Here is a 57,671-nt window from a genome sequence, read left to right on the forward strand (position 1 = left end):
CTGCGGGAACCGGTGAAGCCCACGGCCTTGATCCGCGGATCGCTGACCAGGCCCTGACCCACTTCACGACCGGAGCCATAGAGCAGCGAGAACACGCCTTCGGGCAGCTCGCAGCGGGCCACCGCCTTTTGCACCGCGCGACCGACCAGCTCGGAGGTGCCGGGGTGGGCCGAGTGGGCCTTGACGATGACCGGGCAGCCAGCGGCCAGGGCCGAGGCGGTATCACCACCGGCTACCGAAAAGGCCAGCGGGAAGTTGGAGGCGCCAAATACTGCCACCGGCCCCAGCGGGATCTGGCGTTGACGCAGATCGACCCGGGGCAGCGGCTGACGCTCGGGCAGGGCCGGATCATGGCGCACGTCCAGCCATTCGCCGGCACGCACGACGGAGGCGAACAGCCTGAGCTGGCCGCAGGTACGTCCGCGCTCGCCCTGGAGGCGGGCCTGGGGCAGGCCGGATTCCTGCATGGCGCGTTCGATCAGGGCATCGCCGAGGGCTTCGATTTCATCGGCGACGGTCTCGAGGAAGGTCGCACGGGCCTCGAGGCTGGTCTCGCGATAGCGATCGAAGGCGGCCCAGGCCAGCTCGCAGGCCTGGTCGACTTCGGCCTTCGAGCCGGCGGCGTAGCCGGGCTCCAGGGTCTCGCCGGTGGCCGGATTGATGGCATGGATGGCCTTGCCGCTGGCCGCCACGGCCTGGCGGCCAATGAGTTGCTTGCCTTGCAGAGTCATGAAAAGGTCTCCTGTGATGGGTCGCGTGCGCGCTGACAGCGGACTATCAACGTGCTGTCAGCGGACTGTCAGCGCGCTATCAACGCACTAGGGCCGGACGCTTGGGATCAAACTCCCAGCCGTCGATCAGATACTGCATGGCCATGGCATCGTTACGGCTGGTGACATCCAGACGCTGGTACTTTTGGTGGGCTTCCATCAGCTTGTCATCATCAATCTCGACGCCAAGGCCAGGGGTGGTCGGGACCTTCAGCTTGCCGCCCTCGATCTTGAACGGGTGCTTGGTGATACGCTGCCCGTCCTGCCAGATCCAGTGTGTATCAATGGCCGTGATGTTGCCGGGGCACGCCGCCGCAACGTGGGTCATCATGGCCAGCGAGATATCGAAATGGTTGTTGCTGTGGGAGCCCCAGGTCATGCCCCACTCATGGCACAGCTCACCCACCGCTACCGCTCCCTGCATGGTCCAGAAGTGGCAGTCCGCCAGCGGAATGTCGACCGCGTTAAGCTGCACCGCCAGCTTCAATTGGCGATAGTCGGTGGCGATCATGTTGGTCGCGGTGGCAAGACCGGTACGACGCTTGAACTCGGCCATGGTCTCGCGCCCGGAGTAGCTGCCTTCCTGACCGCAGGGGTCTTCAGCATAGCTCAGGATATCCTTGATCGGCTCAAGCACGCGTACCGCCTCCTCCAGCGACCAGGCGCCGTTGGGGTCCAGGGTCAGACGTGCGTCAGGGAAGGCCTCGTGCAGGGCTCGGATGCAGTCGGCCTCTTCTTCGCCGCGCAGCACCCCGCCCTTCAGCTTGAAGTCCTTGAAGCCGTAGCGGTCGTAAGCCGCCTTGGCCAGATTCGCCACCGCCTCAGGGGTCATCGCCTTCCGGTAGCGCACCTCATCCCAGGCGTCTACCGGGTCAGCCACCTTGGGATAGGGCAAGTCGGTCTTGTCCGGATCCCCCAGCAGGAACAGATAGCCCAGTGCCTCGACCTCATCACGCTGGCGTCCGTACTGGCCCAGCAGATCCGCGACCGGCATCCCGAGTGCCTGACCGAACAGGTCATAGAGCGCCGACTCGATGGCGGTGATCACGTGCACTGCCACCCGCAGATCGAAGGTCTGGCGACCGCGCTCTTCCGGGCCATTGCGAGACAGCACCTGGCGAGCCTGGCTCAGTACCTGCTTGACCTCATTGACTCGGGCCCCTTCCACCAGGGAGCGACACTGCTCGAGCCCCTTGAGGATACCGTCGCTGGAGGGAATCTCCCCCACCCCGCGATTGCCTGAGGCGTCTTCCAGCACCAGCACGCAGCGAATGAACCAGGGCGCATGTCCGCCGCTCAGGTTCAGCAAAAAACCGTCTTCACCGGCAACCGGCACGATGTTCATCTTGGTGATCTTGGGGAACATGACTACATGGCCTCTTGGTCGTTCGAATCGAAAAGGATGAAGCGCTCAGGTCACCGGCGCAGGGTTGAACAGCACCAGGTCGTTGTAGAGTCCCAGGCGGTCAGCGGCGACCTGGTGGCGTCCGCTGGCGACCTCGAGGATCAACTCGAACAGCTCCCAGCCGATGTCCTCGATGCTGGCCTCGCCGGTGGCAATGCGCCCGGCATCCAGGTCAATCAGGTCGTGCCAGCGCCGTCCCAGCGTGGAGTTGGTGGACACCTTGATCACCGGCGTCATCGCCAGGTTGTAGGGCGTTCCACGTCCGGTGGTGAACACCTGAAGATTCATGCCTGCTGCCGCCTGCAGGGTGCCGCAGATAAAATCGCTGGCGGGAGTGGCGGCAAAGGTCAGGCCGCGCTTGCGCAGGCGCTCGCCAGGGCCGATGACATCCACAATGGGGGAGTTGCCGGACTTGATCACCGACCCCAGCGCCTTCTCGACGATATTACTGAGCCCACCTTTCTTGTTGCCCGGTGATGGGTTGGCGCTGCGATCTGCCTGGCCTTGGGCGAGATAGTCGTCGTACCAAGCCATCTGGTCGATCAGCGCCTGGCCAACCTGGCGGTCGACGGCTCTCGGCGTCAACAGGTGGATGGCATCACGCACCTCGGTCACTTCGGAGAACATCACACTACCGCCGGCCCTTACGATCAGGTCCGTGGCAAAGCCTACCGCCGGATTGGCGGTCACCCCGGAAAACGCATCACTGCCGCCACACTGCATGCCCACCGTCAGCTCGGACACCGGGCAGGTTTCGCGACGACGCCGGTTCAAGCGTTCAAGGTGGCGCTCGGCCATTTCCATGATGCCTTCGACCATCTCGCCGAAGCCCTCGAAGGACTCGTGCTGCAGGCTAAGCACATTGGCATCGTCGTTGGTCTCGTCGTGCGTCAAGGCATCGGCGCTGCGCTCGAAGATCTTGACCGGCTCATCGTCGATCAGGGTCGAGGGCTGGAGCTTCTCGCAGCCCAGGCCGATGACCATCACCTCGCCACCAAAATTGGGGTTACGCGCCAGGTTCTTGAGCGTGCGAATCGGCACTATCGCGGCAGGCGCGCCGATGGCAACGCCACAGCCGTAGCTGTGGTTAAGCCCAACCACGTCATCGACATGGGGAAAGCGCGGCAACAGTTCGCGCTTGATCCTGGCCACCACGTGATCCACCGTTCCCGCCACGCACTGCACGCTGGTGGTGATTCCCAGCACATTGCGTGTGCCGACGCTGCCATCGGGATTGCGAAACCCTTCGAAGGTATAGCCTTCCAGAGGCTCCACGGGAGGCGCTTCACGGGTCGCCAGCGGCAGTTCATCAAGGGTTGGCGGGATCGGTAGCCGGACGTTGTTCTCGTTGACATGGCCACCACGAGCAATGGCGGACAGCGCCGTGCCGATGACCTCGTTGTAGCGAATGATCCGCTCGCCCTCGTCAATATCGGTCAGCGCCACCTTGTGGCCCTGGGGGATATCCACGCCAAGCACCACTCCGTCGTCCAGTCGCGTACCGGCAGGCAAGCCGCCCTGGCCGACCACAATCGCTACGTTATCGCTGGGATGGACGCGGATGACACGGCTTTGATTCACCTGGTTGTTAGCCGTCATGGCGATCTCCTTGCTGGGTGCTGCCGGTGACCTGGCTCAGCTCCATCTTCTGGCGCGCACGACTCTTCAGTCCAAGCACGATGGAGAAGCCAATCGACGCCGCGATCAACAGCCACAGCACCACCGCAATGGGGCTCTTGGTAAAGAAGATGGAGTAGGTGCCGAAGGACTCGAGGCTCTTGACGAAGTAGACCTCGGCGGAGCTACCCAGGATAAAGCCGATGATCAGCGGCGCGACCTCCAGTCCAATCTTCTCGATCAGATAGCCAAAGATGCCGAAGATCAGCAGCGTCCAGACATCGAACATGATGCCGTAGTTGATCGCGTAAGCGCCCACCACACACATCATCACGATAATGGGATACAGGATGTACTTGGGCACCAGTACCACCCTGGCGATGTACTTGATGGCGTAGAACATCAGGAAAAACATGACGACGTTGGCAAACACCAGCGCGATCATCATCACCGTCCAAGTATCCTGGTTTTCAGGAATGAACAGCGGCCCGACCTGGATCCCCTGAAGGGTGAAGGCACCAATCAGCACCGCCGTAGTGGAGTCACCGGGAATCCCCAGGGACAACAGCGGTATCAGTGCGCCACCAGTGAGTGCATTGTTGGCCGACTCCGAGGCAATCAACCCCTGGGGCGCCCCCTTGCCCATCTCGCTCGAGTCCCGAGACAGGTTCTTTTCCTGGGTGTAGGCCAGTACCGAAGCAGCGCTGCCGCCGACTCCCGGCAGCATGCCAACGAAGGTGCCGATAAACGAGGAGCGTGTCAGGTTGGTAAGGCGCCCCTTGAACAGCCCAAGGGAAAAACCACCGCCTTTACCCATGTCGAGCTTGGCGCCGGACAGGCCGCTTTTCACGCCCTTTTCCGCTTCCAGCAGGATCGTCGAGATACCAAAGATCCCGATCAATACCGGCAGCAGCGAGAAGCCATCCACCAGATAGGGCTCAAGAGCATCAAACATCAAGCGGGTCTTGCCGTTGCCGCCATCAGACAGGCTGTAGGTACCGATCAGACTGAGCCAGATACCGATAACGCCGCTGAAGATGCCAATCAGCATGTTGCTCGACATCGACGCAATCACCGTCAGCGCCAGCAAGATAATCAGAAACTTCTCGACATAGGAGAACTTGATCGAGAATTCCGCCAGCAGCGGGGCAAAGAAGAACAGCACCATCGCACTGATCAGCCCCCCCACCAGGGAAGACACCACGCAGACGCGCAACGCCATTTCCCCCAGCCCCTTCTGGGCCATGGGATAACCATCGAACGTCGTGGTGATGGAGGACGGCGTTCCCGGAATATTGAGCAGCACGGCAGGTACCATGCCGCCGGAAATGCCGCCGACATAGAGACCAAGCAACAGCGCCAGGCCGTGCTCCAGTCCGAGGGCATAGGTCAGTGGCAGGCACACCGCCACCGCCATGGTCGCGGTCATGCCGGGTATGGCGCCGAAGATGATACCAATCAGCGTGCCGATCGATGCTAGCAAGAAAAAGGTGATATCGAGGTAGGACAGGATTTCCATGGGTCAACGCTCCCCTACGGCAAGGTGATGTAGAACAGCTTGGCGAAGATCAGCCAGGCCAGGGATGGCGCCACCACGGCATTGATGGCAGCGGTGATCACCTTGCGGCGGGTTCGGGTATGCATGTACATCATCGACATCAAAAACAGAAAGACGATGGACACGAACAAGAAGCCATAGCCGGTGTAGGGAAACAGGTTGCCCACCACTGACATCAGCGCGAAATAGCCGACAATCAGCACCAGCGTGCCGAAGAAACGAACTCCATCCATGGACTCGCCGATGATCGGCAGCGTCTTTTCTCCGCGCTTGACCGCGGCGAGAAAGGGCACAAGACGAAACACCACGACCAGGGCAAACAGCAGTGCCAGCGCCCAATGAATGATCGTGGGAAAAAACAGATGAGACGAGTCGAAGTCGATCGACACACTCAGCGGGGAGGTTTCCATAGCGGCTCCGTGAAGGCCTGTCGGGAGAGCCTTGCAAGATGAGGTGACAGTGAAGGCGCCGGCGACGGGTCGCCGCCGGCCCTTCTCGATCGGTCAGCAGATCACGGCTTGATGCTGTCGATGATCTCGGCGTAACGATCTGCCTTTTCGCGCAGGTGAGCCTGGGCTTCGTCGGACGGCATGAAGTCGGGGATAAAGAACGACTGCTTTTGGGTTTCCTGGATCTCGCCCTCGGCGTAGATCTCGGCCAGGGTGGCGTCGATCTGCTCGACGATCTCGGGATTCATGTCCTTGTTGTAAAGGAAGAAGAATTCCTTATCGAAGGCGAAGTTCCCGGCGTCGCCCATGGTCACTTCGACGTTGGGCTCGACGAACTGAAGCAGGGTCTCGCGATCGGTCTGACCCAGTCCCTCTTCATGGGCTTGCTGCAGCGTGTCGTGACGCGCCGTCAGCCAGACAAAGCGCATCGCCTTCTGGTCATCTTCTGGCAGGCGGGTGTACTGCTCGTTGGCCTGCACCGAGCCATTGATCAGGTCAGCCTGGTCATCAAACAACAGCTGGTTCTTGTCTGCCTGGGAGCCGGTGTTCACCGCTACCAGGTTCTCCTCACTGCCAGGGTGCTCGATGCGAATCGCATTCTTCAGCGCGGTGTAGCCGATCTCCGAGACGCCACCCGGTTGAATGGCCACACGTACCGTCTCGCCGCTGCCTACCGCCTCGATGATGTCGTCCAGGCTTTGGTACGGCGAATCCTTCGGTACCAGGTAGGCGTTGCCGGGATTGATGGCGATGGTCGGCCCGATGATGTAGTTCTCGAACGGATCCTTGTAGCCCTCGACACCATACTGATTACCCAGATAGGCCTGATCGTGGAAGATCATCAGGGTATTGCCACGGGGGTCACGATCCAGGGCTCGATAGGCGGCGCTGACACCCACCGCATCAACCTTCATGTTCAGGTCCAGCGCCTCGGACAGCTGGTCGACCACGATGGCGGAATTCTGGTAGGTATCGCCCCCGGTGGAGCTCGAGCCGATGACCACGCGAATGTTGCCGCGCAGCGGGCCGTCAGCGGCCAGTGCCACGCTGCTCGACAGGGCCATAGAGGCCGCCAGAGCGGTGGTGGCCAGGGTAATGGAGAGTCTTGGCATGCTCATGGAGTCACCTGATTGAAATGGTTGTGGGTGGCTTCGTGCTTGGCCCTGCAAGCAGGGCCGGGGGCGGATATTCCGCCAGGAGAATCAGAAGGAACGGGCGCGCTCGATCAGCTGTTCGAGCTGCTTGCGCTCGTCCGCCGTCGGCATCTCGAGCGGCGCACGCACAGAGCCGGACGAACGGCCGATCAGGTCGGTGCCGGCCTTGATCAGGCTGACCGCGTAGCCAGCCTTGTTGTCACGCAGGGCAACGAATGGCAGGAAGAACTCGCGGGAGATCTTGCGCACAGTGTCGGTATCACCGCCGCGCAGTGCCTTGTAGAAGGTCACCGCCATGTCCGGGACGAAGTTGAACACCGCACTGGAATAGGTATTCACCCCCATGGCCAGGTAAGACTCGGCGATGATCTCGGCAGTCGGCACTCCGCCCACGTAGGCCAGGCGTTCGCCGACGGTCTTGATCACCCGGTTGAGCGCCTGCATGTCGCCCTTGCCGTCCTTGAGCCCTACCAGATTGGGATGGGCATCGGCCAGACGCTTCACCGACTGAGGGTTCAGCACCCCATTGCCACGGTTGTAGTAGATCACGCTGATGCTGGTAGACGCACAAATCTGTCCGGCATACTCCACCAGGCCGTCCTGGGGACACTCGGTAAGGTAAGGAGGCATCAGCAGAATGCCGTCGGCTCCCTCTTCTTCTGCAATGCGGGCGAATTCACTCCCGGTCGCCACGCTGAGGCCTGCGCTGGCAATCACCGGCAGCTTGCCGTCAACCACTTCCACTGCCAGCCGCACAATCTCACGAAACTCCTGGATCGAGAGATTGAAGAACTCTCCCGTGCCGCCAGCCACGAATACCGCCGAAATCTCGTGGCTGATAAACCACTCAAGGCGCTGACGATAGCTGTCGGCATCAAAGCGGCCCTGGTCATCAAAATCGGTGACGGGAAATGACAGCAGACCATCGCTGATCGCCTGCTTGACCTGTGCATGGGTAAATTTCACCGGGACGTCCTCCTGTCTTCATGTCGTTGCGTCTTCGCAACACCTGTCGCATCACACTTCACATGGCGAGACGTGAGGGTCTCGACGCCCTCAAGTCATACATCATACAAAGTACAAGCTAGACACTTGCGTCCTGACTGACAAGAGGCGTTATGGTAGATTGAGACCAAAGTTCAAGGCGCGCACCCAGCTCCGTCGTGGGACATCTCATGGACGAATCAGCGCCTGACACGGAGGCTTTCAAGCGCACCCATGACCCTGCTCGACGTCTTTGTCTCGACGCTGAACATCAGCCTGCCGGTATTCGCCATGGTGTTTATCGGTATCGGCCTGAAGCGCCTGGGCTGGATCGACCAGTCCTTCGTCAACACCGCCTCTCGGCTGGTCTTCCGCGGCACCCTGCCGGTCATGCTGTTCCTCAGCCTGATTCACACCGACATCGCCCAGACCCTCAACCCTTGGATGCTGCTCTATTTCGGCCTGGCCACCTTGGCGAGCTTCATCCTCAGCTGGGGCTATGCCGCGCTCAAGGTCAAGCGCCATCGGCGTGGCGTCTACGTGCAAGGCGCCTTCCGCGGCAACTGCGGGGTGGTGGGGCTCGCACTTGCCGCCGGCATGTACGGTGATGTCGGGCTGTCGTTGGGCAGCTTGCTGCTGAGCGTGGTGATCTTGAGCTACAACATCCTGTCGGTCGTGGTACTGGCTGCCTACCAGCTGGATGAGCATGGCGAGCGTCGGGCCATCGACTGGAAGAGCATCCTCCGCCACATCCTGACCAACCCACTGATCCTGGCCGTGGTGGCGGCATTACCGCTGGCGGCCCTGGGCATTCAATTGCCCGCCTGGCTCGAAACCAGCGGTGACTACTTTGCTTCCTTGACGCTGCCCCTGGCCTTGATCTGTATCGGCGCCACCATCTCGACCCGAGCGCTGAAAAACAGTTACCGCACCGCCGTCAGCGCGAGCCTGGCGAAGATGGTGGTGATTCCGCTCCTGGCAACCCTGGGGGCCATGGCGGCAGGGTTTCGCGGGCCAGAGCTCGGCGTGCTGTTTCTGTACTTCGCCAGCCCCACCGCCGCCGCCGCCTTCGTCATGGCCAAGGCCATGGGCGGCGACGAGACGCTGACCGCCAATATCATTGCCTTGACCACCCTGATGGCCAGCATCAGCGTGACGCTAGGCGTGTTTATCCTGCGGATCAATGGGCTGATCTAATTCAGAGGCTGGCCCAGGGGCTGGCTTAGCGGCTGGCTTAGCGGCTGGCCTGCGTGCCCTCGACCACCTCGAACTGCTCGATGCCGCCGCCCTCGCGGGTCGCTTCTGCGGGCAGCGGGTTGGCGTGGGCGCGCTTGAAGTCATCGCTGCCGACCCAGGCACGAAAGGCGGCCTGGCTTTCCCACTCGGTTTCCACCACGTATGGCGCCTGGTTACCGAGTGGGCGCAGCACACGCATGGCAATGAAGCCTGGCTGCGCGTCGATCTCACCGGCTCGACGACGAAAGCGCTCTTCAAACTCCGCCTCGAAACCCTCGTTGACATAGATACGATTGTTGACGATAAAACTCATGGTCATTCCTGTGGCGAGAAAGTGAGCCGCCCAGGGCGGCAGACGTACGCAAGGACATCAGGCAAGCGAAGCCGGGTGGGTCATGGACACCAAGCGCGCGCAGCCCGCGGCATAGATATCCGCCTCCAGCTCCGCTATGGCGGCAGTGGAAAAGCCCACTCCGGCCTGCTCTCGACCCTCGACCAGCAGCCCCGTCAGACATGCCACCAGCGGCATATGGCTGACCAGCAGCAGCGGCGCCTCACCGGCGTTGAGGGTCAGCCAGTCCACCGCTGCCTCGGGCGGGTCATCCGGCGTGATGATCTCCAGGGTATCCATGCTGATGTTGCCCGGTAGCATCTCCATCACCAGCGCCGCCGTCTGATGGGCGCGGACGAACGGGCTCGCCAGGATCCGCAGGTTCGCCACATCGATATCGCTGCGGTCGGCCAGCCAGCGACCCATGGCACGTGCCTCATCTTCTCCGCGCTCGGTCAGACGTCGCTCGTGATCAGGATAGCCAGGGGCAGCCTCACCGTGACGCATGATCAACAGCTCAGCCATGACGAGCCTCCGTGTCACGACGGTCCTGCTTGACGTCTTCCCGTGGAAGCACAAACTCGACGTCGCTGCTCTGCTCGTTGCGCATCAAGAGCTTGGCCATGTCTCTGGCCGGGACACCGCGGAACAACACCTGGTACAGGCCCTCCGCCAACGGCATGTAGACCCCTTCGGCATCGGCCTTGTCACGTACCAGCTTCACGGTATTGACGCCTTCGGCCACCTGGCCAAGGGATGCCACCGCATCGTCGAGGGACTGCCCCTTGCCCAGGGCAAAGCCGACGCGATAGTTGCGCGACAGCTCCGATGAACAGGTCACAATCAGGTCACCCACTCCAGCGAGTCCGAGGAACGTCATGGGGTTGGCCCCCTGAGACACCGCGAAGCGGCTCATCTCGGCCAGCGCCCGGGTCATCAGCATGCTGCGGGTGTTTTCCCCCATGCCCAGCGCCGCGGCCATACCGGCGGCGATGGCATAGATGTTTTTCAGCGCGCCGCCAAGCTCCACGCCATAGCGATCATTGCTGGCATAGACACGGAAGTAGTCGCAGCCAAGCACCGCTTGAACACGGGCACGGGTCTCGGCGTCGTGGCTGGCAATCACGGTGGCGGTCAGCTGTTTCTGAGCCACCTCCGATGCCAGATTGGGTCCAGACAGGACGCCTACGTGGGTAAAGCCGGTCTCATCCTCGAGAATCTGGCTCATCAGCTTGAAGCCTTCTTCCTGGATGCCCTTGGTGGTGCTGACCAGGATCTGCTCCGGCGTCAGAAAGGTGCGAGCTTGTCTCACGACGTCGGCAAACGCCTTGGAAGGAATCGCTACCAGCACCAGGGAGGCCCCCTCCAGCACCCACTCAAGCTGCGTGGACGCCTCTACCCGAGGATTGATGGCATAGTCGGGCAAGTAGCGGGGATTGCGATGATCGCGGTTGATGCTGTCTACCAGCGAGGCATCCCTAAGCCACTGGCGCACCTGACAGCCGTTATCGGCCGCGATACTGGCCAGCGCCGTGCCAAAACTGCCCCCTCCCAGCACCGCTACCCGGGTGTCCTTGTCGGTCATGCTCGCTCCGCAGTCGATGAGTCCACAAGGATTGTACCGAATAATAGACCCGCAGCGAGACGCATCATCCAGACCTTGCCTACCCCATACCGAAAAACGACAACGCCCCTTCAGCAGGGGCGTCGGCGGGCCCCTCAAACAAAGAGGGGCGGCATCGGGCCCCTCAAACAAACAGGGGCGGCGGCGGGCCCCTTAAGCAGCAGGGGCGTCGGCGGGCCCCTTAAGCAGCAGGGGCCTCTCAGATCAATCGATCAACGGTACCAGCGAATCAATGCTGGCTCGTGCATCGCCGTAGAACATCCGCGTGTTTTCCTTGTAGAACAGCGGATTCTCGATACCGGAATAGCCGGTACCCTGGCCACGCTTGCACACGAACACCTGCTTGGCTTCCCACACCCTGAGTACCGGCATGCCGGCAATGGGGCTGTTGGGATCTTCCTGAGCCGCCGGGTTCACGATGTCGTTGGAGCCAATGATGATCACCACATCGGTAGAAGCGAAGTCATCATTGATTTCGTCCATCTCCAGCACGATGTCGTAAGGCACCTTGGCCTCGGCCAGCAGCACGTTCATGTGGCCAGGCAGGCGTCCCGCTACCGGGTGGATGCCAAAGCGCACTTCCTTGCCGGCAGCACGCAGCTTGCGCACCAGCTCGCTGACAGCATTCTGCGCCTGGGCCACCGCCATGCCGTAGCCCGGCACGATGATGACGCTGTCGGCATCATTGAGGGCACTACCCACGCCGCCCGCATCAATGGCGATCTGCTCGCCCTCGATCTCCTGAGCCGGCCCCTGAGTGCCACCGAAGCCCCCCAGGATGACGCTGACGAAGTTGCGGTTCATCGCCTTGCACATGATGTACGAGAGGATGGCACCGGAAGAGCCGACCAGGGCACCGGTGACGATCAGCAGATCATTGGACAGGGTGAAGCCGATGGCGGCCGCGGCCCAGCCCGAGTAGCTGTTGAGCATCGACACCACCACCGGCATGTCCGCACCGCCAATCCCGAGGATCAGGTGCCAGCCGATAAAGAACGCCAGGGCAGCGATCAGCAGAAGCGTCCAGAAGCCCGCACCATTGAGGTAGGCAATGGCCAGTACCAGCGAGAGTGCGGCAGCACCGGCGTTAAGCGCATGGCCGCCGGGATACTTCTTGGGCTTGCCGTCGATCTTGCCGGACAGCTTGCCAAAGGCGATCACCGAGCCGGTAAAGGTTACCGCACCGATAAACACCCCCAGCACCACCTCGACCTGGAGGAAGGTCAGCTCCGCCGCGGTCTTGTGGGCCAGGGTGGCAGCAAAGGCGGACAGACCGTCGAGGGACTCGCCTGCGGCCTTGAGATCCAGCACTCGGGCACGCTCCATTTCGGCGTTCCAGCCGACGAACACCGCCGCCAGACCGACGAAGGAGTGAAGAGCCGCCACCAGCTGCGGCATCTGTGTCATCTCGACCCGCTTGGCCACCAGCGTGCCGACGACGGCACCGATGATCATCATCGGAATCATCAGCCAATAGTTGCCGATGTTCGGGCCCAGCATGACCGAAAACACGGCCAGCGCCATGCCGACGATGCCATACCACACCGCGCGTTTGGCCTTCTCCTGGTTGCTGAGTCCCCCCAGCGAAAGGATAAACAGCACACTCGCCGCGATCGCCGCGGCGGTTACGAATTGTTGTCCTAGCATTTCGTCTCTCCGCGGTTCAGGACTTCTGGAACATGGCCAGCATCCGGCGTGTCACCAGAAAGCCACCCACGACGTTGATGGAAGCGATCAATACCGAGATGGCTGCCAGCAGGGCGACCAGCCAGCTGCCGGATCCCACCTGAAGCACGGCGCCGAGAATGATGATCCCGGAGATCGCGTTGGTCACCGCCATCAGCGGCGTGTGCAGAGAATGACTGACGTTCCAGATCACCTGGAAACCGACGAAACACGACAGCGCGAAGACGATGAAGTGCTGCATGAAAGAGGCCGGTGCCACCAGGCCCAGCAAGCCCATAATGACGCCGCCGACCACCAGCATGGTGACCTGGCTCTTGGTCTGCTTCATGAAGGCAGCGTGCTCAGCAGCCTTGCGCTCTTCCGGAGTCGGCTCCTTTTCCTTCGGCTTGGGCTTGGCCGCAGCAATCGCCTTGACCTTGGGCGGCGGCGGCGGAAAGGTGACCTCGCCCTGGTGGGTCACGGTGGCCCCACGGATGACATCATCTTCCATGTCATGAACGATCTGCCCGTCCTTCTCCGGGGTCAGGTCGGTCAGCATGTGGCGGATGTTGGTGGCATACAGCAGCGACGACTGGGTGGCCATGCGCGACGGGAAGTCGGTATAACCGACCACGATAACGCCGTTATCGGTGACAACGCGCTCGTCGGCCACGGTCAGGTCACAGTTGCCCCCCTTCTCGGCGGCCAGATCGACCACCACCGAGCCGGGCTTCATGGCCTTGACCATATCCTCGAGCCACAGCTTGGGCGCTGGGCGTCCAGGAATCAGGGCGGTGGTGATGACGATGTCCACCTCGGGTGCCTGCGCCCGGAACAGCTCCAGCTGCTTCTCGCGGAACTCGGGGCTCGAGGGGGCAGCGTAGCCACCGCTTTCGGAGCCATCCTGGGAGTCCTCGAAGTCGAGAAACAGGAATTCCGCGCCCATGGACTCGATCTGCTCGGACACTTCCGGACGGACGTCGAACGCGCGCACCACGGCACCCAGGCTGGTGGCGGTACCGATGGCAGCAAGACCCGCGACACCGGCACCGATGATCAGCACCTTGGCCGGCGGCACCTTGCCGGCGGCGGTCACCTGGCCGGTAAAGAAGCGGCCAAACTGATTGCCCGCCTCGATCACTGCGCGATAACCCGCGATGTTGGCCGTGGAAGACAGGGCATCCATCTTCTGGGCGCGGGAAATCCGCGGCACCATGTCCATGGCAATGACGCTGGCGCCCTTGTCCTTGCAGGTGTTCAGCATGTCTTCATTCTGGGCCGGCCAGAAGAAGCTGATCAGCGTCTGGCCAGAGCGCAGCAGATCGGATTCCTGCTGCTGAGGCTCCCTCACCTTGACGACCACATCGGCCTGCTCGAACACCGCCTCCATGCTGTCGACGATGGTGACGCCAGCCGCTTCATAGGCCGCATCATTGAATCCGGCCAGCTCACCCGCGCCTGTCTCGATCAGGCATTCGTGCCCCAGCTTCTGAATGTGTCCGGCGCTTTCGGGCGTCAGCGCTACCCGCGCCTCGCCCTTGTGCCGTTCCCTCGGTGCTCCAATCTTCACAATGGATCTCCCATGTGGCCAACGTTATAGCGATTGCTTGTTATGGGTTCTTGTTATTGTCGTTTGCACCAGTGTTACCTCTACTGGCCGGTCTGCACAAGAGGGCAACGACAGTAAATTGTGCAGTGCAGCGTTAAAGCAAGCACCTGAATCCATTAAGAGAACCGGCGACATGCGGGGTGTAAGCTTATGCCCTGCCGAGCGTCGAAGCCCGCCCTGTTCGGCGGCGTGGCGTGATCACACCACCTGTTGCGACAGTGCCTGCTACCCCGCGGGAGGTACCCTCATCACCACGATGCGACTTTCGTCGCATACCCCGCACCGAGTCGGAGCGGCTCAGGGATGCAGGATGATCTTGGCGGCACCGGTGCGTCCATTGGCCAGTGCATGGAAGGCGTCGCCCCCCTCGCTGAGGGACCGATGCTCCACCCAGCTCAGCTCTCCCAGCGCCGACGCGTCCAACAGCGCTACCGCAGCATGCAGATCCTCGAGGCTGTAGGTGTAGGCGCCCAGAAAGCTGAGCTCCTTCAGGGTGATGGCACGGGTGTCGGTGACGCCTGCGTTATCCTGAAGCCCCAGGTGCATGATCGCTCCGCCAGGACGGGTACAGGCCACCGCCATCTGGCGAGTCGGCCCCGCCCCCACGCAGTCGAAGACGGCCTCCACGGAGTTTTCGCCTGGCGCGGCTGAGAATGGATCCAGCGCCTCGAGTCCCGCTCTTTCCGCCGTCTCGCGCCGCAGTGGGTTGAGGTCAGCGATGCGCAGGGAGCGCACCCCACGTCCGCGCAGTACCAGTGCGGTGATCAGCCCGATGGCTCCGGCACCGATGACCAGTACGCTGGACTCGGCCAACGGCCGATCGAGCACTCGCTCAAGACGGTGAATGCCGTGCAATGCCGTTGCCACGGGCTCGGTCATGGCCGCTACCTCGGCACTCAAGGTGGCAGGCAGCTCGATCAGGCTGCTGTCGGCGATAGTGACCGACTCGGCAAAGCTTCCCGGCCGGTTCATGCCAATCATGCTGCGGTTCTCGCACAGATTCTGGCGCCCAGAGCGACAGTAGCGACAATGTCCGCACACAATCAGCGGGTTCATGGTGACTCGTCGCCCCTTCCAGGCACCTTCGACCACCCTTCCGGCCGCCTCATGGCCCAGAATCATCGGCGGAACACGGCGCGGATCATGGCCATGGTAAGCATGCAGGTCCGACCCGCAGATACCGGTTGCTTCAACCTGCACCCGTGACTCACCCGGCGCCAGGGGCTGAGGTTCCGCCTGCTGCAGCGCCATGCGCTCATGCCCGGTATAGAACAAGGCTTGCATCCTGTTTCTCCTGGTTTACTTGGCGGTGAAACCGCCATCGACATGCAAGATCTGCCCGGTGACATAGGCCGATGCCGGTGATGCCAGAAAGACTGCCGGCCCCGCGATGTCCTCGAGCCGCCCGTTGCGTCCAATGGCGGTCTGGCGTGCCAACGCCTCGGATCGTTCAGCGTCGCCGAATACCGGCGAGGTGAGTTCGGTGGGGAAGAAGCCAGGCGCCAGCGCGTTGGCGTTGACCCCATGCCGCGACCAGGCCTCCGCCATGGCGCGCGTCAGCTGGGCAATTCCCCCCTTGGCCGCGCCATAGGGGGCGCTGTCGGGAAAGGCGCGACTCGACTGCAACGAGGCCAGATTGATGATGCGGCCGTAGCCTGCCCGGCGCATGCCAGGCACCAGGGCTCGGGACAGGAAGAACGGGGTTCCCAGGTGCAACTGCAGCGTCAGTTCCCAGGCGGCAAGATCGACCTCGCCCATCGGCTGGCGCAGATTGACCCCTGCCGCATTGACCAGAATGGTGGGCTCGCCGAAGGGTTCAGCGGCACGCCGCGCCACCTCGTCAAGCCCATGCGGGTCGGCCAGATCGGCAGCAAGAGCGGCCGCCTGGCCGCCCTCCCGACAGATCACATCAACGCCGTCGGCCAGCGCCTCTGCTCGCCTGGCCGTCAACACGACCCGAGCACCACTCGCCGCCAGTGCTTCACCGATGGCGCGCCCCAGACCACTACTGCCCCCAGTGACCAGCGCCACCCGACCGGCTAGATGGAAGTCAGGACGCATGCTCATACCTCGTCTTCTACCGCCAGCTGGAAGGTCTCGTCGGGATAGTACTTGGCCAGACGGATGTCGCCGGTACGCGCGTGACCCTCCATGCCCTCACAGCGGGAAAGTCGCGCGGCGGTAGCGGCAACGGTACGCGTGGCCTCACGGCTCTGACGCTGGTAGGTCACGATCTTGAGGAACTTCTGGGCGCACAGCCCGCCGGTGTAGCGCGCAGCACCCTTGGTCGGCAGGATGTGGTTGGTGCCAGAACACTTGTCACCAAAGGCCACCGACGCTTCCTCCCCCACGAACAGCGACCCGTAGCTGTTCAACCTCGCCATCCACCAGTCCAGGTCCTCGACCTGTAGCTCCAAGTGCTCGGAGGCATAGCGATCGCTGACCTCAACCGCCTCTTCACGGCTGTCGCAAATGATGATTTCGCCGTAGTCGCGCCAGGCGGCATCCGCGGCCTTGCGCTGGGTGTCAGGCAACGCATCGATACGTGTCTGGATCCGCGCATCCACCGCTTCGGCCAGACGTCGGGACGTCGTGAACAGCCAGGCGGGGGAATCCGGGCCATGCTCTGCCTGGCCCACCAGGTCCTCCACCACGATGTCGGGGTCGGCGCTGTCATCGGCGATGATGCCGATCTCGGTAGGCCCGGCAAACATGTCGATGCCACAGCGGCCAAACAGCTGGCGCTTGGACTCTGCCACAAAGCGATTGCCGGGACCGACAAGGATGTCGGCAGGCTTGCCGGTGAACAGACCAAAGGCCATGGACGCAATGCCTTGAACGCCGCCCATCTGTAGAATGACGTCCGCTCCGGCCAGGTCCATGGCATACAGGATCGCCGGATGAATGCCGTTCTCGTCACGGGGCACCGAACAGGCCACCACATTCTTGACGCCAGCCACCTTGGCCGTCGCCACGCTCATGATCGCCGAGGCGATATGGGCGTAACGTCCCCCTGGTACGTAGCAGCCGGCCGTTTCCATGGGAATCAGCTTCTGGCCGGCAAACAAGCCGGGCGACAACTCGGTCTCGAACCCTTGAATGCTGTCACGCTGGGCAGCGGCGAAGCGGCTGACTCGCTCGTAGGCGAAGTGAATATCCTGCTTGAGCTGTTCTGGCACCTTTTCCTTGGCCGCTTCGATCTGGTCACGGCCAACGATCACATCACCGCTCCAACCATCCAGTTCGCGACAGTACTCCCGCGCCTTGTCCTCTCCTCCCGCTTCAATCTCGGCGAGCATGCGCGACACCACCTCACGGGTCTGGTCGTCGTTGCTGGAGGCATTCTTGTCGGCTTGCTTGTAGTAATGAATTGCCATGATGTTTCTCCTAGAGGTGATCGGCCAATGTGGATCACCGCGCCTGCCTGGGCATGCGCAGCTCCAAGTAGGTGCCACCGGCTCGGCCGTCTAAGCCAGTGGCGTTGCTCACGTTGTGACGCATCAAGTCGTTGCGCTGCGCTACGTCGCATCCAATGTAAGCGCTTACAAATGACGCCTTAAAAGAGGGAGGCACAGGCGTCCTCCCTCGTCCATGTCGCTGTACCGTTATCCCAGCGCCCAGGTGGACAGCCACGGCAGATAGGCAATCATCAACACGACGATCAACATGCCGAGCACGAAGGGCACCGCGTAACGGGCAATCGCCAGCACCGAGCAGCGGGTCAGTCCTGACACCACGAACAGGTTGAGCCCCAGGGGTGGCGTGATAAAGCCAAGCCCCAGGGTGGTGACCATCAAGATGGCAAAGTGGAAGTCGTTCATGCCGGCCTCCTGAGCGACCGGCAACAGCAGCGGCGCCAGGATGACGATGTTGGGAGTGGTCTCCATGACGCATCCCGCCAGTACCAAAATGCCGATCATCAGCAGGATCATCAGCCATGGTGCATTGGTGAGTACGCTGATGCCGCTTACCAGCGTCTGGGGAATATCGAGACTGGCCAGGCTCTGCGCCAGCGGCAGCGATACCGCGATGATGGGCACGATGACGCCGCACACCCTGGCCGAGCTTTCCAGCATGCGCGGGATATCTCCCAGCGTCAGCCGTCCCTGGCGCAGACCGATGATGACCACTACCACCACGGCCACCGCGGCCGCTTCGGTAGGGGTGAAGATACCGGTATAGATGCCGCCCAGGATCACCACCGGCACAAACAGTGCCCAACGGGCATCCCATACGGTGTCGAGCCAGCGCTTCCAGGAAAATCGCTCTCGATCGCCTTCGAAGCCATAGCGCCGATTGAGCACCATATTGGTCGCCATGACCGAGATCATGACCATGACCCCGGGAATGGCCGCAGCCAGAAACAGCGTCGACGCCGACATGCCAAGTACCAGCCCCATGACGATGTAGGCAATCGAGGGAGGAATCAAAATGCCGGTACAGGCTCCCGAGGCGACCAGCGCACAGGCCGCCGGGAGCGGGTAGCCCCGCTCCACCAGGCGAGGAATGGTCATGCGGCCAACCGCCGCCGCGCCTGCCGCATCGGAGCCTGAGATACAGGCGAAAAAGCCGCAGCCCAGGGTGGTGGAGTTGCCAAGGCCCGTCTTGAGCCCTCCGACACTGGCCTCCGCCACATCGAGCAGTTTGCCGGACAGCCCTGAGCGCACCAAGGCGTCACCGGTGAGGATAAACAGCGGCACCGCAATCAGCGCGAAGGCATTGATCCCCTCGAACAGTGACTCACCGAAGACGGACAGTGGCAATGCCTCGGTGAAGGTCAACATGCCAAGCGTCCCGAGCCCTATGGCCACCCAGATGGGCACGCCCACCAGAATCATCACGACCAGGGCGGTCAGCGGCGCGTAGAAGGTCCAGTCAAGCGAGGCCGCAGCCTGCTGAAGTTCCATGAATTCCATGACGCATCACCTCAGTCGAAGAGCTTCTGGCCATCGAACACGGGATCACCGCGCTGCATCCGACGGACATCGGCCAGCATGCACTGGATCACCCGCCAGGCGATCAGCAGAAAGCCCATGGGAATGGCGGCGAGAAACAGCGCCTGGGACACCCGCAGGCCCGGCGTCACCGATCCGAAATGGATGGACGTCAGGACCGGTGCGACAGACAGGTAGAGCGCCCATACGGCCAGTACCAGCGTGCACACGTCGGTGATCCACCATCCCAATCGCTTCATCCTTGGGCCGCCCAGGTTGATCAAGACGTCGATGCGAATATGGGCACGGTCACGCACCGCCGCCGCTGCGGCCAGCCAAGCAAGATAGATGAAGGCATAGCGGGCCAGCTCTTCGCCCCACACCGAGGAGTAGTTGAGGACGAAGCGGCGGATGACTTCCACCGCGATGGTCAGGATGATCAGCGCATAAAAGGTCAGCAGCAGCCAGCGCTCAGTGCGCCGATCGACAGCATCCCAGCGCAGTCTGAGCGCGTGCCAGCGGTTGTCCTTAGGCGTTACTGTCGACGTAATAGCCATTTGACACCTCCGCAGCTTCCAGCAATGAATCAAAGGCCTCCAGTGAACCGGCCAGCTCGCGCTTGGTCGCATCCCAGGCCGCCAGCTGGTGGCCACACTTCTCCTTCCACTGGCTGCGCTCATCCTCGTCCGGGATATAGACCTCCACTCCCGCCTGGCGCATCTGGTCGTAGGCATAGGCTCGCGCCGCCGGCACCTTGGCCAGATTCTCGCGGAAGGTCACATCGGCTGCTGCCAGCACGCTTTCCTGCAGTGCCGCATCCAGCCCATCGAACCAGGCCTTGTTGCAGGTGTAGACCTGGGCGTCGGGTACCGACTGAATAGTGGAGATGCTCGACAGCACATCGGTAAAGCCGAACACCAGCAATGCCTGCACACTGGGATCCAGGGCATCGGCCACGCCCTGCTTGATGGCAGAGGAAGTTTCGCCCCAGGCCACTGGCGTGGGGTTGGCACCGGCCAGACGATAGACCTGCTGAAGAATCTGGGAAGACGGCACGCGGAACTTGATACCGGCAATGTCGTCGGGTACGCGCACGGGGCCGTCGAGCAAGCCCTCACGCACGGCAACGGTGCGCGGGTCGATACAGATATACGACAGCACCTTGAAACCGCGCTCCTCCACCTTGTGATGGACCACCTCACGCCATGCATCAGAAGTGACCAGGTTTACCAGCCGCTGGTTGTCACCGCACCAGTAGGGGATATTGATCAGGTCGACCTCGGGGGCAAAGGCGGAGAGGTTGGACAGCGAATGCTGGGCCATGGCGATGGTGCCATTCTGGACCTTGGTGATCAGACCTCCCCCGGCGCCCAGCTGACCACCGGGCGCCAACTTCACGTACAGGCGACCGCCGGAGAAGTTCTGCAGGTTCTCCTTGAGGTTGAGTTGCATGATGGGATACGCCCGGGATGCCCCCAGCGTGTAGCCGGTGGCCATGACCAGGGTCATCTCCGCGGCAGATTCCCGCTCGGACTCTTCCTTGGCGGTGGCCGCCATGGCGCGCTCGGAGAACAGCGTTCCTCCCACCGCGCCGATAATGGCAGCAGTGAAGCCGAAACGCGCAACGCTGCCCAGGAAGTGGCGTCGTTCCGGCTGGCTGGGCGCTCCGTCGGCCGTGGTGTCGAAGTGGCGTGCAAGCATGATTATTGTCCTTGTTGTTGTGCGGTAGACGTCGCCTCCGCCTCCGCCTTCATGCCAGCCTCGAACTTGAGGCAGGCCGATACGAAGGTGGCGGTGGCAGCAGCGAGCAGAATGCCCTCCTCCGCCGCCCCCATGGTCCATAGGCCCGGCAGATAGCGTTGGATGGCAACGTTAAGGAAGAACGCGGCGAATAAAAGAATGGCTAGCCAAAGCAGTGGCTTGGCAGCAGATGACGACCTGGACATAAGAGGCGGCTCCGGTCTTTCGTTGGCATTGTGTCGAGTGTTGGCCAGCGCTCCAAACGACGTCAGCAGGCATGGACACTCGGTGCTACACTTTGGTCAGATTATTTTTGTAAGCGCTTACAAAGCGTACTACTCAAGGTAGATTCCTCTATAGGACCTGTCCAGAAAAAAGTCCTCTATAGGACTAAAGGCCAAACCGGCTATACCATCGAGCGAGGACACCAGATGAGTGAGCGCCAGCGAAGAACCCTATTGGAAGACGTCGCCCGGGAAGCCGGCGTGTCCACCGCGTCGGTATCGCGCGTGCTCAACCAGGCCCCCCACGTCAGCGAGCGACTCAAGGCCAAGGTCGAATCTGCAGTGGCTCGGCTGGGGTACGTGCCGGATGGCTCGGCCCGGGCGCTGGCATCGCGGCGCATAGGGGCAATCGGCGCGCTGGTGCCCACTCTCGACAACCCGATCTTCGGCACCATGGCGGATAACCTCGAGCGCCAGCTCAAGGGACATGACTGTCGCCTGCTGCTGGCGACCTATCGTTACGACCTGGATGACGAGCTGCAGGCACTGCGCACGCTGGTCCAGCATGGGGTCGACGGCATTGTGCTGATTGGTCACGAGCATCACGATCAGACATATGCACTGCTACAGCAACGACAGCTGCCCTTCGTGACCTCCTGGCAGACCTCAAGCACGGCCCAGGGGCCGTGTATCGGCTTTGACAATGCCGCAGCCGCCCGCCAGCTGGTCCAGCATCTGCTTGGCCTGGGCCACCGACGCTTTGGCATTATCACGGCCCCCTTCGGCCAGAACGACCGCGCCAGGGCACGTCTTCAGGGGTTTACCGACACCCTGACCGCCGCGGGATGCCCGGCACCTCAGATAGAGGTCGTGGACTATGGCATTGCTGAGGGCGCGGCGGCCTGCGCGCGTTTGCTGACGTCCGACCGCCCACCCAGCGCCCTGCTGTGTGGCAACGACACCCTGGCGTTAGGGGCCTTGCTGGAAGCACAGCGCCGTGGTGTCAGGGTGCCCAATGCCTTCTCCGTCACCGGCTTTGATGACCTGCCCCAGGCGGCGTTCATGACGCCCGCCTTGACCACCGTCTCGGTTCCCGCCAAGGACATCGGCATCCAGGCGGCCGATGCGCTGATGGGGTGGATACGCCACGGACATCGACCAGCGAATATCACCCTGGAGGCGCAGGTGAAGCTGCGCCAATCCACGGGGCCTGTTCCTGACTAGTACATCCCTAGCCCCCGGAGAAGCTCCTGGCGATGTCTGAAAGCTCTGCCACCAACCCGGCGGGCAAGGAAATGCGGTCTCCACCCTGCTGCCGAAGCTGGCGGCGGCGGTCACCTGGCAAGCGCACCCCCGGCTGGTCGAGCATCGCCGCAAACAGGGTTTCACAACGCGACAGCACGTTGGGCGCAAAGCGAGCCGCATCGAACAGCAGGATCAGGTGGCCCACTTCGGGGGGCTCACCTTCGGCTTCAAAGAACGACCCCGCCTCAAACCCGAAGCGACTGCCGGATAGGCCCGCGCAGAGCAGTTCGACCATCATCGCCAGGGCTGCACCCTTGGCATCTCCGGCGGGCACCATGCTGCCCTGAATGGCCAGGTCCGGGTCCGTGGTCGGCAGGCCATCGGGCCCGACCGCCCAGCCCTCGGGGATAGGTTGCCCGGCCTTGCGGGCCAGCATGACCTTGCCTCTGGCCACCTTGGACAGGGACAGGTCGAGCACCATCGGTGGGCCAGAGCATCGCGGACAGGCGAAGGCAATCGGGTTGGTGCCAAACAGTGGCTTGTGACCGCCCCAGGGCGCCATGGCCGAAGGTGCGTTGCTGAAGGCCAGTGCCATGAAGCCGTCCATGGCAGCGCTCTCCACCGGAGCGCCAGCGACGCCGAAATGGTGTGAGCGTCCAACGGAGACAGCGCAGACACCCAACTCGGCAGCCACCTTCTGGCCTTCTTCAAGGCCGCGAGCCACCGCAGGAAAGGCGAGCCCCTGATCAGCATCTACCCGCACGACGGCCCCGTCTCGCGTCACCCGGGGCACCGCCCTGGCATTGACCTTGCCGGTGGCGGCTTGATCGAGATAGAACGGCAGTCGCGACAGGCCGTGAGACGGCAAGCCGTCGCGCTCAGCGTCCAGCAATGCTGTTACCGTCAGCGTCGCCTCGCGCTCGGCGAAGCCCCTGGCCAGCATTGCCTGCATGGCGAGGTGGCCGGCCTGCTCCCGGCTCAGCGCTGTGGTCTGCGGCAGCGCGCCCTCGCTGGGTTGTTCAGCTTGCTTCATGACACCTCCTCAGACGTCAGCATGATGGCCACGTTCTCTGCCGTCATCTGACTGATACGCTGATTGGATTCCTCCGTCACTCCGGCAATGTGCGGTGTCAGGATCAGGTTGGGCGCCCCCTCCAGCACCGATCCCGCCGCCAGAGGTTCCTGTTCGAAGACGTCCAGCATGGCGCCCGCCAGATGACCGCTCGTCAGCGCTTCCGCCAGGGCCGCTTCGTCGACCACGCCACCCCGCGCCGCATTGATCAGCACGGACTGGGGTTTCATGCAGAAAAGCCGCTCGCGATCCAGCAGGTGGCGCGTCTGATCCACCAGCGGTACATGCAGACTGAGCACATCGGCACGCCCGAGCAGATCGTTCAGCGTGTCGCACCGATCTATCGTCTGCCACACGGGGTCACTGGCCGGCACATGCGGATCGTAAGCCTGTACCTGCATGCCCAATCCCATGGCGAGTCGAGCGGTCGCCCGGGCAATCACTCCAAGCCCGACCAACCCCAGTACCGCGCCCTTCACCTCGCAGCCCATCAGTGCCTGACGGGGCCACTGTCCTTGCAGCATCGCCTCAGTGGACGCGTACGCCCGGCGTCTCAACATCAAGGCGCCGGTCACCACGTACTCGGCCACCGAATCGGCGTTTCCGCCCTGGGCGGGCTTGACCTCGATCCCGCGCCTTGCGCACTCGTCCAGGGCGATGTTGTCGAGTCCCACCCCGAGGCGTCCCACCACCTTGAGATGGGGGGCTGCCGCCAGCAGCGCACTATCCACCTGGGTGCGGTTGCGAACGATCAGCGCCTCGCACTGGCTGACGGCTTCCCGCAGTCGCTCGGGCTGATCGACCAGCTGAGGGTCCATCACCACGTCATGCTGTTGAGCGAGCCAGGCCACCGCCCGCTCGTCCATGAACTCCGAAATCACGATCCTGGCCATGACGATCTTCTCCTTGTTGCCTGCCCACCCCTGCTGCGGACATTTCGCCCGCCACAGGGGACGACAGGGTGTGGGTGGGGTCATGCCGCAAGCCAGCGTCCCGTAGGTAGCGGCACGTTGAGTACCACGGCGAAGAGCACGTAGAAGAACGCCACCAGCAGACAGCCGGCCAACAGGTGTCCGGCCAAGCGCTTGCGCGTCCATTGCTGATACTGCGCTACCGCCATCAAGGCCACGAAGCTGCCAAGGCCGGTCAGCACAAACCCGAGCCATGGCAGAGCCAGGGCCCACACCGACATGACCCCGACCAGCGCCAGGCGTCGAGGCCTGGAACCTCCCCCCGCCGGGCTTCCCGCGATCACCCCGCGCAGCAGTAGCTGCGCCAGCCGCAGTGCTGCGGCTACCATCACCCCTGCGGAGATGACCGCAGGAAACACTGCGCCCAACTGGCTCATCTGGCGGGTTTCCCACAGGCAAAGGCCAGCGCCCACCATAAACAGCACGGGCAACAGCACCTCACTGGCGCGAGAGCGGGCGGCCGGTACGGCACGCATCGACTTGTCAGCCGTCATGACGACACCTCCTCGTTAAGGCTGTTGTTGCCCTGCCGCTTGGCGACGCGGCGCGCCTTGACCAACGGGTAGAAGACGCTCAACAGCGATAGCGCGATGATGGTCAGGCTGATCGGCCCTCCGAAGAAGGTGCCGACCACGGAGCCGCTGGCACGCCCCATCAAGAACCCCTGGACAAATCCCTGCTCGGCGATGGGGCCCAGAATCAGTCCCAGCACAATGGGTGAGGGCCGAAAGCCATAGCGGTTCAGCACCCACCCCACCACGCCCAGGCAAAGCATGATCATGACGTCGCTGGCGCTGTTGCGTATGGCGTAGGTCCCGATCACCGTCATGAAGGCAATGGTAGGTACCAGCAGCGCCTTGGGAATGGCGATGATCGACTTGAAGGCGTAGCGCCCGATCAACAGGCCCAATGGCAGCAACAGACAGGTCGCCAGGAACAGCCCCGCCACAAAGGTGTAGGTGATGCCGGCGTTGGTGGTGAACAGCTCCGGCCCGGTGCGAAATCCCTGCACCAGCAAGGCCCCCAGGATCACCGCATCCGGCGGCGTGCCGGGAATGCCCAGGACCAGCGTAGGAATGAACCCTCCGCCCACGGTGGCATTGTTGGCAGACTCGGTCGCCAGCACGCCCTGTGGGTTGCCCTTGCCGAAGGAGCCTGGGTCCTTGGCCACGCGACGCGCCTCGGAGTAGGACACCAGACTGGCGATGGAGCCGCCGGCACCAGGCAGGATCGCCACGCCGGTGCCGATGGTCGCAGAGCGCAGCAGGTTCCACTTGCCCCTGATCGCCTCGCCCAGGCCCTCGCGGAAGCGTACGCCGCGGGATGCGTCGTCGACTTTAAGATGAGCCGCTGGGGTCGCCACCAGGTCGATCAGTACCGGAATACAGTAGAGTCCGATCAGCGCCGACACGGTCTCGATGCCGCCGAGCAACACCGGCATCCCGTAGGTGTAGCGGATATCGCCACCAATCACCGCGACGCCGACCGTGGACAGCAACAGCCCCAGGCCCGCCCCCATGAAGCCCTTCAGGGTCGAGTCCTCGGACAGCGCAGAGATCAGGGTGAGCCCGAAGATCGCCAGCCAGAAGTACTCGACCGGGCCAAAGCTGAGAGCCACCTGGGCCAGCAAGGGGGCCAGCAGCAATAGCGCCAGCACCCCCACCAGCCCCCCCACCACCGAGGCAATGGTCGACAGGGTGACGGCCAGATCGCCATCACCCCGCTGCGCCATGGGATAGCCGTCGAAAGTGGTGGCAATCGCCGAGGGTGTCCCAGGCGTGTTCACCAGAATGGCGGAATAGGAGCCGCCGTAGATGGCGCCGGTATAGATGGCACCCAGCATGATCAGCGCAGACTCAGGCGCCATGCCGAAGGTGACAGGGACCAGCACGGCCACCGCCATGGTGGCAGATAGCCCTGGCAGCGCGCCGATCACGATGCCGGCGGTGACGCCCAGCAAGGCCAGCGCAAGATTCAGCGGCGACAGCGCGCCGAGAGCATGAGTGATGAGCTCCATGATCGTAACCTCAATCGATCAAGCCGAGTTCTCGTGCACTGGTCTCGTACTGGGCGCTCTGTTCCACCAGAAAATCCGCTACCTCATCATTGCCGACATCCAGCAGGACGAACCCCAGATCCTCCATTTCCTGGCGGAACTGCGGGTTCTGATTGATCTCGCCGAAGATCTGCGACAGCTTGGCCGTGACCGCGTCGGGGGTGCCAGCAGGCACCGCCATGCCACGATAGGCACCGCCTACCATGTCGTAGCCCAGTTCCTGAAAGGTCGGAACATCGGGGAACAGCGGGTGCCGCTCGTCGGCCGCGACCGCCAGCATGCGCACCTTGTCCTGATGATTGGCGGCGACCGTGGTGTAGCCCCACTCCGCCTGAACCTGGCCACCGAGCAGCGCGGTGACGGCAGCGCCGGTGCCCTTGAAGGGAATATAGGTGGTGGTCACGTCCGCCAGCTGCTGAAAACGCGTATTGGCCACGTCATTGGCGCTGTAGGTGCCGCTGCCCGAAAAGGTCACGGCGCCAGGGGCCTGGCGCGCCGCTTCGACCAGCTCTTCAAGGGTCTGATAAGGGCTGTCGGCATTGACCAGAATGGCATCCGGCGAATAGTGGAAGAAGGTGAAGTTATGGATGTCCTGGGTAGCGAATCCAGCATCCTTGCCCATGGGTTTGAGCACAATATGGGGCAGGTTGGTCCCCATGATGGTATAGCCATCGGCAGACATGTCATTGAGCTGCGACCAGCCGACCGCTCCGCCGCCTCCGGGCATGTACTGGATGACCAGTTGCTCGCCGGTCAGCTCCTGAAAGTACTTTTGCTGCAGGCGGGCGCTGATATCGGACTCGCCCCCGGGACCAAAGGGAATGACATACTGGATATCCTTCGACGGAAAGTCCTCGGCTTCCGCCATCGCCAGCGGAGCGACAAGGGAGGATGCTGCCAGCATCGCAGTCAGTGTGAAGGTAGTGGAAAGGCGCATGACGTGACTCCTGATATTGTCGTTATGGGGTGGTCAGGATCTGAGTGGCGAGCCCACATCGCTCGCCGTTCTTGCACAACTTTCTTTTCCAAACGCGTCGAACCTCCCGACTACTGCCGGGAGGACCTTGCACTAGCAGTGTCGCGGTCTCAGGCGCTTTCGTAGAGACGCGTCAACACGAACTCCCGATGACCCAGCGCTTCGGCGGCGGTATGTCGGCCGTTGGCCGTGCGCACCATCATCTCGAGCAGCTGATCACCCGCTTCTTCCATGTTGATCTCGCGCTTGAGGATGGAGGACACATCCACGTCGATATGCTCGCTCATAGTGCGCACCGTGCGCGGGTTGGCGCAGATCTTGACGACCGGCAGGATGGGATTGCCGATCACGTTGCCCTGGCCGGTCGGGAAGAAGTGAACAACGTAACCAGCAGCCGCGCACAGCGTGACCATTTCGGCGGCCGCGGACGAAGAATCCATGAACCATAGCCCTGGCTTGTCCGGGGTCTCGGCCTTGTCGAGCACACCATCGACCTTGCAGCGACGACCGATCTTCTGAATGTTGCCCAGCGCCTTCTCTTCGATAGTGGTCAGGCCGCCCTCGATGTTGCCCTTGGTCGGCTGGGACTCGGACAGGTCACTGGTCTTGTGACGATCAATCATGGCGCTGTAGCGATCGAACATGGCCTGGAACTGCTGGCGTACTTCCGGCGTTGCGCAGCGCTCGGCCACCAGGTGTTCACCACCGGTCAGCTCTGACGTTTCACCGAACACCAAGGTGCAGCCCGCGTCATACAGCTTGTCGAACGCATCACCGACGGTAGGGTTGGCACCGCAGCCGGAGGTGGTGTCCGATTCGCCGCACTTGGTGGACACCCACAGCTCGCTGATGTCGCACTCTTCGCGCTGGATCTCGCTGGCGTACTGGACGAATTCCTTGGCCTTCTTGGAGGCGGCGCAGATGGTGTTGTGATCGCCATTCTGTTCGATCCAGAAGCCCTCGACCGGCTTGCCGGTAGTCTTGATGCCATCCACCACCTTGTTGGTCCAGCCCGGCTCAATGCCGATGACGATCACCGCTGCCACGTTGGGGTTACAGCCTGTACCAATCAGCGTGCGAAAGTGGAGATCCAGGTCAGCACCGAACTGCAGTCGGCCATAAGGGTGCGGCAGCGCCAGCGCGCCCTTGATGTTATTGGCCACGGCCTCGGCGGCAGCGTTGGAAATATCATCCACCGGCAGCACGATCACGTGGTTACGTACGCCCACCCGGCCATTCTCGCGACGATATCCCTGAAACTTGCGTCCCTTGATTTCCATGCTTACCACCTCTTGGTTTTGACGTTGTGGACGTGAAGGTGCTCACCCTGCTTGATCGGCTTGACCACCCGACCGATGTCCACCCCGTACTTGATCACGGTGTCGCCCTCGGCCAGATCTCGCGTGGCCAGCTTGTGGCCAATTGGAATGTCATTGCTGACGGCAAAGGTCACGGTCTGGTCCTGGTGCATCACCCAGCCGGTCAGGGTTTGCCCTGCCTTGATTCCCTCCACCACCACGACCCCGACGCTGTCGTCGGCATCGTGAACCACAAAATCGATGCTCATGCTGTGCTCTCCTGAACGAATGTTATTGACGTTGTGATATCGCCAGCTGACCGGACGGCCTGATCATGGCCGGGTGGTCTCGGGCGACGCTTGCCGCCCTCGCAACTCATGTATAGGACATAGGATATAGTACAGTCAAGTATCATCTACAGGTGGCCACCGCTATACTGTCCAGCAAGCACCGGACCTCGCGGAACGAAGAAAGGACATCCGATGGAACAACCCAACCTCAGCTATCGCCCGCTATATCAGCAGATCAAGGACGTCCTGCTGCAACGCATCGTGTCCGGCGAATGGGCGCCCGGCACGTTTATTCCCAGCGAATCCGCGCTCGCCAACGAGTACAAGGTCAGCGTGGGCACACTACGCAAGGCACTGGACTCCCTGGCCAGCGACAATGTGGTCATTCGCTATCAGGGCAAGGGAACCGTGGTCGCCACCCACGATCAGGACAGCTCGCTATTTCGCTTCTTCCACCTCACACGACTGGACGGCACGCGATCCCTACCGACGTCGCGAATCCTGGTCAGAACGAAGCGCCAGGCAAGCGAACAAGAACGTGAGGCACTGGCACTCGCCCATGGCGCTGAGGTCATTCACATTCAACGGGTACGAGAGCTCGAAGGCACCCCCGCACTGCTTGAGGATGTGGTGGTATGTGCCGAGCGATTTGCCACGCTGGACAGCCATCCAGAAACCCTGCCCAACACGCTGTACCAGCTGTATCAGCAGCGCTTTGGCAGCAACGTAAGCCACGCCGAGGAGCGCCTGTTTGCGGTGGCGGCAAGCAAGGATGAGCAGACCCATCTGGGCATTGCGGAAGGAAGACCTATTCTGGAGATTCGGCGCATTGCCAAGGATATTCAGGACCAGGCACTGGAATACCGCGTATCCCGTTGCGAGACACGCCATCATTGTTACTTCAATGAGTTGTAAAGTGGCTAACGGCAGCTAATGGGCGGGTCAGAAACAACAGGTATCAGGATTAGTGAGTGGAAGGGGCTTCAAGCCCCTTCGAATCCTTCATCATTCCAGAAAGTTGATAGAGCGACGCCGTAGCTCTTTTCGACCGCGGCGAAGCTCTTGCTGTCTGTCATGGCTACCTTGCCCCAACACGGGGGTTCCTTCGTCCGCGGCGACGACTTCTTGTGCTTGGTGGTGTAGAGCATCCGAGCCATATCACTTCGAATGAGTACTCTCGGCCATCGCGGTTCTCGTCATTGGCCAAGCGGTTGATCGACTCAGCGAGAGCATTGGTGATCGGGTGTCAGTCTCGAAGTAGGGCAACATCTCCTCGCTCCACTTGCTGACAGCTTTAACGAGCTCCTGCCAGGCCACTTTCTGTCTCTGCGGGATATTATCGACCCATTGATCCAGCGCTTGCACGGAGTCACGCCCGTCGGTGCAGTCCCTGCTATGGAAGAACCAGACGGCGACCAGCAGGCCGTGCTCCAGTGCCCCTATCATCACCCACTTACCGAGGCCTCACGCGACCGATGAAGACGTTTGACGGTTGCATTATCATCCCTCATCGAATATCGCGTGCTCTACGGCTTCACGATCTCGAGACCATACCGCGGGGCAGCGGCCAACATTTTCTCGATCTGCGCGGCGTCGATTCCAAAAGGATTTTCTGGGGATGATGGCCCCGGCTCTTGGCTGACCTCCAGAAAGAACTGCTCCAGCCCAGCTGGGACCATGAGAATAAGCATCCGAGCCGGTGATTGGCCGATATTCTTGAAGTAATGGAGGGAACCCTTGGCAAGACTGATCCAACTCCCAGGGCCGGCCACAGTCCGTTGCCCGTCAGCGCTAAATTCCACCTCGCCTTCGAGGACGTAGAATGCTTCATCCTCACGTGAGTGCCTGTGCGGAGGAGGTCCCCCCTGGGGCGGCACCACAGCCTCCATGAGGGAATATGCCCCGCCGGATTCGGCACCACTGGTCTTAATCGTGTATTCGTCGCCTACCACATAGGCGACTGGCCCTTCACCGGGCTTGAGGACGCGGCTGCTCATCAACTTTCTCCTCGGGTTGTTAGAGAAACACTCTCTTCCACTGTCGTTGAAAAGAACTGAATCAGCGAGTCTGCCAAGCGTTGAGGCTGCTCTTCCGGAACCCAGTGTCCACAACCTTCGATCACGCAGGCTTGGACGTTGTCAGCCAAGGGCTGCATCAGTTGGGCGACCTGCTCCGCCATGCTATGGTCACCGCCAATTGCGAGGACTGGCATTGGCAGCTTCTTGCGGGCGTTCTCCTGGTTATTGCAAGCATCCAAAGGAAATGCACGGTAGTGCTCGAAGCCACTCCTCAGCGCTCCCGGGGCCGCCATACGACGGGCATATTCGTCAAGATCGTCGTTGGTAATGGCATATGGATCGTATGCCATTTGCCGCACAAAGTAAGACAGGAAAGAATGCTCTCGGCCGACGATCAAAGCCTCTGGCACACCAGGTGCTGCAAAGAAGCCAAAGTGCCAGTATTCCGGGAACTTGGCAGTATCCTGTAGCACTTCAAGCCCAAGGCCAGGTAGTCCAGCTTCGGCAACTACGAGCCGTCGAACGGACTCAGGGTGAGCTGCTGCATACTCATAGGCCACCATCATCCCGATATCATGGCCAACTAGATCGATCGTCTGGAAACCGAGATAATCCACTAGTTGGCGAATATCTTCGGCAACCGTCCGCTTATCGTATCCACCAGCCGGTTTCTCGGAGTCACCAAATCCTCTAAGATCAGGGGCGATTACCGTGTAGCGGTCCGCCAGGATAGGGATCAACTCACGCCATTCGTACCAGCTTTGTGGCCATCCGTGTAACAGAACCAGTGGGTCGCCCGTGCCAGCGATGACGTAGTGGAGGCGTACGCCGTTCACTACGGCCGTATGATGTGTTATCTCGCTATTCATCAGATTGGCCTCTCAAGATGGTGTAGACATGTGATGCTTGCGGCTGTCCGCAGAACAATCTCCTCCTGCGGATAGCCGGGACGGCAACAGAGACGTGAGCTGCCTCAGAAAACGGGTGGAAGCACATCATCTACCATGAGCTTGAGCAGCTCGCTCCCTTCAGGACGGCTCCAGTCCCGAGCAAGCTCGGCGATAAGCGTGTTGGTGGCGGTAAGGGTTACGCCTCCACGCTCCATCCGTTGCCGGGCTAGTTGCTCCGAGAGCTCCGTCGGCGAACCTGAAGCATCAAGTACGGCCTGCACCGGGTATCCGTCCTCAACCGCACTAAGGGCGGGGGAATAGAGGCAGACATCCGTCGTGACTCCGGCCATGATCAGGTGGCTACGCTGTGTCTTTTCAACAGCGGCTCTAAACTCAGGGTCCTCCCAAGTATTCACGACACCGCTACGAGCAATTCTGGCGTCGTAGGCTTCCGGCACGAGCTCTTTGAACTCAGGTAGCAGAGGGCCTTGGAACCCGTTTTCCGTGCCCGTAGTCAGGATGATCGGCATCCCCAAGATCTTGGCCGCCTTGGTCAGGGCCAAGGTGTTGCGCTTGGCTGTCTCAAAGGGGATGTTTTGGATCAGTTTCATCGTGCCGACCTGGTGATCGATCAACAGAAGAACTGAATTAGACGAAGTAAAAGTACCCCACCGCATAGAAACCTCCTTTAGGTACGTGGATGCTCGTAATTCCTTAATCAGTAGGCTTCGCTATTGCATTTGGCATAGACCACACCAAGACGATGCGGCTTACCCCTTCAGCGATATCTACTACTGACAACTCGGCACTCGAGAGTGCTGGTTCCGCCCTGAACGCCGAGGGCCTGGCTCGATCACTCCTGCGCAGACGGTCGATTTCAGCCTCCTTGCCCGCCCAGTGTTGCAATCCTGAACAATCCCATGTATGAAATAAATAACTATTTTTAAAGAACTCTGCTCCACCGGTGAAGCAATGATTCCAAACCTCAACGATATGGCGCTTTTCGTGGAAGTCGCCAAGGCAAAGAGCTTTCGCCGTGCATCCGAAGCCACTGGAGTACCCAATCCAACAATTTCTCGCCGGGTAAGCGAGTTAGAGAAAGCCATAGGCTTGCGCTTGCTACACAGAACAACACGGAAAGTAGAACTGACAGAAGCCGGAATGAGTTATTATGAACGCTGCCGGCGGATCATCGATGAAGCTCGACTGGCACATGAACAACTAGGGGGAATGCTTGAGCAGCCTAGCGGAGTGTTGCGGGCATCATTGCCGGTAGACTTCGCCATCTCCTACCTTTCACCTTTGATCGCGGAATTCGCAAACCTTTACCCTAGTATTACTTTTGATTTTGATATTAGTCCGAGAGCAGTTGATTTAATTAGTGATCCTTTCGACATAGCGATACGAACTGGTCAATTAAAAGATTCGCAATTAGTAGCGCGTCTCATCGCACAACTAGCCACCCATCTCTATGCATCACCTCACTATTTAGAACGATGTGAAGTGCCAACATCCCCAAATGACCTTGGGGATCATGCGTGCTTAGGAATACTTAAGGCCAATACTTGGACCTTGTACAGCCAGTCAGAAAGCAGGGTTGTTCAACTCGGCAATAGTCGGTTTTCTATCAATAATATGGGGATGATACGACAGCTTGCCGTTTTGGGTATGGGTATCATTCTAATGCCAGAGCAGCTAGTGGCTGAGGATGTCTCGGCAGGACGACTCAAACGAATACTTCCATCGTGGCAAGGAGACTCTATTCCCGTGTATGGCCTCACAGAGACTCGACTACTGCCAGCTAAGACTCGTTGTTTTATGGATTTTTTGATTGAAAGGCTGGGGAAGCAGAAGGCCACTCACTTACCAGAGTGACGGAATAGTTCCATGCTTTGACTGAGCGTTCACTCCCCCTCCAACTGGATAACCAATGTATAGAAGGTGACAACCACTACACCCGCTAAACACTTTCATGATAGCGGGTTGAACCGCAAAGAGGACAACCGGCTATGCCGCATATCCGAGATTTCAAGGTATGCGCCTTACGGCGGCCTTTGATAACGATACCAAGCGCTATTAATCGAGCCAACTGGGAAGTATGAGATAGATTCGACCGCTTGCTGGAATGCTCTCAACCAGCCCACTCGGATACCCAAAAACAAAAAAAGGCCGGCATCATTGCCGGCCTTTTACGGTCTTGCTGCTTATGCCCCGAAAGGATTACGCAGGACGATGGTCTCGTTGCGATCCGGGCCGGTGGAGATGATGTCGATAGAGGTACCGACCTGCTCCTCGAGGAAGCTGATGTAAGCACGAGCAGCACTGGGCAGGTCTTCGACGCGTTTGACGCCGAGGGTGGACTCGCTCCAGCCGGGCAGGTCCTGGTAGACCGGTTCGACGGCCTCGTAGCCCTCGGAGTCCACCGGGTTGTCGAGCACGTCGCCGTCCTTGCTGCGGTAGCCGACGCAGACACGGATGTTCTCGAGGCCATCGAGCACGTCCAGCTTGGTCAGGCAGATGCCGGAGACGGAGTTGATCTGTACCGCATGGCGCAGGGCCACGGCGTCAAACCAGCCGCAACGACGGGCACGACCGGTGGTCGCACCAAACTCGTGGCCCTTCTCGGCCAGGTGACGGCCATGCTCATCGAACAGCTCGGTCGGGAAGGGACCGGAACCCACGCGAGTCGTGTAGGCCTTGGTGATACCCAGCACGTAGTCCAGGTACAGCGGACCAACGCCGGAGCCGGTGGCCGTTCCACCCGCGGTGGTGTTGGAGCTGGTGACGTAGGGGTAGGTGCCGTGGTCGATGTCCAGCAGCGAGCCCTGGGCGCCCTCGAACAGGATGTTTTCGCCATCCTTGCGCAGGTCGTGCACCAGGCTGACGGTGTCGGCCACCATCGGACGCAGCTCTTCAGCCATCTGCATGGCGCTCTCGAGCGTCGCCTGGAAGTCCACCGGCTCTTCACCGTGATACTTGGTCAGCACGAAGTTGTGATAGTCCAGCACTTCGCCCAGCTTGGAGGCAAACCGCTCGCGGTGCAGCATATCACCCAGGCGCAGACCGCGACGGGCAACCTTGTCTTCGTAGGCCGGACCAATGCCGCGACCGGTGGTGCCGATCTTGGCGATGCCGCGCGCTTTCTCGCGGGCCTGGTCAAGACGCACATGGTAGTCGAGGATCAGCGGACAGGCTGGCGACAGGCGCAGACGCTCGCGCACGGGCACGCCCTTGCTCTCGAGCTCACGGATTTCCTTGATCAGCGCTTCAGGAGACAGCACCACGCCGTTGCCGATGACGCAGGTCTTGTCTTCGCGCAGAACGCCGGACGGAATCAGGTGGAGGACCGTTTTCTCACCGTCGATCACCAGCGTATGGCCGGCATTGTGACCGCCTTGAAAACGCACCACGGCGGAGGCAGATTCGGTCAGCAGGTCAACGACCTTGCCCTTGCCCTCATCGCCCCATTGGGTACCCAGTACGACTACGTTCTTGCCCATTGCTCTTCTCGTCTCTCTTGGTTGCGCCTTGGGGAAACACTGCACAGTTCGCGAATCGCGACTGGAGACAGCGTTTGCGTGGCGCCACTGTCGGTGTCAGCGCCAGACCCCGGCGCCCCGATTCGGCCTTCGTGAGAAGGCATCACCTTACTCTGGCGTTACGTGGTGAGGGGTTCTAGCACCCACTCCTGTCCTCTAGCGACCAGCTGCTCGCTGCAGTCGTGCCCTGGAGCACGCTGTCCCGGCAGGCCCTGGATCACGCGGCGGCCCTGTCGCCTAAGCTTCTGTACCGCCTCGTCGAGCCCTGGAGCGCCCTCATCAGCAGGCGCCCACACGCTATCTCCGGCCGGATCCTTGGTGGCCAGGGTAGCCAGCAGCTTGAGGTCCATGGAGAAGCCTGTCGCCGGACGGGCGCGGCCAAAGGCACGACCGGTATCGTCATAGCGACCGCCCTTGGCCAGTGCCTGACCATATCCCGGCACATACGCGGCAAACATCATGCCCGTGTGGTACTGATAGCCACGCAGCTCAGCCAGATCAAAGTAGCAGTCTACCTCGGGATGCTCGCGCTGCACGCCCTGGTATAGGTCATAGAGCTTGTCGAGGGCATCATTGACGGCCTGTGGCGCCTCGGCAAAGGCTTCGCGGGCCTGGTCGAGGACCTCGGGGCCGCCGTGCAATTCGCCGAGGGTACGAAACATGGTGGCCAGCGCCGGATCGCTGACGGTGCGCGCGACCTCGGCCTCCAGCTGACCGGGTGACTTGAGCGCCAAGGCCGCGGAAATCGCATACTCCGCCTCCGCATCCAAGCCAGCCACTTCCACTAGATTACGGTAGATACCCACATGGCCCAGCGCCAGGTGAACTTCACCGGCACCCGAGGCCTCCAGGCTTTCCAGCGCCAGGCGCAGAATCTCGAGGTCAGCGGCCAGGCTGGCACTGCCGAACAGCTCGACACCGACCTGCACCGGGCTACGTCCGCCCTGATGCTTGTCGGCCTTGGCGCGCAGCACATTGGTGCAATAGCAAAGGCGTACCGGCCCCTCGCGTTTCAGCGAGTGCGCGTCGATCCGCGCGACCTGTGGCGTGACGTCCGCCGTCACCCCCATCATGCGGCCGGTGAGCTGGTCGGTAAGCTTGAAGGTCTGGAGATCCAGGTCCGTGCCGGTACCCGTCAACAGGGAGTCGAGAAACTCCACGGGAGGCGGCATCACCTGGTCGTAGCCCCAGAGATGAAAGAGGTCGAGCAGCGCCCGGCGCAGCTCCTCCATCCGGCTGGCCTGAGGAGGAAGCACCTCGTCCATGCCGTCGGGCAGAAGCCAGCGGTCAGCGATGGTCATGTCGATATCCTGCCTGGTCGATATCTTGCTGTGACGTTTTGCTTGTCCCGCACGCACGCCAAACCTCGCGCACAGGTGAATTCCGGTGATTCGTCTTGGGACAAGAATCAAGGACTTCGGCGTGCAGGCGAACGCGTTGAACTCAGCGATGTCGGGGAATGTCGGCCACAAAAAAACCGGGCCACGCCCGGTTGACGGATTCTATCACGTTTGGCCGCCAGTTGAACCCCACAGGGGCGTCTTTCGCCCCTGCGAGTCGCAGCCATCTGATCTAGTTCACCACCCGAGGCGTACTGCCAGCATCGGGATTGGCGCTTTTCAGGTAACGGAAGAAGTCACTGGACGGGTCCAGCACCATCATGTTGCCCTCGCCTTCCGCGAAGGAATCACGGTAGGCATTGAGGCTGCGCCAGAAGCGGTAGAACTCGGTGTCGCCCTGATATGCCTGGGAGTAGATCGCGGCGGCTTCAGCGTCACCTTCACCGCGCAGTGTCTCGGCACGCTCGTTGGCCTGGGCCAGCAGCACCTGACGGCGACGATCGGCGTTGGCGCGAATACGCTCGGACTCTTCCTGACCCTGAGCGCGCCATTCCCGCGCCTCGCGCTCACGCTCGGAGCGCATGCGATCGTACACCGCGGAAGACACATCCTCCGGCAGATCGATACGCTTCACGCGAACGTCGAGAATGGCAACACCCAGCTCGTCCTGCATCAGGGTATCGAGCTCTTCGGTGGGGCCAGACATCAGCTCATCACGCTTTTCAGAGATGATCTGCTGCAGATTCAGCTGACCGAATTCGTTACGCAGGCTCTCGTCGACACGGGGCTGAATCAGGCGCACCGCCATCAGCTCATCCCCTGCCGTCGCCTCGTAGTAGCGGGTGGGGTTGACCACCTGCCACTTCACGTAGGAATCCACGATCACCGCCTTCTGTTCCTGGGTCAGATAGCGGCTGGCATCAGTATCCAGCGTCAGCACCCGGGTATCGAACTTGCGGATGGTCTGGGTGATCGGCACCTTGAAGTGCAGACCCGGCTGAATGTTTTCCTCGATGACTTCACCGAAGCGCAGCTTGACCGCACGTTCGGTCTCGTCGACCACGTACAGGCTGTTGCTGGCTAGCCAGGCCACGGCGGCCAGGCCACCGACGATGAGCAGGGATCGGTTATTGATCATTTAGCGACCCTCCCGCTGAATACCACTGTCGCGGCCGCTGCGACTGGAACTTGAATTGGCGCTCGAAGAGCCGCTCTCGGCGCGAAGGCGCTCCAGCACCTGCGGATCGAGCGAGCTGGCGCTTTCGGATGAGGACTGGCTGCTGCCGCCACGACCAAGGCGGTCCATCGGCAGTACCATCAACGGACTGTTCTGATCGACGTCCACTAGTACCTTGCTGGTCTGGCCGAGCACCTCGGAGATGGTGTCGAGATACAGGCGCTCACGCATGATCTCTGGCGCATCACGATATTGGGTCAGCAATGCCGTGAAACGGTTCGCCTGACCGCGGGCCTCGGCAACCACCGACTCACGATAGCCCTGGCCCTGCTCCACGATACGCTGCGCCTGACCCTGTGCTTCCGGGATGATGGCATTGGCGTAGGCCATGGCCTGGTTGATCGTACGCTGACGATCCTCACGCGCCCGGATAACGTCATCGAAGGCATCCTGCACCGCATCGGGGGGCGAGGTGGACTCGACGTTCAAGGTCACCAGACGAATACCCGTGCCATAGTTGTCCAGGTAGGTCTGCAGACGACTGGCCACGGCGCTGCCGAGAATCTCACGACCGGAGGTCAGGATGTCGATCATGTCGGTGCCGCCGACCACATGGCGCAGGGCCGAGTCGAGGGCATTTTCCAGCGACAGCTCCGGATCACGCACGTTCAGCACGTAATCGCGGGGATCTGCGACCTGGTACTGGGCCGACATTTCCACGGACACGATATTTTCGTCTTGTGTCAGCATGGACTGGGTCTGGCTGACAGAGCGCACGCGGGTCACGTTGACCATGCGCACATCGTCGATCAACGGCGGATTCCACTGCAGACCCGGCGTCACGACTTCCTGGAACTTGCCGAAGCGCAGAACCACGCCACGCTCGGACTGGTCTACCAGATAGAAGCCACTGGCCGCCCAGACAGCCAGACCGATAACGATCAGCAGGCCCGGCAGCGCAAAGGTGTTGCGCGGACGATTGCCGCCGCCCTTGCCACCGCTGCCACCGCCACGCTTGCCGCCTCGGCCACCCAGCATGCCATTGAGCTTGTCCTGAAACTTCTTCAGGGCTTCATCCAGATCAGGTGGTCCCTGGTTATCGCCGCCACGGTTGTCACCGCCGCGGTTACCGCCACCATTGCCGCCTCGACGCCCCCCGCCACTCCAGGGATCGTGCTGGTTGCCGTTGCCGCCACCAGGCTCATTCCAGGCCATACGTCGTCTCCACTCTGTGCCCCCGCGTCACGAGGCGCATCGATTGCGATCCTTGGGTCACGCTGCACAGACCTCTGCGCTCGACGTCCATCCAGCGTTTCCCTTGTGGCGTCGCCATCCGGGCGACGCTCTAGCCGACCCGTCTGACGGATCGGTTCACGCTTCCCAGACGTCACGCTCCTTGAGTGCGTCGGGAAGGTAATCATTAACACGCTCACCCAGGCGAGCCATCAACTGATTGAAATCGCGCCGCGGCAAGCGAATCTCCAGCTGAGTCCTGCCCTGTTCATCGAAGGACTCTTCCCGCACCGCGTTCACCTCGTGCAAGGCGGCGCGCAGCTTGCCCTGCTCCGGCGTCAGGGTCAGGGAAAAGTCGATGATGTCCTCAGCCAATCGCTCGGTCAGGGCCTGCGTCAACAGGTCCAGCCCCAACCCCTTCTGGGCAGACAGCCATACGGTCTGAGGCACACCATGCTCATCACGCTCGATGCGCGGCGAGCTGTCGAACAGGTCAATCTTGTTCATCACCTTCAGTGACGGCACATCCAGCGCACCAATCTCGTCGAGCACGGCGTCCACCTGGGTGACGTTGAGCTCGCGATCCGGGTCCGCCGAGTCGATGACATGCACCAGCAGGCTGGCCTCGGCGGCCTCCTGCAGGGTGGCCTGGAAGGCTTCAACCAGCTTGTGCGGCAGGTGCCGGATAAAGCCGACCGTGTCCGCCAGTACCACCGGCCCCACGTCCTCGACGTTCAAGCGCCGCAGCGTAGGGTCGAGAGTAGCGAACAGCTGGTCCGCCGCATAGACCTCGGACGCCGTCAAGCTGTTGAAAAGCGTTGATTTACCGGCGTTGGTATAACCCACAAGCGAGACGCTCGGGATTTCCGCACGAGAACGTGCCCGCCGATTTTGCGTGCGCTGACTGCGCACCTTGTCCAGCCGCTTGTGAATCGACTTGATCCGTGCCCGCAACAGGCGACGGTCAGTCTCGAGCTGGGTCTCACCCGGGCCACGCAGGCCGATACCCCCTTTCTGACGCTCAAGGTGCGTCCAGCCTCGCACCAGGCGCGTGGACATGTACTCCAGCTGGGCCAGCTCCACCTGCAGCTTGCCTTCATGGGTACGCGCGCGCTGAGCGAAGATATCAAGGATCAGGCCCGTACGATCGAGCACCCGGCACTTGAGTGCCTGCTCGACGTTACGCTCCTGAGAGGGGCTGAGCGCGTGATTGAAGATCACCAGTTCCGCCTTGTGCACTGCCAAGGCCTCGCCGATCTCCTCCAGCTTGCCCGACCCCACGAAACTCTTGGGGTCAGGACGCTTCCGCGAGCCGGTGACGAGCGTCGCGGGCTCGGCACCCGCAGACCTCACCAGCTCGTGGAACTCACCGGGATCTTCGCGCTCCTTCTCGTCCTGAAAATCAATGTGGACGAGTACCGCCGTTTCACCGGCGTCGGGACGTTCAAAAAACAATCAATACCTCACGAAATATCAGCTCTCCGGCTGCGCCGCAGGATCCTGGGCCGGCAGACGCACGTTGCGTGACGGCACCACCGTGGAGATAGCGTGCTTGTACACCATCTGGCTGACGGTGTTGCGCAGCAGGATGACAAATTGGTCAAAGGATTCGATCTGGCCCTGGAGCTTGATGCCGTTGACCAGGAAAATCGATACCGGAATGCGCTCCTTGCGCAGAATGTTCAGGTACGGGTCTTGAAGGGACTGCCCTTTGGACATGTTGCTCTCCCTGAAGGTGTCTTAGGGTTTTAGGTTATGGTGGCGCCCGCTCCTGCCTTCAAGGCGACGGACATCACAGTATTCTGCGGGACCCTGAAAGCGGCCACACGAAATCGTTATCTTACGCTAAGTCCCAGCGCTGCGCACGAGTTTCAGGAGCCGCTCGGCGGGCTTGCCCGCCAGCGGATCCACCCATGTCAGTTCAGGCCAACTCCGCAGCCAGGTCAATTGACGCTTGGCCAATTGACGGGTTGCGACGACGCCCCGGTGGACGAAGGTGTCACGATCAAATTCGCCGTCCAGGTACTGCCAGGCCTGACGGTAGCCGACGCTCTTCATCGAAGGCATCGACAGCGACAGGTCTCCTCGTGCCTTCAAGGCGGCGACTTCGTCGAGGAAGCCCGCATCCAGCATGAGCGAAAAACGGCGCTCGATTCGCTGGTGCAGCACCGAACGGTCGGCAGGAGCGAGACCTATGGACAACAGCCGAAAAGGAAAGGTTTCACGGCGCTGTTCACGCCACAGCTCACTCATTGGCCGACCCGCCAACGCGTAGACCTCCAGGGCACGCATCAAACGCTGAGGGTCGTTGGGATGGATCCGCGCCGCCGAGGCCGGGTCCACCTCAGCCAGACGCCGATGCAACGCCTCCAGCCCCTCACGCTCAGCGTCTTGCTGCAGCTGGCGTCGCACCTCGTCGTCCGCCGCCGGCAAGTTGGCCACGCCCTCGACCAGGCGCTTGTAGTACATCATGGTGCCACCCACCAGCAGCGGCAGCTTGCCGTGGGCCGCGATATCGTGCATTTCGGCCAGGGCATCGTCGCGAAACTGCGCCGCGGAGTAAGACTCGGCAGGGTCACAGATGTCGATCAGGCGGTGCGGCGCCCGCGCCAGCTCCTGCGCAGACGGCTTGGCCGACCCGATATCCATGTCGCGGTAGATCATGGCCGAATCGACGCTGATGATCTCTCCGTCGAGACGCTCGCGAATGTCGATGGCCAGGTCGGTCTTGCCCGCCGCGGTGGGGCCCATCAGCAGCACTGCCAGCGGCCGCTGATCCACTGTCGCGGCCGCTTCTGCGGCCATGTCCTTGCTCATCATTGGCCTCGCAGGAACAGCTTGTCCAGATCCTTGAGGCTCATCTGGGTCCAGGTGGGACGGCCGTGATTGCACTGACCGCTGCGCTCAGTGCGCTCCATGTCCCGCAGCAGCGCATTCATCTCGGCGACGGTGAGCTGACGATTGGCGCGCACGCTACCGTGGCAGGCCATGGTCGACAGCATTTCGTTGATATGCGCCTCGATCCTGTCCGAGCGGCCATAGCGCTCCAGGTCAGACAGCATTTCACGCACCAGCGGCTCGACATCCGCATCGGCCAGCAGCGCCGGCACCTGGCGTACCAGCAGGGTCTCAGGACCGGCGGCATCCAGCTCCACCCCCAGTCGTACAAAGGCGTCACGCTCTCGCTCCGCGGTCTCCGCCTCGGCCCCGCTGACCGCCAGTGATACCGGCACCAGCAGTGGCTGGGCATCCAGCGCCCCACCGTGCACCTGGGTCTTCATGCGTTCGTAGACAATCCGCTCATGGGCGGCGTGCATGTCCACCAGCACCAGCCCCTGGGCGTTCTGCGCCAGAATGTAGATACCGTGCAGCTGCGCCATGGCATAGCCCAGCGGCGGCGCCTGGGTGGCGTCTTCCTCGGGCATCTGCGGGGCGTTCATCCCATGCTGTCCGGCGACCTGGCCGTCGCGAGGCATGCTGATCGGTTCAGGCCTGCGCCTTTCGGCCAGCGCTGTCTCGGCGGCCATCCCCCCTGCGCCTGGGGCACCAGGCTGCGGGTTCAACAGGCTCTCTTCATGCTCGGGATGGAGCTTGCGATAACCGTCCATGAACGCCCGCACCCGATCCGGGGTCACGTTCGACTCTCCCTCTTCCCTGCGCGGGTGCAGCGCCATGGGCTGCTGCTGCCAGGAGGGCGACGACGCCTCGGCTGACCTGGCCTGGGAGGATGCCGCAGCTGGTTCGCGAATCTCGCCGGTCTCCGGGTCAACGTCCAGGCCATCATCGCGCTTGGCGTAGCCCTGGTCGTGTCCCTCGACGCCTCCTTCGCGCTGGCCAGCACGAGCTTCTCCCAGCGCGCGATGCAAGCTCGAGAACAGAAAATCGTGCACCATGCGACCGTCGCGAAAACGCACTTCGTGCTTGGTCGGGTGAACATTGACGTCCACCACGGTCGGGTCGACGTCGAGATACAGCACGAACACCGGATGACGGCCGTTGAACAGGACGTCGCGGTAGGCCTGGCGAATGGCGTGAGCCACCAGACGGTCTCGCACCACACGTCCATTGACGAAGAAGTACTGCTGATCCGCCTGGGCCCGCGAGTGGGTCGGCAAGCCAACCCAGCCCCACAGCCTGAGACTGCCGGTGGCAATATCAAGGGTCAGGGCGTTGTCCAGAAAGTTCTTGCCCAATAGCGAGGACAGGCGTCGCTCCACCGAGTGATCGTCCCGTGCCACCGGCAACTGGTGGATCGTCTTCTGGTTGTGGCGAAGCGTCCAGCCGATATCAAAGCGCGATAACGCCTGACGCCGAAACGCCTCTTCCACATGATTGAATTCGGTTTTCTCGGTGCGCAGGAACTTGCGCCGGGCCGGCGTATTGAAGAACAGATCCCGCACCGCGACCGATGTCCCCCTGGGGTGCGGCGCCGGTGTCACGCGGGGTTCCATGCGGCGGCCCTCAGCCACCACACGCCAGCCACCCTGGGGGTCGTCCTGTACATTCGAGGTCAGCTCGAGCCGTGACACCGAGCTGATCGATGCCAGCGCCTCCCCCCGGAATCCCAGGCTGGCCACGCCTTCCAGCTCTTCCAGCGAAAGAATCTTGCTGGTGGCATGCCGCGACAGCGCCAGCGGCAGATCGTCTTCCCCGATGCCGGAACCATTGTCGCGAATGCGGATCAGCCGCGCACCGCCCGACTCGATATCCACTTCGATACGCGAGCTTCCCGCATCGATGGCGTTCTCGATCAGTTCCTTGACCACGGACGCTGGCCGCTCGACCACCTCACCGGCGGCAATCTGGTTCGCCAGTCGCGGATCGAGGATCTGAATACGCCGGCGAGCATCCTGCTGTGCCTCCGGGTTGCTCAAGCGATGCCCAGCGCCCGGGGTCTCGTCCTGAACACCACGGCGGCCGACATCGTTGCTGGATACGTGCTGGGGATCATTCATGAACTGGGAATCCTCAATACCTGCCCCACACGAATCACGTCGCCAGACAGCTCATTGACCTGCTTGAGCGCATTCAACGCCACGCCATGACGCGAGGCGATGGCCGACAGAGTGTCGCCGGGCTGAATACGGTACTCGTTGGACGCCGTCGAGCGCCCCTGGTCACGCTGCCAGGCCAGCAGGCTGGCCGGCGGCGGGTTACGCTCGAAGTGCGCGCGGATCCCGCCAAAGACAGCGCTCATCATGCGCTGCTGGTAGGCGCCATCCCGCAGTCGCCGCTCTTCTTCCGGGTTGGAGATGAAGCCTGTCTCCACCAGCAGCGAGGGGATGTCCGGCGACTTCAGCACCACGAAGCCAGCCTGCTCGACGCGAGGCTTGTGAAGGTCGTTGATGCGACCAATACGGCTCAGCACCTCATCGCCGATCGTCAGCGAATCATTCAGCGTCGCTGTCATGGTCAGGTCCAGCAGTACCCCACGCAGCACCTGGTCCTTGTCATCCAGCGACAGGCTGCCATCGACACCGCCGATGAGGTCTGAACGGTTCTCGGCAGCGGCCAGCCACTTCGCCGTCTCCGACGTCGCGCCACTCTGGGACAGCGCAAACACCGAGCTGCCATGGGGCCTGGGGCTATTGAAGGCATCGGCATGAATCGACACAAAGAAGTCCGCTTTCTGCTCCCGGGCGATCAAGGTGCGCTGGCGCAGTCCGACGTAGTAATCGCCGTCACGAATCATCACCGCCTTGAAGCCGGGAGTGTCGTTGAACTGGCGGGCCAGGCGATCCGCCATCTGCAGCACGACATCTTTCTCGCGGGTGCCACTGGGGCCCATCGCGCCAGGATCCTCGCCGCCGTGGCCTGCGTCCACCGCGATGATAATGTCACGCTTGGGGTGCGGCTGGGCGGCATCCACCACCGGCGCAGCGGCCACCGGATCGCGCCCTTCCGCCACCGCTACGGTCTTGGCACGTTCCGCGGCGATTTCCTGCTCACGGATCATCGACTCGATCGGGTCGATGGGGTCTTCCACCGCACTTTCGCCCGGATATTCGAGATCCACCACCAGGCGGTGGCCATACTGATTGTTCGGCGCCAGCGAGAAGTGACGTGGCTCGATGGCGCGGCTCAATTCAAGCACCACGCGCAGATCGTTGCCTTCGCGCACGCCGGTGCGCACAGCGCTGATCGCGCTGTTCGACAGGTCCATGCTGTTGGGATCGGCCGCCAGGCTGGTATCCCCCAGGTCGATGACCAGCCGGCGCGGGTTGTCGAGCTCGAATACATTGGCGGTGGCCGCGGCAGACAGGTCAAACACCAGACGCGAATGGTCCGGCGCCGCCCATAGACGCATGTTATCGACGCTGGCGGCATGGGTCGCCGCGCAGACCACGGCAAGCCCCAGCCCCCCAACCAGAGTCAACAGCTGACGCATCATGCCATGCCCCCTGCCAACCGCACGTCACCGCTGATCTGCTGCGCCAGGCGTTCGAGCACCTCGCTGCCATAGGCGGTCAGCGCGCTGATGTGGGCCCGGCGCCCCCGGGGCTCCGCGTGGCTCAACGCCACCTCCAGGTCCGGCGGGGTCAGCCAGCCTTCACCGCGCTCGGCCCATTCGACCAGGCACAGGTTGCCCTCGGCGAACAGGTCCCTGCCACCAATAAATTCCAGCTCTTCAGGATCGCCAAGGCGATACAGATCGAAGTGATAGAGGGTAAGAGGCTCCTCACGCAGCGCCAGCTCGTAGGGTTCTACCAGCGTGTAAGTCGGACTCTTCACCGCGCCTTGATGGCCGTAGGCGCGCAGCACACCACGTGCCAGCGTGGTCTTGCCGGCACCAAGCTCTCCCGACAGGTGGACTCGCCCACGCCCATCCAGGGCCCGTCCCAGGCATTCCCCCAGTGCGACCTGGCGGTCTTCATCATCGAGTCGCAGCTGCATCTTCCTCGCCCATCGTCGGATTGACTAATTTTCGTGCACAGGATGCCAGATCGCTGGCCAACAGACCACGCTCGCCGCCCTCTCGCGCTGCCATATCCCCGGCCAGGGCATGCACCAGCACTCCCACTCTCGCGGCACGCTCGAGTGACCAATCGAGCGAGGGACCCTGGGCAACCAGGCCAGCGATGATGCCGGTCAGCGTGTCGCCCATGCCGCCACTGGCCATGCCGGGGTTGCCGAAGGGACACAGCGCGAGTCCCTGGGGACCAGCGATCAGGGTGCCGGCCCCCTTGAGCACGACCACCCCGCCCCAGCGTTCACGCAGGGCCCGTGCGGCACCCGGGCGATCCGCTTCAATCTCGGCCACGCTGCACCCGAGCAGGCGTGCTGCCTCCCCCGGATGCGGCGTCAATATCCAGTCATCGCGGCGCTGACCGGAGAAGCGCGAGACCAGCAGATTAAGCGCATCGGCATCCAGGATCAGCGGAATGGAGCGCCCCAGCGCGGTCTGCAGCACCGACTGGCCCCAGCTGCCCTGGCCAAGCCCAGGGCCTACCGCCAGCACCGTCAAGCGCTCCAACAGTTCGTCCAGTTCACTGGCATGGGTCACACCCCGCGCCATCACCTCAGGACAGCGCACCAGACTGGCACCGACATGCTCGGGAGCTGTCGCCAGCAGCACTCTGCCCGCTCCGACACGGGCACAGCACTGTGCCGCCAGTAGCGCAGCACCGCCCAGGCCAGGCGCACCGCCGAAGATGCCGGCGAAGCCCGCAGCGCCCTTGTGCATGTCACGCTCTCTCGGCGGCAGCGCCGACTCGATCAGGCCGGACTGCAGGCGCCAGGCGGTCGGCTCTATGTCGTCATGAGCTAGCGCATCGACACCAAGGGGCTCCACGATCACCTCGCCGGCCAACGCCGCGCCGCGGCCAGTGTGCAGGCCCAGCTTGTCGCCGATAAAGGTGACGGTCATCACTGCCTTGACGGCGAGACTCGGCTCGGCACCACCATCGGCGGTAATTCCCGACGGAATATCCACCGCCAGCACCGGCCGCCCACTGGCATTGATCGCGGCAATGCAAGCGGCGTAGTCGGCCCTGAGCTGTCCGGTAAAGCCGGTGCCCAACAGCGCATCGACCACTACCTCACCGTCCACAAAGAGCTCGTCACTCCATTCAACAAAGGCCACGCCGGCATCATCTGCCATTTGCGCCGCACGCAAGGCGTCTCCTTTCAGCTGCCCACGTGGACACATCGACACCCGCTGCACCTGGCGCCCCTCGGTGGCCGCCAAGGCTGCCAGTACATGACCATCGCCACCGTTGTTACCGCCGCCACACAGCACGCTCAGCGACTTGGTGGCTGGCCAGCGCGCCTTCAACCAGCGCCAGGCGACACCGGAGGCGCGATGCATCAAGGCAAAGCCGTCCGTTTCTCCGGCAATCGCACGCCGGTCGAGCTCACGTACCTGTTCGGCGGTGTACAGCGGCGTCTGACCTGGCTCAGGCGTGCCGACGTCGACGTTATCCATGCGGTTCTCCCTACGATCCGGATGCTTTACCATGGCGACCCTTCTTCCAGTCTAAGCGGTTCCCGTGCTGAGCAAAGCTCGGTGGCCCGCCGCTACGCCATCTTGCCAGGGTTGTCCTCATTCATGTCCGCATCGTCTCCGCGCGCCGACGTCGATTTTCACGAGCTGGCAGCCCGCATCCGCACCTGGGGGCGCGAGCTGGGATTTCAGCAGCTCGGTATCACCGATGTGGACCTCAGCGAAGACGAGGCCTATCTGGAGCGCTGGCTGGCGGCTGGCTACCACGGCGAAATGGGCTTCATGGCCAAGCACGGTACCAAGCGTACCCGGCCTGCGGAACTGGAGCCGGGAACCATCCGCGTTATCAGTGTACGCCTGGACTACCTGCCGCCGGAGGTCGAGACCACCAAGGTGCTTGGCCAGCCTGACCGAGCCTACGTGTCACGCTATGCGACCGGGCGCGACTACCACAAGCTGATGCGCAAGCGCCTGCAGCGCCTGGCGAAGATGATCGAAGCAGAAGTCGGCACCTTCGGTTATCGCGCCTTTGTCGACTCAGCCCCGGTGATGGAGCGTGCCCTGGCCCGCAAGGCAGGTCTGGGCTGGTTCGGCAAGAACGCCATGCTGCTCAACCCCAAGGCGGGGTCGATGTTCTTTCTGGGCGAGCTGTATACCGACCTGCCGCTACCGCTGGACGCGCCCTTCGAGCAGGAGCACTGTGGCAGCTGCAGCGCCTGCCGCAGCGCCTGTCCCACTGGCGCCATCGTCGACGACAAGGTGGTCGACGCCCGGGCCTGTATTTCCTACCTGACCATCGAGCTCCACGGTGCCATTCCTGAACGCTTTCGGGCCAATATGGGCAACCGGGTGTTTGGCTGCGATGACTGCCAGCTGGTCTGTCCGTTCACCCGCTTCACCCGAGTCAGCCACGAAACGGACTTCGCCCCGCGCCATGACCTCGACAGGGTCTCGCTACTGAGCCTGTTCGGCTGGAGCGAGGAGGAGTTTCTCGAGCGTACCGCCGGCAGCCCGATTCGCCGCATCGGCTACGAACGCTGGCTGCGCAACCTGGCCGTGGGGCTTGGCAATGCGCCATGGAGTTCCGCCATCGAAAGTGCGCTACTGGTGCGCCTAGCCTACCCCTCCGAGCTGGTGCGCGAGCATGTGCGCTGGGCGCTGGATCGTCAGCGCCGTCAACGCCCAGCGCTGATTCCGACCCAGTAACCCGTGCCGCTGGCACGCCCTTGTGGTTGGCCGAGCACACCAGCGAATCACGCCGGCGTCGTCAAAGCCCCCTGAGCGGTTCAGTTGTTGACGTCCGCCTTGAGGAAGGTCTTGCGATAGTGCGCAAGCTCCGCGATGGATTCCTTGATGTCATCCATGGCCAGGTGCACGTTGCGCTTGGAGAATCCTTCAAGGGCCTCGGGGTTCCAGCGCTTGGCCAGTTCCTTGAGGGTCGAGACATCCAGGTTGCGGTAGTGGAAAAAGGCCCAGAGTTCGGGCATTTCACGCTCCAGAAATCGCCGATCCTGGTGGATCGAATTGCCGCACATTGGCGAGCTGCCCGGGGCGACATGGGCCGCCAGAAAGGCCAGCGTCTGGCGTTCGGCCCCGGCGGTGTCGACGGTGCTCTTGCGCACGCGCTCCACCAGCCCGGACTCACCGTGGGTGCGGGTATTCCACTCGTCCATGCCGGCCAGCAGCGCCTCACTCTGGTTGACCGCGATGACAGGCCCCTCAGCGATGACATTGAGATCGCCATCGGTGATCAGCGTCGCCACCTCGATGATCCGCTCTCGCTGCGGATCCAATCCGGTCATTTCCAGGTCAATCCAGATCAGCAGATCGCTTCGCGGTGTGGTGGGAGCCTGTGCGGCAGATGCATCAGCCATGATCGTTTCCTTGCGTCGTAGGGCGCCCGCTGTCGGGACAGGGGGCGTCCGGGTAGGTACAATGCCGCCCATTGTACCGACCATCAGGTGCTCATGAGCAAACGCAAGTTGAGCCGTCAGCAACGCTGGCGCATCGAGAAGATCCAGGCCGAACGTGCCGAGCGAGCCGCCAAGAAGGCTGGGCGGGACGACGAGAAGTTGGCGGCTGGCGAATACGGCGCGGAACGCGACGGCCGAGTGATTGCTCACTTCGGACGCACGCTGGATGTCGCTGAGCGGGCCGGTGATACCACGACTCGCTGCCATCTGCGAGCCAACCTCGAGGGGTTGGTCACCGGAGACCGTGTCATCTGGCGCGCCGGCGAGGACGGTAGCGGTGTGGTGGTCGCCAGGGGCGAGCGCGACAATGTGCTTGAGCGCCCGGACATGCGCGGGCTGCTGAAGCCGGTGGCCGCCAACATCGACCAGATCCTGATCGTCTTCGCGGTAGAGCCCGAGCCCCACGCCGGTCTCATCGACCGCTACCTGGTCGCCGCCGAAGCCACCGGCATTACGCCGGTGCTGGTTCTCAACAAGACCGATCTGCTGCCCGAGCAAGGCGGTGAGCTGCGCGCGCTGCTCGACCGCTACCGCCATATTGGCTATCAGGTGGTCGCCACGACCACCGCTCATGCGGGTGGACTGGACGACCTGTATGCTCAGCTCGCCGACCGCACCTCCGTATTTGTCGGGCAAAGCGGGGTTGGCAAGTCCTCGCTGATCGATCGGCTGCTACCGGATGAGGAGCTGCGTATCGGCGCCCTCTCCGAGGACTCTCGCAAGGGCCGGCACACCACCACAACGGCCCAGCTCTATCGCCTTCCGCCACCCAGCGACAGCCTTGCCGCGGGAGAGCTGATCGACTCCCCCGGTATTCGCGAGTTTGGCTTGACGCACCTGGACGAGCGCCAGGTGACCGAGGGCTTTATCGAGTTCGCCCCCTACCTCGGCCTGTGTCGCTTCCGCGATTGTCGCCACCGGCAGGAACCGGGCTGTGCGCTGCTCGATGCTGTCGATGCTGGCGCTATTCACCCCGATCGCTTTGCCAGTTATCGTCGCATCGTCGATAGTCTGGATAGCCCGACCTAAATCCGCCGCCGCTATCGTCAGGATGATCCAGAAGGAGACCCCCATGAGCTCAGAAGACAATCTGCTGCCCCTGATCGCCGAGCCAGAGGACCTGGCGGGCGTGCTGGATCACGAGGATATCCTGGTGATCGACGTACCGCTCAAGGCCGACAGCTACGCCCAGGGCCATGTCCCAGGGGCGATCTTCCTGGACCACCGCCGACTGCTGAAAGGCAGTGGCGACGTGCCCAACGACGTACCCGACGTTGAGGCCTTGTCAGCCCTGTTCTCGTCGCTCGGGCTGACCCGCGACACCCACGTGGTGGCCTACGACGACGAAGGGGGTGGCTGGGCCGGGCGCCTGCTGTGGACGCTTGAGCTGATCGGCCATCGCCGCTACTCCTATCTCAATGGTGGGATTCATGCCTGGCGAGCCGAGGGGCTGCCCCAGTCCACCGAGGAGCACGCCGCCACCGCCTCCGACTACCAGGCCGAGATCCTTAACCCCGAGGTCGCCATTGACCGGCTCGAGCTACAGGAGCGACTGGGCAGCGACCACTTCGCTATCTGGGATGCCCGCTCCGTGGGCGAGTTCGAGGGCACCAAAGGCGACAACAAGCGCCGTGGTCACCTGCCCGGTGCGGTCAACATGGAGTGGACGGATGCCATGGATCGTGAGCGTTCACTTCGTCTGCGCGACTATGCGGAGCTGATCACCGAGTTGGACGCCATGGGCATCACGCCAGACATGGAAGTGGTCACTCACTGTCAGAGCCATCACCGCAGCGGCTTTACCTGGCTGGTGGCCAAGGCACTGGGCTTCGAGCGCATCCGCGCCTATCCCGGCTCATGGAAGGAATGGGGCAACCGCGACGATACGCCGATCGAGGGCTGACGCCGCCGCCTCATTGCGCCAGAGCCACCCGCACGTCTCACACGCTCAGGCTCACCGCCACGGTGGCCTGAGCCTGTTCCAACCCGTTTATCCGGAGCCGTCATTTCGTGACCCTCGCCAAGCTGTTTGCCCTGATCCAGTACCCGATCCCCCAACACCTGCTGTCCAGGCTGGTGGGTCGTCTCGCCGACTGCCGTATCGGCTGGCTCAAGAACCTGTTGATCCGTGCCTTCATCAAGCGCTTCAACGTCGACATGAGCCAGGCCGTCGAGAGCGATCCTGGTGTCTACCCAAGCTTCAATGCCTTCTTCACCCGAGCGCTGACCGCCGACGCTCGCCCGCTGGAAGATGGTCTGCTGTGTCCCGCCGACGGCACGCTGTCACAGTGGGGCGCCATTGATCGTGGTCGCCTGGTGCAGGCCAAGGGGCATCGCTTCAGCGTCTCCGAGCTGCTGGGGGGCGATCCGCTGTCCGCAGCGCGCTATCAGGACGGTAGCTTCGCCACCGTGTATCTGTCTCCCAAGGACTACCATCGCGTGCACATGCCGCTGGCGGGCACCCTGACCGAGATGGTCTACGTCCCCGGACGGCTGTTCTCGGTCAATGACGCTACCACCCGCCACGTGCCTGGCCTGTTTGCACGCAACGAGCGCCTGGTTTGTCATTTCGATACCGAGCAGGGGCCGATGGTGATGGTCCTGGTCGGAGCGATGATCGTCGCCGCCATCGAGACCGTTTGGGCAGGCCAGGTTACGCCTCAGTCCGGCCGAGTCGAACGCATACGCTTCGACCGCCCGGTACATCTGGAAAAAGGTGCGGAAATGGGGCGTTTCAAGCTGGGCTCCACGGTGGTGATGGCCTTTGCCGAAAAGGTCGACTTCGACGCCCTGCACGGCAAAGGGGGCAACGCCGTAGCGGTTCGCATGGGTCAGCGCCTGGGGGCACACCCCGGCCAGCAGGCAACTCCAGCACCGGAAGATGCCAGCGAGGCGAAGGCAGAGGACCAGCCCGGCGCGGCAACAGACGACGCTGAATGACACCAGGGGAAGTGGCAGTGGCCCCGGTCAGCACCGGGGCGTGGCAAAGGCCATGACCTCATCAATACGTGACTTGCCGAGCGCCAGCTGAATCAGCCGGTCGAGGCCCAGGGCTACACCGCTGCCCTCGGGCATACCGGCCTCCAGGGCCGCCAACAGGCGCTGGTCGACATCCACCTCCGGCAAGCCCGCCTGGGCTCGAGCGCGATTGTCTTCGGCAAAGCGCGCTCGCTGCTCCTGAGCATCAGTCAGCTCATCGTAGCCGTTGGCCAGTTCGAGTCCCTGCAGGTACACCTCGAAGCGTGAGGCGACCCAGGCGCCATCCTCGGGATCCCGATGGCGCCTGGCCAGGGCTGCCTGGCTCGCCGGATAGTCCAGCACCACATCGATGCCGTTGCGGCCAAGCGTCGGCTCGATGACCAGGCTCATCAGCAGGTCCAGGCAGTCATCGCGCTCCGCCGTGCTCATGTCCAGTCCGCCGGTCGCGGAGGCCAGCCTGCGCAGTGCATCCAGCTCGACCACGAAGGGATCAATCGACAGCTCACGTGCAAACAGCGCCCGGTAGCGGTGACGACGGGTAGGGCCAGGATCGCCAGGCAGCAGGGTGCGAATCAGCTGCTGGGTCTCCTCGATCAGTTGATCCAGTGACCAGCCAGGGCGATACCACTCCAGCATGCTGAATTCGATGTTATGACGCCGCCCGACTTCACCATCACGGAAGCTGCGGGCAATCTGGAAGACAGGGCCTGCCCCTGCCGCCAGCAAACGCTTCATATGGAATTCTGGTGATGTCTGCAGCCACAGCGTTTCAGCACCCGCGGGAGTGCGGGCCTGGCAGGACAACGAGGCCAGGTGCACATCGGTACTGCCGGCATGCCCCAGGATAGGCGTCTCCACTTCCAGCACATCACGCTCGGTAAAGAACGCACGCACCCTTGCCAGAAGAGCCGCACGGCGCCGCAGCGTGTCTAGCGTGGCGGAAGGTTGCCAATCGTTCATGCTTGCCTACCTTGGGTAAAAGACGAAGGGCCACGCGATCGCGTGGCCCTCGTTTAGCTATCGATCACTGCAATCGATCACTGCAATCGATCGCTGCTGTCGATCGACGGCGTTCGCCCCGCCTCAGGCGCGGGAGACGTACTCGCCCTTGCGGGTATCGATCTTCAGCACTTCGCCCTGGTTGATGAACAGCGGCACGCGGACCACCGCACCAGAGGACAGCGTCGCCGGCTTGGAACCGCCCTGGGCCGTATCGCCCTTCAGGCCCGGATCGGTCTCGACCACTTCCAGCTCGATGAAGTTGGGCGGGGTAACGGAGATGGCGTTGTCATTCCACAGGGTGATGGTGTAAACCACCTGCTCTTTGAGCCACTTGTCGCTGTCACCCAGTGCCTTCTTCTCCACCGCATACTGCTCGAAGGAACCATCGGTCTTCATGAAGTGCCACATGTCACCGTCGGTGTACAGGTACTCCATGTCCAGATCCATGACATCGGCGCTTTCCAGGGAGTCGCCGGACTTGAAGGTACGCTCCCACACGCGGCCAGTCATCAGGTTGCGCAGCTTGACGCGGTTGAAGGCCTGGCCCTTGCCGGGCTTCACATATTCGTTCTCGACGATGGCGCAGGGGTCGCCGTCGAGCATCACCTTCAGACCGCCCTTGAATTCGTTGGTAGAATAGTTCGCCATGAAATCTGTTCCCTTTTGGTGCCCGTCCCGGCCATCGGCCCCGGTCGGCACACGACTGACATTCCACGAGGGCCAGCCCCTCGCGCCTATCGATGGATGGCCCGCATGATAACCCGAAGCCCGTCGCTTTTGCATTGCTCTGCCCCGGATGAGCCGGAGCTTCCCGCCCCCGGTGGCTGGCAGCGCCAGCTGGCCGGAGCCATTCGCGACCCTGCCGAGCTATGCCGCCGCCTTGGCCTGGATGCCAGCCTGGTGCCTGGCGCCGAGGCCGGCCACGCCCTGTTCGAGGTGCGCGTGCCCGAGGCCTTTGCCGCCAGAATGCGTCACGCTGACCCACAGGACCCCCTGTTGCGCCAGGTACTGCCCCTGTCCGACGAACAGTCGACGCCATCAGGCTACGTCACGGACCCGCTGCAGGAGGCGCAGCACACCGCCAGACGCGGGCTGATCCACAAGTACGCTGGCCGGGTACTGCTGATCACCAGTCCCGCCTGCGCGGTCAACTGCCGCTACTGCTTCCGTCGCCATTTTCCCTATCAGGACAATGCGCCTTCACGCTCTCAGTGGGACGATACCCTCGACTACCTGCGCGACGATGTCAGCCTGCGAGAGGCCATCCTTTCCGGCGGCGATCCCCTGGCCGCCAGTGACCGCCAACTGTCCTGGCTGGTCGAACGGCTGGACGCCATCAGCCATCTCAAGCGCCTCCGGATGCACACCCGCCTGCCGGTAGTGATCCCCGATCGGGTCGACGGACCGCTGCTCGACTGGCTTGGCAAGACGCGCCTGCAGAAGGTGATGGTGCTGCATATCAACCACGCCAACGAGATCGACGACGCGGTGATTCGCGCCTGCCAGCGACTGGCTCGAAGCGGCGTCACCCTGCTCAACCAGAGCGTGATCCTGAAGGGCGTGAACGACTCGGTCGATGCCCTGGAGGCCTTGTCAGAACGGCTGTTCGAGGCGGGTATCCTGCCCTACTACCTGCATGCCTTCGATCCCGTGGTCGGCGCCGCCCATTTCGATGTCAGTGACCCGCGGGCCGATGCCCTGGTCGATGAGCTACGCACTCGACTCCCCGGCTTCCTCATGCCGACGCTGGTGCGTGAGATACCCGGCGAGGCCAGCAAGACACCGCTGTAACAACAACAGAAAAAGCGAACGGAAAGGAAAGCGAGGAAAGCGAGGAAAGCGAGAAGGGAGAAGAGCAAGGAACAGGGATCGATGACACCCGGGCGCCAGTGCCCGGGCCAAGGAAAAGGCCCCTGCCACAGGGAAGCTGCGGCGGGGGCCTCGTCATCGCGCCTGGCGGCGCTTAGGCTTAGGCCACGCTATCGGCGGTGACGTTGGGTGCCACCTCCTCGGTAGACAGGCAGCGGTTCACCGCGCTCATCACCCCCTTGATCGAGGCACTGGTGATGCTCTCGTCGGTACCAACCCCAAACACGGCTTCTCCCTTCACCCGCACTTCAACGTAGGCGATGGCTTCTGCGTCGGCGCCCTGGCCACGGGAGTGCTCGTGATAATCGATGATTTCGATGTCATGGCCCTCACCGCGCAATGCCTTGACGAAGGCCGCCAGGGGACCATTGCCCTCACCGCTGATGGTGTGGCGCTGACCGTCCTTGGCGATGCAGGCCTCAAGCATGACCGTCGGACTGTCCGGCTCGGACGACAGACGGTGGCTGACCAGGCTGTAGGGCTCGGTCTTGGCCAGGTACTCGTCGACGAAGGTCTGGTAGATCATCGCCGAGGTAATCTCCTTGCCGACCCGATCGGCCACCTCCTGCACCACCAGGCTGAACTCCATGGACAGCCGGCGCGGCAGTTCGATGCCGTGCTCCTGCTCGAGCAGGTAGCTGACGCCGCCCTTGCCGGACTGGCTGTTGACGCGGATCACCGCCTCGTAGCTGCGGCCCACGTCGAGCGGATCGATGGGCAGGTAAGGTACCGCCCAGACGCTGTCCGGATCTTCCTTGCGCAGCGCCATGCCCTTCTTGATGGCGTCCTGGTGAGAGCCGGAGAAGGCCGTGAACACCAGATCACCCACGTAGGGGTGGCGCGGATGCACCGGCAGCTGGTTGCAGTGCTCGACCTCGCGCATGATCGGGGTGATGTTCGAGAAATCGAGCCCCGGATGCACACCCTGGGTGTAGAGGTTCATCGCCAGGGTGACGATGTCGACGTTACCGGTACGCTCGCCGTTGCCGAACAGGGTGCCTTCGACCCGGTCGGCGCCGGCCATCACCGTCAGTTCAGCGGCGGCCACGCCGGTACCCCGGTCATTGTGGGGATGCACACTGACGATCAGGTGATCACGGTGCTCGACATTGCGGCAGAACCACTCGATCTGGTCGGCATAGTTATTGGGGGTCGCGCACTCCACCGTCGCCGGCAGGTTGACGATCATCTTGTTGTCAGCGCTTGCACCGTAGGTCTCGCGCACCGCATTGACGACGTCGACAGCAAAGTCCATCTCGGTGGTGGTGAACAGCTCCGGTGAATACTGGAAGGTCCACTGGGTGTCGGGCGCCGCCTTCATCAGGTCGCGAATCTGGGTGGTGGCGTCAACCGCAATCTGGATGCACTCGGCCTTGTTGACGTTGAACACCACACGACGGAATACCGGATCCGTGGCGTTGTACACGTGCACGATAGCCTTCTTGGCGCCCTTCAGGGCCTCGAAGGTGCGCTCGATCAAGTGCGGACGTGCCTGAGTCAGCACCTGAATGGTCACATCGTCCGGCACCTTGTTGTCTTCGATCAGGCTGCGCACGAAGTCGAAGTCAGTCTGGGACGCTGACGGGAAACCCACTTCGATTTCCTTGAAGCCAATCTTCAGCAGCAGGTCAAAGAAACGCTGCTTGCGTTCCTGGTCCATCGGATCGATCAAGGCCTGATTACCGTCGCGCAGGTCGACGCTGCACCACTTCGGCGCGGCCTCGATACGCTGGTTGGGCCACTGCCGATCAGGCAGGTCCACGGCGACGAAGGGACGGTACTTGCTGGAAGGATCGTTGAGCATCATGGCGAATTCTCCGGATACGGGCTGTGTCTAGCGATCGTTGGTACGATCTTGCTCGCGGTATTGTCGAGCTATTGTTGGCAGGCCTGACGTGCGCCTTATGGGCTGTGGCCAGGCATAAACGGCGACGCCCCGCTCACCAAAGGAGAGCGGGGCGTCATAAGTCGTAGCGCAGTGACATCAATATCGGCACCCA

The 57,671-nt window shown here is 62.3% G+C and carries 53 protein-coding genes; 9 read left to right on the top strand and 44 right to left on the bottom strand.

Going from position 1 to position 57,671, the window contains the following annotated elements:
• The 7 genes from KUV41_RS01860 to kdgD form a co-directional block, all read right to left on the bottom strand.
• The coding region (locus KUV41_RS01860; protein WP_222483896.1) for an aldehyde dehydrogenase family protein at positions 1–731 on the bottom strand (731 nt) is incomplete at its 3' end.
• A gap of 79 nt (positions 732–810) precedes the next feature.
• Complete coding sequence (locus KUV41_RS01865) at positions 811–2,136, bottom strand: glucarate dehydratase family protein (protein ID WP_222483897.1); 1,326 nt, start codon at positions 2,134–2,136, stop codon at positions 811–813.
• Positions 2,137–2,181: 45 nt separating this feature from the next.
• The gene (gene garD, locus KUV41_RS01870) at positions 2,182–3,774 is read right to left on the bottom strand and encodes a galactarate dehydratase (RefSeq protein ID WP_222483898.1); all 1,593 of its coding nucleotides are present in this window, start codon (positions 3,772–3,774) and stop codon (positions 2,182–2,184) included.
• Positions 3,764–5,311, bottom strand: a complete 1,548-nt coding sequence (locus KUV41_RS01875) for a tripartite tricarboxylate transporter permease (protein ID WP_206940895.1) — start codon at positions 5,309–5,311, stop codon at positions 3,764–3,766. Before KUV41_RS01875 ends, garD begins: the two co-directional genes overlap by 11 nt.
• Positions 5,312–5,325: 14 nt before the next feature.
• On the bottom strand, positions 5,326–5,760 hold the full coding sequence (locus KUV41_RS01880) for a tripartite tricarboxylate transporter TctB family protein (RefSeq protein ID WP_222162874.1): 435 nt from the start codon (positions 5,758–5,760) through the stop codon (positions 5,326–5,328).
• A 101-nt stretch (positions 5,761–5,861) separates the two neighbouring features.
• Positions 5,862–6,917 carry an ABC transporter substrate-binding protein gene (locus KUV41_RS01885; RefSeq protein ID WP_222162873.1) on the bottom strand — a complete coding sequence of 352 codons (1,056 nt, stop codon included), beginning with the start codon at positions 6,915–6,917 and terminating at the stop codon, positions 5,862–5,864.
• An 84-nt stretch (positions 6,918–7,001) separates the two neighbouring features.
• The gene (gene kdgD / locus KUV41_RS01890; protein ID WP_206940901.1) at positions 7,002–7,919 is read right to left on the bottom strand and encodes a 5-dehydro-4-deoxyglucarate dehydratase; all 918 of its coding nucleotides are present in this window, start codon (positions 7,917–7,919) and stop codon (positions 7,002–7,004) included.
• A gap of 252 nt (positions 7,920–8,171) precedes the next feature.
• Between kdgD and KUV41_RS01895 the strand changes: the two genes are divergently transcribed.
• Entirely contained in the window at positions 8,172–9,134 is a 963-nt protein-coding gene (locus KUV41_RS01895) for an AEC family transporter (protein ID WP_222162872.1), read from the top strand.
• A gap of 37 nt (positions 9,135–9,171) precedes the next feature.
• On the opposite strand, the gene KUV41_RS01900 is transcribed toward KUV41_RS01895, so the two are convergent.
• The 12 genes from KUV41_RS01900 to KUV41_RS01955 all read right to left on the bottom strand — a co-directional run bounded on the left by KUV41_RS01900 (position 9,172) and on the right by KUV41_RS01955 (position 21,282).
• Positions 9,172–9,486 carry an antibiotic biosynthesis monooxygenase family protein gene (locus tag KUV41_RS01900; RefSeq protein WP_206940905.1) on the bottom strand — a complete coding sequence of 105 codons (315 nt, stop codon included), beginning with the start codon at positions 9,484–9,486 and terminating at the stop codon, positions 9,172–9,174.
• Between the two features lie 57 nt (positions 9,487–9,543).
• Positions 9,544–10,029: a phosphohistidine phosphatase SixA gene (gene sixA / locus KUV41_RS01905; protein WP_222483899.1), complete on the bottom strand. Its 486-nt coding sequence runs from the start codon at positions 10,027–10,029 to the stop codon at positions 9,544–9,546.
• Positions 10,022–11,089: an NAD(P)H-dependent glycerol-3-phosphate dehydrogenase gene (locus tag KUV41_RS01910; protein WP_222162869.1), complete on the bottom strand. Its 1,068-nt coding sequence runs from the start codon at positions 11,087–11,089 to the stop codon at positions 10,022–10,024. The genes sixA and KUV41_RS01910 overlap by 8 nt, the downstream gene beginning before the upstream one ends.
• Positions 11,090–11,332: 243 nt before the next feature.
• On the bottom strand, positions 11,333–12,775 hold the full coding sequence (locus KUV41_RS01915; RefSeq protein WP_206940911.1) for an NAD(P)(+) transhydrogenase (Re/Si-specific) subunit beta: 1,443 nt from the start codon (positions 12,773–12,775) through the stop codon (positions 11,333–11,335).
• A gap of 16 nt (positions 12,776–12,791) precedes the next feature.
• Complete coding sequence (locus tag KUV41_RS01920; RefSeq protein WP_222162868.1) at positions 12,792–14,363, bottom strand: Re/Si-specific NAD(P)(+) transhydrogenase subunit alpha; 1,572 nt, start codon at positions 14,361–14,363, stop codon at positions 12,792–12,794.
• Between the two features lie 336 nt (positions 14,364–14,699).
• Positions 14,700–15,686 carry an alcohol dehydrogenase catalytic domain-containing protein gene (locus KUV41_RS01925; RefSeq protein WP_222483900.1) on the bottom strand — a complete coding sequence of 329 codons (987 nt, stop codon included), beginning with the start codon at positions 15,684–15,686 and terminating at the stop codon, positions 14,700–14,702.
• Positions 15,687–15,701: 15 nt separating this feature from the next.
• A complete protein-coding gene (locus KUV41_RS01930) occupies positions 15,702–16,469 on the bottom strand; it encodes an SDR family NAD(P)-dependent oxidoreductase (RefSeq protein ID WP_206940917.1) in 768 nt (255 codons plus the stop codon).
• Positions 16,466–17,779, bottom strand: coding sequence for a histidinol dehydrogenase (gene hisD, locus KUV41_RS01935; RefSeq protein ID WP_206940920.1), 1,314 nt, complete (start codon positions 17,777–17,779; stop codon positions 16,466–16,468). Before hisD ends, KUV41_RS01930 begins: the two co-directional genes overlap by 4 nt.
• A 228-nt stretch (positions 17,780–18,007) precedes the next feature.
• Entirely contained in the window at positions 18,008–19,318 is a 1,311-nt protein-coding gene (locus tag KUV41_RS01940; RefSeq protein WP_222483902.1) for a TRAP transporter large permease, read from the bottom strand.
• Positions 19,319–19,329: 11 nt separating this feature from the next.
• Positions 19,330–19,893: a TRAP transporter small permease gene (locus KUV41_RS01945; RefSeq protein WP_222483904.1), complete on the bottom strand. Its 564-nt coding sequence runs from the start codon at positions 19,891–19,893 to the stop codon at positions 19,330–19,332.
• Positions 19,865–21,037: a TRAP transporter substrate-binding protein gene (locus KUV41_RS01950; RefSeq protein WP_222483906.1), complete on the bottom strand. Its 1,173-nt coding sequence runs from the start codon at positions 21,035–21,037 to the stop codon at positions 19,865–19,867. Before KUV41_RS01950 ends, KUV41_RS01945 begins: the two co-directional genes overlap by 29 nt.
• Before the next feature lie 2 nt (positions 21,038–21,039).
• Complete coding sequence (locus tag KUV41_RS01955; RefSeq protein WP_222237493.1) at positions 21,040–21,282, bottom strand: hypothetical protein; 243 nt, start codon at positions 21,280–21,282, stop codon at positions 21,040–21,042.
• A gap of 225 nt (positions 21,283–21,507) precedes the next feature.
• Between KUV41_RS01955 and KUV41_RS01960 the strand changes: the two genes are divergently transcribed.
• Positions 21,508–22,524, top strand: a complete 1,017-nt coding sequence (locus KUV41_RS01960) for a LacI family DNA-binding transcriptional regulator (protein WP_222483908.1) — start codon at positions 21,508–21,510, stop codon at positions 22,522–22,524.
• A 7-nt stretch (positions 22,525–22,531) separates the two neighbouring features.
• On the opposite strand, the gene KUV41_RS01965 is transcribed toward KUV41_RS01960, so the two are convergent.
• From KUV41_RS01965 to KUV41_RS01995, 7 genes are all read right to left on the bottom strand, one after another.
• A complete protein-coding gene (locus KUV41_RS01965) occupies positions 22,532–23,578 on the bottom strand; it encodes an Ldh family oxidoreductase (protein ID WP_206940930.1) in 1,047 nt (348 codons plus the stop codon).
• Positions 23,575–24,510 (bottom strand): hydroxyacid dehydrogenase, encoded by a 936-nt coding sequence (locus KUV41_RS01970; RefSeq protein WP_222162861.1) that lies wholly within the window; start codon positions 24,508–24,510, stop codon positions 23,575–23,577. Before KUV41_RS01970 ends, KUV41_RS01965 begins: the two co-directional genes overlap by 4 nt.
• A gap of 80 nt (positions 24,511–24,590) precedes the next feature.
• Entirely contained in the window at positions 24,591–25,082 is a 492-nt protein-coding gene (locus tag KUV41_RS01975; RefSeq protein WP_206940934.1) for a tripartite tricarboxylate transporter TctB family protein, read from the bottom strand.
• A complete protein-coding gene (locus KUV41_RS01980) occupies positions 25,079–26,605 on the bottom strand; it encodes a tripartite tricarboxylate transporter permease (protein ID WP_206940936.1) in 1,527 nt (508 codons plus the stop codon). Before KUV41_RS01980 ends, KUV41_RS01975 begins: the two co-directional genes overlap by 4 nt.
• A 10-nt stretch (positions 26,606–26,615) precedes the next feature.
• Complete coding sequence (locus KUV41_RS01985) at positions 26,616–27,581, bottom strand: tripartite tricarboxylate transporter substrate binding protein (RefSeq protein ID WP_206940938.1); 966 nt, start codon at positions 27,579–27,581, stop codon at positions 26,616–26,618.
• 149 nt (positions 27,582–27,730) lie between these two features.
• Complete coding sequence (locus KUV41_RS01990; protein WP_206940942.1) at positions 27,731–28,900, bottom strand: UxaA family hydrolase; 1,170 nt, start codon at positions 28,898–28,900, stop codon at positions 27,731–27,733.
• A 2-nt stretch (positions 28,901–28,902) separates the two neighbouring features.
• Positions 28,903–29,187 (bottom strand): UxaA family hydrolase, encoded by a 285-nt coding sequence (locus KUV41_RS01995; RefSeq protein WP_206940944.1) that lies wholly within the window; start codon positions 29,185–29,187, stop codon positions 28,903–28,905.
• Between the two features lie 213 nt (positions 29,188–29,400).
• Here KUV41_RS01995 and KUV41_RS02000 point away from each other — a divergent pair, with 213 nt between their 5' ends.
• Positions 29,401–30,123 (top strand): GntR family transcriptional regulator, encoded by a 723-nt coding sequence (locus KUV41_RS02000; RefSeq protein ID WP_222483910.1) that lies wholly within the window; start codon positions 29,401–29,403, stop codon positions 30,121–30,123.
• A gap of 611 nt (positions 30,124–30,734) precedes the next feature.
• Here KUV41_RS02000 and KUV41_RS02005 read toward each other — a convergent pair.
• The 3 genes from KUV41_RS02005 to KUV41_RS02015 all read right to left on the bottom strand — a co-directional run bounded on the left by KUV41_RS02005 (position 30,735) and on the right by KUV41_RS02015 (position 32,793).
• Entirely contained in the window at positions 30,735–31,205 is a 471-nt protein-coding gene (locus tag KUV41_RS02005; RefSeq protein ID WP_222483912.1) for a cupin domain-containing protein, read from the bottom strand.
• Positions 31,205–32,095, bottom strand: coding sequence for an alpha/beta fold hydrolase (locus KUV41_RS02010; protein ID WP_222483913.1), 891 nt, complete (start codon positions 32,093–32,095; stop codon positions 31,205–31,207). The genes KUV41_RS02005 and KUV41_RS02010 overlap by 1 nt, the downstream gene beginning before the upstream one ends.
• 104 nt (positions 32,096–32,199) lie before the next feature.
• The gene (locus tag KUV41_RS02015) at positions 32,200–32,793 is read right to left on the bottom strand and encodes an isochorismatase family protein (RefSeq protein WP_222483915.1); all 594 of its coding nucleotides are present in this window, start codon (positions 32,791–32,793) and stop codon (positions 32,200–32,202) included.
• Between the two features lie 295 nt (positions 32,794–33,088).
• Between KUV41_RS02015 and KUV41_RS02020 the strand changes: the two genes are divergently transcribed.
• Entirely contained in the window at positions 33,089–33,991 is a 903-nt protein-coding gene (locus KUV41_RS02020; RefSeq protein WP_222483917.1) for a LysR family transcriptional regulator, read from the top strand.
• 329 nt (positions 33,992–34,320) lie between these two features.
• Here the strand turns inward: KUV41_RS02020 and KUV41_RS02025 are convergent, their stop codons facing one another.
• The 11 genes from KUV41_RS02025 to KUV41_RS02075 all read right to left on the bottom strand — a co-directional run bounded on the left by KUV41_RS02025 (position 34,321) and on the right by KUV41_RS02075 (position 47,830).
• Complete coding sequence (locus KUV41_RS02025) at positions 34,321–35,616, bottom strand: adenylosuccinate synthase (RefSeq protein WP_206940948.1); 1,296 nt, start codon at positions 35,614–35,616, stop codon at positions 34,321–34,323.
• Between the two features lie 158 nt (positions 35,617–35,774).
• Complete coding sequence (locus KUV41_RS02030) at positions 35,775–36,956, bottom strand: ATP phosphoribosyltransferase regulatory subunit (protein WP_222237500.1); 1,182 nt, start codon at positions 36,954–36,956, stop codon at positions 35,775–35,777.
• A 271-nt stretch (positions 36,957–37,227) separates the two neighbouring features.
• On the bottom strand, positions 37,228–38,133 hold the full coding sequence (gene hflC / locus KUV41_RS02035; RefSeq protein ID WP_222237501.1) for a protease modulator HflC: 906 nt from the start codon (positions 38,131–38,133) through the stop codon (positions 37,228–37,230).
• The gene (gene hflK / locus KUV41_RS02040) at positions 38,134–39,387 is read right to left on the bottom strand and encodes an FtsH protease activity modulator HflK (RefSeq protein ID WP_222162856.1); all 1,254 of its coding nucleotides are present in this window, start codon (positions 39,385–39,387) and stop codon (positions 38,134–38,136) included.
• A gap of 156 nt (positions 39,388–39,543) precedes the next feature.
• A complete protein-coding gene (gene hflX, locus KUV41_RS02045) occupies positions 39,544–40,860 on the bottom strand; it encodes a ribosome rescue GTPase HflX (protein WP_206940964.1) in 1,317 nt (438 codons plus the stop codon).
• 18 nt (positions 40,861–40,878) lie between these two features.
• Positions 40,879–41,124: an RNA chaperone Hfq gene (hfq, locus tag KUV41_RS02050; RefSeq protein ID WP_045993095.1), complete on the bottom strand. Its 246-nt coding sequence runs from the start codon at positions 41,122–41,124 to the stop codon at positions 40,879–40,881.
• 126 nt (positions 41,125–41,250) lie between these two features.
• Positions 41,251–42,210, bottom strand: a complete 960-nt coding sequence (miaA, locus tag KUV41_RS02055) for a tRNA (adenosine(37)-N6)-dimethylallyltransferase MiaA (RefSeq protein WP_222162855.1) — start codon at positions 42,208–42,210, stop codon at positions 41,251–41,253.
• 11 nt (positions 42,211–42,221) lie between these two features.
• Complete coding sequence (gene mutL, locus KUV41_RS02060; RefSeq protein ID WP_222483921.1) at positions 42,222–44,360, bottom strand: DNA mismatch repair endonuclease MutL; 2,139 nt, start codon at positions 44,358–44,360, stop codon at positions 42,222–42,224.
• On the bottom strand, positions 44,357–45,793 hold the full coding sequence (locus KUV41_RS02065) for an N-acetylmuramoyl-L-alanine amidase (RefSeq protein ID WP_409995516.1): 1,437 nt from the start codon (positions 45,791–45,793) through the stop codon (positions 44,357–44,359). The genes mutL and KUV41_RS02065 overlap by 4 nt, the downstream gene beginning before the upstream one ends.
• Entirely contained in the window at positions 45,793–46,299 is a 507-nt protein-coding gene (gene tsaE, locus KUV41_RS02070; RefSeq protein ID WP_222483922.1) for a tRNA (adenosine(37)-N6)-threonylcarbamoyltransferase complex ATPase subunit type 1 TsaE, read from the bottom strand. The genes KUV41_RS02065 and tsaE overlap by 1 nt, the downstream gene beginning before the upstream one ends.
• Positions 46,280–47,830 (bottom strand): NAD(P)H-hydrate dehydratase, encoded by a 1,551-nt coding sequence (locus KUV41_RS02075; protein WP_222483923.1) that lies wholly within the window; start codon positions 47,828–47,830, stop codon positions 46,280–46,282. Before KUV41_RS02075 ends, tsaE begins: the two co-directional genes overlap by 20 nt.
• 123 nt (positions 47,831–47,953) lie before the next feature.
• On the opposite strand from KUV41_RS02075, the gene queG reads away from it, so the two are divergent.
• Positions 47,954–49,054 (top strand): tRNA epoxyqueuosine(34) reductase QueG, encoded by a 1,101-nt coding sequence (gene queG, locus KUV41_RS02080; RefSeq protein ID WP_222483924.1) that lies wholly within the window; start codon positions 47,954–47,956, stop codon positions 49,052–49,054.
• Between the two features lie 80 nt (positions 49,055–49,134).
• Here queG and orn read toward each other — a convergent pair whose 3' ends face one another.
• Entirely contained in the window at positions 49,135–49,722 is a 588-nt protein-coding gene (gene orn, locus KUV41_RS02085; RefSeq protein WP_222483925.1) for an oligoribonuclease, read from the bottom strand.
• Between the two features lie 93 nt (positions 49,723–49,815).
• Between orn and rsgA the strand changes: the two genes are divergently transcribed.
• The 3 genes from rsgA to asd all read left to right on the top strand — a co-directional run bounded on the left by rsgA (position 49,816) and on the right by asd (position 52,761).
• Positions 49,816–50,850: a small ribosomal subunit biogenesis GTPase RsgA gene (gene rsgA, locus KUV41_RS02090; protein ID WP_222483927.1), complete on the top strand. Its 1,035-nt coding sequence runs from the start codon at positions 49,816–49,818 to the stop codon at positions 50,848–50,850.
• Between the two features lie 43 nt (positions 50,851–50,893).
• Positions 50,894–51,724: a sulfurtransferase gene (locus tag KUV41_RS02095; RefSeq protein ID WP_222483929.1), complete on the top strand. Its 831-nt coding sequence runs from the start codon at positions 50,894–50,896 to the stop codon at positions 51,722–51,724.
• A 107-nt stretch (positions 51,725–51,831) separates the two neighbouring features.
• Complete coding sequence (gene asd, locus KUV41_RS02100) at positions 51,832–52,761, top strand: archaetidylserine decarboxylase (RefSeq protein ID WP_222483932.1); 930 nt, start codon at positions 51,832–51,834, stop codon at positions 52,759–52,761.
• A 27-nt stretch (positions 52,762–52,788) separates the two neighbouring features.
• On the opposite strand, the gene epmA is transcribed toward asd, so the two are convergent.
• Positions 52,789–53,760: an EF-P lysine aminoacylase EpmA gene (epmA, locus tag KUV41_RS02105; protein WP_222483933.1), complete on the bottom strand. Its 972-nt coding sequence runs from the start codon at positions 53,758–53,760 to the stop codon at positions 52,789–52,791.
• 123 nt (positions 53,761–53,883) lie between these two features.
• Positions 53,884–54,450, bottom strand: coding sequence for an elongation factor P (efp, locus tag KUV41_RS02110; protein WP_206940998.1), 567 nt, complete (start codon positions 54,448–54,450; stop codon positions 53,884–53,886).
• Between the two features lie 105 nt (positions 54,451–54,555).
• Here efp and epmB point away from each other — a divergent pair, with 105 nt between their 5' ends.
• Positions 54,556–55,593, top strand: a complete 1,038-nt coding sequence (epmB, locus tag KUV41_RS02115) for an EF-P beta-lysylation protein EpmB (RefSeq protein ID WP_222483934.1) — start codon at positions 54,556–54,558, stop codon at positions 55,591–55,593.
• 178 nt (positions 55,594–55,771) lie between these two features.
• Here epmB and leuA read toward each other — a convergent pair whose 3' ends face one another.
• The gene (gene leuA / locus KUV41_RS02120; protein ID WP_222237508.1) at positions 55,772–57,478 is read right to left on the bottom strand and encodes a 2-isopropylmalate synthase; all 1,707 of its coding nucleotides are present in this window, start codon (positions 57,476–57,478) and stop codon (positions 55,772–55,774) included.
• Positions 57,479–57,671: the final 193 nt, after the last annotated feature.

This window comes from Halomonas sp. DP8Y7-1 (assembly GCF_019801685.1).
Taxonomy (GTDB): Bacteria; Pseudomonadota; Gammaproteobacteria; order Pseudomonadales; family Halomonadaceae; genus Halomonas; species Halomonas litopenaei_A.

Coding starts and splice junctions, on each gene's coding strand:
- KUV41_RS01865 (WP_222483897.1), bottom strand. CDS start 2,136: ATGTTCCCCAAGATCACCAAGATGAACATCGTGCCGGTTGCCGGTGAA.
- garD (WP_222483898.1), bottom strand. CDS start 3,774: ATGACGGCTAACAACCAGGTGAATCAAAGCCGTGTCATCCGCGTCCAT.
- KUV41_RS01875 (WP_206940895.1), bottom strand. CDS start 5,311: ATGGAAATCCTGTCCTACCTCGATATCACCTTTTTCTTGCTAGCATCG.
- KUV41_RS01880 (WP_222162874.1), bottom strand. CDS start 5,760: ATGGAAACCTCCCCGCTGAGTGTGTCGATCGACTTCGACTCGTCTCAT.
- KUV41_RS01885 (WP_222162873.1), bottom strand. CDS start 6,917: ATGAGCATGCCAAGACTCTCCATTACCCTGGCCACCACCGCTCTGGCG.
- KUV41_RS01895 (WP_222162872.1), top strand. CDS start 8,172: ATGACCCTGCTCGACGTCTTTGTCTCGACGCTGAACATCAGCCTGCCG.
- KUV41_RS01900 (WP_206940905.1), bottom strand. CDS start 9,486: ATGAGTTTTATCGTCAACAATCGTATCTATGTCAACGAGGGTTTCGAG.
- sixA (WP_222483899.1), bottom strand. CDS start 10,029: ATGGCTGAGCTGTTGATCATGCGTCACGGTGAGGCTGCCCCTGGCTAT.
- KUV41_RS01910 (WP_222162869.1), bottom strand. CDS start 11,089: ATGACCGACAAGGACACCCGGGTAGCGGTGCTGGGAGGGGGCAGTTTT.
- KUV41_RS01915 (WP_206940911.1), bottom strand. CDS start 12,775: ATGCTAGGACAACAATTCGTAACCGCCGCGGCGATCGCGGCGAGTGTG.
- KUV41_RS01925 (WP_222483900.1), bottom strand. CDS start 15,686: ATGCAAGCCTTGTTCTATACCGGGCATGAGCGCATGGCGCTGCAGCAG.
- KUV41_RS01930 (WP_206940917.1), bottom strand. CDS start 16,469: ATGAGCATGCGTCCTGACTTCCATCTAGCCGGTCGGGTGGCGCTGGTC.
- hisD (WP_206940920.1), bottom strand. CDS start 17,779: ATGGCAATTCATTACTACAAGCAAGCCGACAAGAATGCCTCCAGCAAC.
- KUV41_RS01940 (WP_222483902.1), bottom strand. CDS start 19,318: ATGGAATTCATGGAACTTCAGCAGGCTGCGGCCTCGCTTGACTGGACC.
- KUV41_RS01945 (WP_222483904.1), bottom strand. CDS start 19,893: ATGGCTATTACGTCGACAGTAACGCCTAAGGACAACCGCTGGCACGCG.
- KUV41_RS01950 (WP_222483906.1), bottom strand. CDS start 21,037: ATGCTTGCACGCCACTTCGACACCACGGCCGACGGAGCGCCCAGCCAG.
- KUV41_RS01955 (WP_222237493.1), bottom strand. CDS start 21,282: ATGTCCAGGTCGTCATCTGCTGCCAAGCCACTGCTTTGGCTAGCCATT.
- KUV41_RS01960 (WP_222483908.1), top strand. CDS start 21,508: ATGAGTGAGCGCCAGCGAAGAACCCTATTGGAAGACGTCGCCCGGGAA.
- KUV41_RS01965 (WP_206940930.1), bottom strand. CDS start 23,578: ATGAAGCAAGCTGAACAACCCAGCGAGGGCGCGCTGCCGCAGACCACA.
- KUV41_RS01970 (WP_222162861.1), bottom strand. CDS start 24,510: ATGGCCAGGATCGTGATTTCGGAGTTCATGGACGAGCGGGCGGTGGCC.
- KUV41_RS01975 (WP_206940934.1), bottom strand. CDS start 25,082: ATGACGGCTGACAAGTCGATGCGTGCCGTACCGGCCGCCCGCTCTCGC.
- KUV41_RS01980 (WP_206940936.1), bottom strand. CDS start 26,605: ATGGAGCTCATCACTCATGCTCTCGGCGCGCTGTCGCCGCTGAATCTT.
- KUV41_RS01985 (WP_206940938.1), bottom strand. CDS start 27,581: ATGCGCCTTTCCACTACCTTCACACTGACTGCGATGCTGGCAGCATCC.
- KUV41_RS01990 (WP_206940942.1), bottom strand. CDS start 28,900: ATGGAAATCAAGGGACGCAAGTTTCAGGGATATCGTCGCGAGAATGGC.
- KUV41_RS01995 (WP_206940944.1), bottom strand. CDS start 29,187: ATGAGCATCGATTTTGTGGTTCACGATGCCGACGACAGCGTCGGGGTC.
- KUV41_RS02000 (WP_222483910.1), top strand. CDS start 29,401: ATGGAACAACCCAACCTCAGCTATCGCCCGCTATATCAGCAGATCAAG.
- KUV41_RS02005 (WP_222483912.1), bottom strand. CDS start 31,205: ATGAGCAGCCGCGTCCTCAAGCCCGGTGAAGGGCCAGTCGCCTATGTG.
- KUV41_RS02010 (WP_222483913.1), bottom strand. CDS start 32,095: ATGAATAGCGAGATAACACATCATACGGCCGTAGTGAACGGCGTACGC.
- KUV41_RS02015 (WP_222483915.1), bottom strand. CDS start 32,793: ATGCGGTGGGGTACTTTTACTTCGTCTAATTCAGTTCTTCTGTTGATC.
- KUV41_RS02020 (WP_222483917.1), top strand. CDS start 33,089: ATGATTCCAAACCTCAACGATATGGCGCTTTTCGTGGAAGTCGCCAAG.
- KUV41_RS02025 (WP_206940948.1), bottom strand. CDS start 35,616: ATGGGCAAGAACGTAGTCGTACTGGGTACCCAATGGGGCGATGAGGGC.
- KUV41_RS02030 (WP_222237500.1), bottom strand. CDS start 36,956: ATGACCATCGCTGACCGCTGGCTTCTGCCCGACGGCATGGACGAGGTG.
- hflC (WP_222237501.1), bottom strand. CDS start 38,133: ATGATCAATAACCGATCCCTGCTCATCGTCGGTGGCCTGGCCGCCGTG.
- hflK (WP_222162856.1), bottom strand. CDS start 39,387: ATGGCCTGGAATGAGCCTGGTGGCGGCAACGGCAACCAGCACGATCCC.
- hfq (WP_045993095.1), bottom strand. CDS start 41,124: ATGTCCAAAGGGCAGTCCCTTCAAGACCCGTACCTGAACATTCTGCGC.
- miaA (WP_222162855.1), bottom strand. CDS start 42,210: ATGGCCGCAGAAGCGGCCGCGACAGTGGATCAGCGGCCGCTGGCAGTG.
- mutL (WP_222483921.1), bottom strand. CDS start 44,360: ATGAATGATCCCCAGCACGTATCCAGCAACGATGTCGGCCGCCGTGGT.
- KUV41_RS02065 (WP_409995516.1), bottom strand. CDS start 45,793: ATGCGTCAGCTGTTGACTCTGGTTGGGGGGCTGGGGCTTGCCGTGGTC.
- tsaE (WP_222483922.1), bottom strand. CDS start 46,299: ATGCAGCTGCGACTCGATGATGAAGACCGCCAGGTCGCACTGGGGGAA.
- KUV41_RS02075 (WP_222483923.1), bottom strand. CDS start 47,830: ATGGATAACGTCGACGTCGGCACGCCTGAGCCAGGTCAGACGCCGCTG.
- queG (WP_222483924.1), top strand. CDS start 47,954: ATGTCCGCATCGTCTCCGCGCGCCGACGTCGATTTTCACGAGCTGGCA.
- orn (WP_222483925.1), bottom strand. CDS start 49,722: ATGGCTGATGCATCTGCCGCACAGGCTCCCACCACACCGCGAAGCGAT.
- rsgA (WP_222483927.1), top strand. CDS start 49,816: ATGAGCAAACGCAAGTTGAGCCGTCAGCAACGCTGGCGCATCGAGAAG.
- KUV41_RS02095 (WP_222483929.1), top strand. CDS start 50,894: ATGAGCTCAGAAGACAATCTGCTGCCCCTGATCGCCGAGCCAGAGGAC.
- epmA (WP_222483933.1), bottom strand. CDS start 53,760: ATGAACGATTGGCAACCTTCCGCCACGCTAGACACGCTGCGGCGCCGT.
- efp (WP_206940998.1), bottom strand. CDS start 54,450: ATGGCGAACTATTCTACCAACGAATTCAAGGGCGGTCTGAAGGTGATG.
- epmB (WP_222483934.1), top strand. CDS start 54,556: ATGATAACCCGAAGCCCGTCGCTTTTGCATTGCTCTGCCCCGGATGAG.
- leuA (WP_222237508.1), bottom strand. CDS start 57,478: ATGATGCTCAACGATCCTTCCAGCAAGTACCGTCCCTTCGTCGCCGTG.